Raw genomic sequence first — 57671 nt, 5'->3', positions numbered from 1 at the left:
GTACCATAAAATGAAAATTGCTTTCCGGAGTAATCGCCACCATAGGGCGTGTTGAGTACATGCATAAAAAATGCCTGTCCCCATTTACTGTTGATGTCGCGCCTGCTCCGCTTCATCAGGCGCTGTGCCGACAAGCTGAAGTGATTATATACCAGGTTGCCATGATCCAGGTAATCGCGGAAAAAGTATTGCGGATAGTTGCTCGGAAACAATCTCCCTCCACCATCTATATTATTCCTGAAATTGGTTACCGATGTATACCCTATATAGTTGCCTATATTTACCGCTCCGTAAAATCGTGAACTTGTTGTGACCAATGGAATACGCAGACCTGCCTCTACATTCTCTTCGTCCCACTGAAATTTAGGCTTCTGTGTTACCAGCGCAGTGTCTTTCCCAACAACTCTATAGTATTGCAATGCATCTTCTGTTGAAGAACGACTTCCTTTCGTAACATTCACATCAACGATGGGAAACAATCCCTGGTAACTTACACCGGCTCGCCAGAAGCCATCACGCTCATTTATATCGTAGGTATAGCCTGCGGTAATAGTCGTTGTGCTGAGTATATCGCGCGAAGTCACACCAAAATCGGCACGCGTAAGGCTTGTCTCCAGGAAGGTTCCCCAGCTATAGGGGTTAATGATGCCTTTCAGCTTTGAATATCTCTTTACCGGTAAAGTCTGCTGCGGTATACTATCAAAGAGCAAAGGTCTTCCCTCCTGCTCTACCAGGTGTTTATATTCGGTATCATCCACCACAACATTATTTACCGGTTGCCACGCGGCCGGATCGAACGGTATCTTTACTACATCCAGGCCATCGCGTGTCTGGTCGTTATAGTATATAGTCTTGCCATCTTTTGTAACGGAAGGGTTATACGCGCCCAGCCGGCTGGTAGTAACCTGGTAGCGCTGCCGGCTCTCGAGGTCAACAGCATATATATTATCGATACCGCTGGCGGGCGAATTGAAGAATACATATTTACCATATAGCACCGGGTGACCAAAGTTTTCGTACGATGCCGGGAAAAGATCAGTCGCCTCACCAGTCTCCACATTAATCATCGTAATGGTTTTACCCTTGCCGGAAGATTTTAATACGATAATATAGCTGCCATCATCCGACCAGCGGGGCATGGAGTAAAAATTATTGTCGGGGTTATCAAACTCTTTCAGCACTTTGCCGGAAAAGAGTTCGAGTATAAGCAACGTGTTTTGATAGCTGTTATCAGAACGAACGGTAACAATACGATCGCCTTTTGGTGAGAGTGCAGCACTGCCGTAGCGTTCATGCTTACCACCGATCACGCGTTTCTGCTTCGTTTTGTAATCGTATATTTTAATGAGTGAAAAGTTCTTTACCAGCCACCGCGGATCATAACCGTATTCATTCCAGATCACGGAAGTATAGGCAGAGGAAAGCATACCCGCATCGTTGATGAAACCGGGAGTAAAGACTTTTTTCTCTTGTCCGTCTTTTAACAACACAAACTGTTCAATGTCTCCTATACCTGATTTCATTACCAGTATACTGCCATCATCCTGCGGCTGCGGATAGGAGTAATCGGTATAGGCCGAGCTCCTGCGAATATTTACCCGATCGAACGAAGTAAGCTTTAACTGATCGATCTCCTTCTGCCACTCGCTGCGCAACGTAGCCGCCATGTCTCTATACAACCCGGTAACATACATATCGGTTTTGTTATGGATAGCATTAGAGAAGGCAAAGGGTATAAAGGGAACGCTCCACGAACGCGCTGTGATCTTTCCCCATATCTCCGGATCGTTCGTTTTTCTGCGCAGGTAACTCACCATGTTATAGCCCAGCACATAATGATTAGGTATATTATGTTTATACGAACGCAGGTATTGCTTGTGATAGTTGAAGGTGCGGCCTTCCAGTATATTGGTGCGGAAGATCAGGTTGAAGTTGGGAATTTTACCGCGGCCACTGTGGGTAAATGCCGTCTCTGTTACAACGGCATCACCTTCCCAAAACCATTGAGGTGCTGCGGCCTGCGCCATGCCTGCCAGTGTAGGTGTACCAAAGAGATAATAGAATAACCTGTTGAATCCACGGGTAGCATGTTGATATTGTACGATGTGTCGGTACTCATGCGAAGCCAGCATGTTAAGCCAGTCGTTCGTACCAATAAAATTATAGTCTTGCGGAGGCATGGTATAGAACTCCGACCTGCGTGGTAAAATAGACACAAAGGCATTTGACAGAGACGACTGGTTCTGCAGAATTACCGAGATCTTACGCGGGCGTGTGCCCAGTGACTTCGCTTCGGGGTCGTGAATATACTCCAACGTATTGGCCATGCGCTGTGCCTGCTCTTCAAATCCTTTTGGAAATAATACCCGGAAATGTGGTGTATTTACCTGGTACCAGCGGAGGCTCGTGGGGTTATTTTCCAGAACGGTGGTTTGTGCAGAGGCAACAACTGAGAACAGGATTAACACAAAAGGAAGTATTCTTTTCATCCGGAAAATAATTTACCTGATGAAATATGAAACTCCCTTTTGTGAAAAGCAAACTATTGCGTCCTAATTATGATCAAAGTTACTCGCCCACACGTATCTCGCTGCTCGTAACTGCGCTGGCCTGAAAAAGCCCTAACGCTCCGTTCGATAAATTGGTACGCGGCTCCGCTGCGGGTTGATCAAACATACCTCCGTCATTGTTCAGCAGCTTATCGAGGTCGCGGTAAAAGATATAGGCCTCGCGCGAGAGACTGAACACTTCGGCTCTTGCCTTATCGTTCATGCTAAAGAATACCGGCAACGGAAAACCATCTATATTCTCTCCCACCAGCTCATCATCCGCATAGTATATATCGGTATCACTATCGAGTGTTAACGAATCGTTACGGAAGGTTTTGAAAAGATAATAATCTCTTGTCTCCTTCGGTTCCTTTACATACATCAGCACTTCATAGAACCTTCCCGGATCTTCCGGATCAGCTTCTTCATCTTCATCAATACGATACTCCAGTTTTTCGATGGTGGTAATCGGATTCAGTTTATCCTGTGCCGTATAGGTTTGTCCTTCCGCCACAACCGTAAGAGTATAGGTGCGGCCTACCACCCCTATAAATGACGGCTGCGGCAGATAGTATCCAACAGAGTCGGCATGGTTGCGCGGGTTGTGTACAAAGTTTATCGTGTTACCCTGATCGTCTGCTATCGTTACGGTTGCATCGGTAATACGCGGTGTTTTCCCGCTGGTATAAAAGCTGGCCGACTTGGAAACTTTTACATATTGATACGATGCATGGTTTGTTACCTGCCCTTCTATAACAACGCGCGGAGCGTTGTTATCCAGCTTCAGCACTACGGTTTCTTCGCAGGCAGTAACCAATACTACCAGCAATAAGAAGAGCAACACACGGGGGGTTGATTTCAGTGAAGTATACATAGCGCGCACAGATCGTTGAGTATATAGTGTTGTTAAGAATGTACTTCGCATGATGATCAGAATTTAATGTTATAGGTTACCGATGGCATGAACGGGAAGAGATATACCATGCGGGCTTCTTTCTCGGTGCCATCGCCAATCACGTTGCCATCACTGTCTTGCTTGGTACGGGTATAGATGGTAAAGGCATTCTTGCGACTATATACATTGTAGATCGAGAATACCCATTGTCCTTTCCACTTCCGGTTCAGGTTCTTGCGCGGGTTAAGCGTTGCGGAAAGATCGAGGCGATGAAAGGCCGGCAAGCGATAACCGTTGCGTTCAGTAACTACATCGGGATGATAGGTGCCATATTCATATTTACCGGAAGGCACCGTTGTAGGGCGACCCGTGCTATAGGTAAACGATCCGCCAAACGTCCACTTGTCGTTCAACTCATACGCGGCATTGATGTTTACTACATTTCTGCGATCGTAATTGGCAGCATACGTGCGGCCACCGTTTACACCATCGATCTTGCGCTGTGCTTTCGACCACGTATAGCTTACCATACCCGTAAGGCGACCTTCTTTTTTATTTACCATAAACTCGGCACCATACGCCCACGCACGCCCCTGCCGATATTCGGTTGTCAGGTTTTTGTTCAACTGTATCTCTGCGTTATCGGCAAAGTCGGTTACATGCTGCGAGTTCTTATAGTATATCTCGGCAGAAGCTTCATACATATTGTTCTTCAGGTTCTGAAAATATCCCAACGCAACCTGGTCGGCCAGTTGAGGTTTCAGGTAATATCCGCTCGGACTCCATGTGTTGAAAGGCAGCGGCACGGTACCAGCCGCAATAAGGTGTGTGTTCTGTACCATGCGATTGTAAGAGAACTTTAGTGATTGTGTTTCGGTGAGCGCATAGCGTACACCCAGTCGTGGTTCGAAGTTTATATAGTTCTTGATAGACTCCCAGCTCTTATACTGCAACGAATCTGTGCGTGTAGGGTCTGCGTTGTCTTTCGGGTCTTCGTAGAGATATACTTTGCCGGGTCCCATGTTCTGGAAGATCGACAGACGCACGCCCAAATCTACCGTAAGTGCATCGGATATACGGCGTTGATTGCTGATATATAGTCCGTGATCAAGCGCATACATTTTGTCAAACACCGTACGTGTAAAGATGGATTCGTCTGAGTTAGGATCAATCGTGGCCGGAGAGAACCGTCTTCCGGAAAGATGATAGCCGAAAGTGAGTTCGTTATCTACATTGATAAAATAAGTCAGGTCGTTCTTCAAACTTACCTCCTGTAAACTGGAAGTCCATTTGAAGCCTTGCACCGGGTCTTTGATCTCGAACGAGTAATCAAAGTTGCTCGCGATCAGTGTAGTGTTCGAGAAAAGTCTTTCATTAAAGAGGTGATTCCAACGGAATGTACCGGTAGAGTTACCCCAGCCAAAACCTATATCGCCACCCGAGAAAGATATTTTATCGCGACCGGTATAGGCTGATAAAAAGAAGCGGTTCTTGTTATTGGCGCGCCAGTTTACTTTACCGTTGAGGTCGTAGAAATTTATACTGTTATCGGTGTTGGCAGCTTTCAGATACATGCCGAGGTTGGATGTGCGCCCCGACAGTACAAATGAACTCTTTTCTTTTTTGATAGGTGCTTCGATCATTACACGACTTGCCATGGATCCTATACCGGCTGTAACGCCAAAGCGTTTATTGTTACCATCAATGGTGCGCACTTCCAGTATAGATGACAAGCGACCACCGAAGCGTGAAGGTATACCACCTTTATATAGTTCGGATTCTTTTATAACATCGGCATTGAAAACGGAAACCATACCACCGAGGTGAGAAGCATCATATATAGGAGCCTCGTCTATCAGAATCAGGTTCTGATCACCACCACCACCGCGCACAAAGAATGCAGAGGTACCTTCGCCTGCCGAGATAACACCGGGAAGCATCTGCACATTTTTAATGATATCTACTTCTCCAAAGAGGGTTGGTAATTTTTTAACCTGGCTGATGTTGAGTGTATTTTTACTCATCTGCACCGCTACAACATTATCGTCCAGTGGTTTTTCAGAGATCTCCACTTCATTGATGATCTGCGCTTCACCAGCCAACTCTATATTTCTGGTAACGTCTGACTTCAGTTCTACTGTTGCACTTTGAATGGTATAGCCTATAAAACTATACTGTATCTCATACGTACCTTTTGGTACGGTGATCGAATAAAATCCGTAGGCATTGGTTGCAGTACCTGCTTTTAGTTCCGGTATGTATACCGTTACACCGATTAGCTCCTCTCCATTGTCTGCATCTTTCACGTAACCATTCAGGGTAACTTTGTCCTGCGATCGGGCTATGAAGTTTGCCAAGACTAACATTGTTGTAACAATCAAAAATCGAATCATTGTATAGTAAGGGGTTTGTGTCATTCGCGTTCAAGACAATCAGGTAATGATTACCCCCTATCTCATTCAAAAAAATATTCGATGGTCACACAGCGCCAATGTGTGATGGCAATGCAGGGGAAGCTTACTAGCACGGGAAAAGAAAATATTTGTTGCCGTGCGCATGAAAAATTATTGTTAATAACTTTGCGACACCTGCAGGCAAATTGTATCCGGGGAGATTACACTATGTTCAAAAGAATCAAAGAATTATATCAACAGTATAAACCCTATGTGCGGGTTGACCTCATCATGTATGCCTCGCTCATCCTGATGATCATTATTTACTTTATCATCAGCACCATACTTTAAAGAAGCATTATGCGCTAATAACTAACGCATAATCTCGTGTATATTCTTTTTAATACGCTTGGCCAGTTCATCTGTAGGCAGATCGTTAATGTCTTTGCCGAAGGGGTCTTCGATCTCTTCTGCAATCAACTCTACACTTAATAATACATACGACACCAGCATAACGGTGGGTATGGTAAAGTATTCGAAGGTTATTACAAACCCGAACGGCAGCGTAACGATATAGATGAATATAAATTTCTTGATAAACATCGAATACGAATATGGTATAGGTGTATTCTTGATGCGCTCGCAGGCTCCTATCAGATCAATGAGATCTTTCAATTCTTTATCGAGGTTGATGAGTTGATCGCCCGTAAGAACATTGGCTTTATACAACTGATTTACTTTACTATAGAGCATAGCCGAGATCTTGTTAGGCTTGTGTTCTACTTTTTCTAACGCACTGGCTTCCGCTTCATTTACATCCAGCTCTCCGATCTTTACTCCTGCGCGCAGATGTTCTTTCATGGCAAACACAAAGTTGGGGATCATTCGCGCGAACCAAGCACGATCTTCCTGATTATCGGCACTCAGGTATGCATTCAGTTTCAACGCGAGGTTGCGCGAGCTGTTCACTACTCCGCCCCATTGTCTTCTTCCCTCCCACCAGCGATCGTACGCAGAGTTTGTACGAAACACAAGAAATAAACCCAGCACTATACCTAGTAAAGAGTGCACCGTAGTGGTGCCCGGAAACTCGGAAGGCTTCAACTCAAAATAATCGAGAATAATATAGCATGAAACTCCGGTAAAGATCGCCATTACCAGAATGGCTGGTAACATAGTCTTTAATACATGGCGGCTATACGAATGCAGAATGAGAGCTATCCAGGTTTTGGGGTTATAATTTACCATACAGCGGTTTTCAGGGCGCTAAGTAAATCCAAGAAAAATTCTTTTGCAACGGCCAACCTATCCAGAGCATTTGCGTTATAAAAATCAATTCAATATCTTTATGATATCATTTTAATATCACCCTTATGAAAAAAGAAAAGGACTTCAACCCGGTGTCAGGATATCTGATGCTGGTCGTAGCAATCTTGGTAGTCATATTTGGTATGGTGGCCATGGCACAGAGCAGTGCAGTTGCTATACTTTTCATTGTAGCATTCTTATTTATTACGCCCGGTTTCTTTTTTCTCAACCCCAACAGCTCTATGGTGCTGGTACTCTTCGGAGAGTATAAAGGCACCGTAAAGACAAATGGTTTTCATTGGGCTAATCCTTTCTTCAGCAAGAAATCAGTATCGCTTCGCGCGCGAAACTTCGACAGCGACAAGATCAAAGTGAATGATAAAATCGGTAACCCGATACAGATCAGTGTTATACTTGTATGGCAGGTACACGATACCTTCAAAGCTAATTTTGAAGTAGATAATTATGAGTCGTTCGTAAAACTTCAGAGCGATGCAGCCGTACGAAGATTAGCCGGTCAATATGCCTACGATAATTTTGATAATGAGCAGGAGATCACGTTACGCTCGGGCAACGATGAAGTAAACCACGCATTGGAAGAAAACCTGCGCAACCGTCTCGACATTGCCGGTATACAGGTAGTGGAAGCGCGCATCGGTTCATTGGCGTATGCGCCAGAAATTGCCGGTGCTATGCTACGCAGACAACAAGCTGCTGCTGTAGTATCTGCCCGCTTTAAAATTGTAGAAGGTGCTGTGAGCATGGTGCAAATGGCGCTGGAGCACCTCTCTAAACAACAGATCGTAGAATTGGATGAAGAACGCAAGGCCGCGATGGTGAGTAACCTGATGGTGGTACTTTGTGCAGAGAAAGATGTTAGCCCGGTGGTAAATACCGGCACACTCAATCATTGATCTATACCTATAGCCTGTAGTATGGCACACGTGCGCAGACATTTTGAAGAAGTGCAGATGTTCCGCGAAAGCCGGTGGATCTGGTATATCTTTATACCCTTCACGCTGGTAACATTTATACCTATTGGCAGCGGTATATATCAGCAACTGGTGCTTCGGCATCCGTGGGGCGACCGGCCTATGAATGATGCCACCCTTCTGGGATTATTCTTCTTTACATTGCTCTGCTGGTGCCTGGTCGCGTGGATGCTATACTCGGTAAAACTGGAGGTATATATCGATACCGAAGGTATACATTATCGTTTCTTTCCCAACCGGTATACCTGGCGCGTAATTGTGAAAGGAGAAATTGTATCGTACGAGATACATCGGAAAAAGAATATTGTAGAAACCGGTGGTATTGGCTATCACCGAAATCTTTTCAGAAATTCGCGCAGCATGATCATCAAGGGGTCGGTATATATCCGGTTTGTACTTTCGGGGAACCGGAAGTTGCTGATCGGCACACAAAATCCGGAAGCATTCGATAGGGCAATCAGGCGTCTGTTCGAAAATCAATCAAACGAGTAGCATGGCGCAAAAAAAACCTTTTGTTCTGAGGCTTGATCCTGAAGTTTTAAAAGCAGTGGAGAAGTGGGCTGGCGATGAGTTTCGCAGCACCAACGGGCAACTTGAGTGGATCATTAATAAAGCATTGAAGGATGCAAACCGTATGAAATCCAAAAGTTAAACCTGGTATTCATAAATTCCTTTTATATTTCGAGTTGACAGCCCCCTGCAACCTAAACCACACGCTCACTGCACACGCCAGGTATAGCACCGTAACTCATTTTCAGTAGCCATAAACAACCTATGAAAACTTTTGGTATCATTCACATTCTTTTATTCCTGATTCTGATGCTGGCCTATCAATGTGTATCTGCACAGGATTATGTTATCACCACCAAGGGCGACTCTATTACCGGTACGGTAAAACAACTCGTCTTCGGTCCGGATAAAAAAGTACAGGTAACAAAGGCCGATAAAAAGAAAGAGATCATTCCCATCTTCCAGGTAAAAAGATTTTCCCTGAAAGGAGAAAAATATCAACCGGTAAAAGGTCCGAACGGATATTCTTTCATGAAGCTTCTCAAAGAAGGTTATGTTTCACTCTTTGCATTTCAGCAAGAGAACCAGACTTCGTACGATGGCCGCTTCCTGCTGAAGCGCGATGGCGAAGGAACAGAAGTACCGAACCTGAGTTTCAAAAAAATGATGACGCGCTTCTTCGATGATTGCGCCTCGGTATCAACACGCATTGATGAAGGTACATATGGTAAAAAAGAATTACTCCAGATCATTGATGAGTACAATGCCTGCATTGTTGGCAGAACCGCTGAGCACACACAGGCAGCGACTACACGCGTGGAGCAAGTGAAAAAGATCAACTCGTGGGATGCGCTGGAAGAGAAAGTAAAAGGCATGGCCGACTTCGATGGCAAGACCAACGCACTTGAAATGATCAGCGAGATCAAAAGTAAAATTTCACGATCAGAGAAAGTACCCAACTTTTTGGTGACTGGTTTGAAAGGCACGCTTCCACAACCTGAACTTCAGACAGAATTGGAAGCAGCTTTGAAAGAATTGAATTAACAGACACGTTACACACTATAATTTTGTATATGTATGGCCTGGAGCAGATATACTATATTTCTCCGGGCCGTATATATTTAGGGGCGTAGAGCAAGTATGAATTGGAAGAAGATCGGACATAAACTAAAGAAGATATTTGTAATACTCTTTCTCGCACAACTGGTATATATTATTTTATTAAAGTGGGTAGACCCTCCTATCACCATCACACAACTGGTAAGCTGGGGCTCGGGCTATGGATTGAAGCGTGACTATATAGCATGGAAAGAAATGTCGCCCAACGCTCCGTTGGCGGTGATGTCATCAGAAGACCAGTTGTTTCCGGTACACAACGGTTTTGATTGGAAGAGTATAGAGAAAGCGATTAAGTATAACGATCGTAAAAAAGCTTCTGCTATTCGTGGAGGATCTACGATCAGCCAGCAGGTCGCCAAAAATGTTTTTCTGTGGCAGGGTCGCAGCTGGACACGCAAAGGACTTGAGGCCTATTTTACTTTCATGATTGAAAAAATCTGGGGCAAGAAGCGGATACTGGAAGTATATCTGAATGTTTCTGAAATGGGTCGTGGTGTATTTGGTATTGAAGCTGCCTCTCATTACTATTTTAAAAAACCTGCACGCAAACTCACACAGCGCGAGGCTGCACTGATCGCGGCAAATTTACCGAACCCCAAGAAGTATAAAGTAAATCCTCCATCGCCCTATATGGAAAGGCGCGCCACCTGGATCGTCTCTCAAATGAACTACCTGCGAGGCGATGACGATATTGATGCACTGCTGAAAGGAAAAACCGAGGAGAAGAAAGGATACCGGCACTGAATAGATGCCTAAAGCAGAAAGTGGAAAGCTTGAAGAGACGTACATTTTCTTTCGGCTTTCAACGTTAAGCTTTCAGCTAATCCCGGTTATTTCGATTGCAGCAAAATTAATCCGCCCCTGATCGATCTTCTCCGGGGCGCATCAGTCTTTTCCTTATCTTTGCAGCTTGATTTGTCCTCAACAACATGATTGCAGCAAATAACATATCACTCCAGTTCGGAAAGCGTGTGCTTTTCGATGAAGTGAATATCAAATTCACCTCCGGTAATTGTTACGGAGTTATTGGTGCCAATGGTGCCGGTAAATCCACGTTTTTGAAAATTCTGGCCGGAGATATCGATCCTACCCGCGGAAACATCAGCATGGAGCCCGGTAAACGGATGGCCGTGCTTCGCCAGAATCACCACGCATACGATGAAACTTCGGTGCTGGATACGGTAATGATGGGCCACAGCAAACTGTGGAGCATTATGCAGGAGAAGGATGCTATATATGCCAAGCCTGATTTTTCGGAGGAAGATGGCGTTCGCGCTTCTGAGCTCGAAGCTGAATTTGCCGAGATGGATGGATGGAATGCTCAGTCGGATGCAGCAGCACTGTTAAGCGGTTTGGGCATTGTGGAAGACGACCATTACAAGTTACTGAAGGAATTGAGCGGTAACCAGAAAGTACGCGTGCTCCTGGCGCAAGCACTCTTCGGGAACCCGGATATACTCATCCTCGATGAGCCTACCAACGACCTTGACATTAACACGATTACGTGGCTGGAAGATTTTCTGCTGGAGTTCAAGAATACTGTGATCGTTGTATCGCACGATCGTCACTTCCTCGATACGGTATGTACTCACATTGTAGATATAGACTTCAGCGCTATTAAATTATATACCGGTAACTATACCTTCTGGTATCAGTCCAGTCAGCTGGCATTACAGCAACGTTCATCTGCCAATAAGAAAGCAGAAGAGAAGAAGAAAGAACTGCAAGAGTTTATTGCGCGCTTCAGTGCCAACGCTTCCAAATCAAGACAGGCTACGAGTCGCAGAAAATTACTGGAGAAGATCAACGTAGATGATATACAACCCTCTACCCGCCGTTATCCTGCTATTATTTATCAGCAGAAACGCACTGCGGGCGACCAGATATTGCAAGTGGAGAACCTGAGTTATTCACTCAACGGTACTCCGCTGTTCAAGAACCTTGACTTCTATGTAAACAAAGGCGATAAGATCGCTATACTTAGCAAAGAGAGTCTTGCTATATCATCACTGTTCCAGATACTGGCGGGCGAACTGAAACCTGACGCTGGTGAGTTTAAATTCGGGCAAACCATCACTACTGCTTACCTGCCGAACAACAACGAGCAGTACTTCCAATCGAACGATAACCTGATTGACTGGCTTCGTCAGTTTGCAGAAGAAGAAAACAAGGATGAAGTATATATCCGCGGCTTCCTCGGCAAAATGTTATTCTCAGGCGAAGAAGTATTCAAGAAGTGCAATGTACTTTCAGGAGGAGAAAAAATGCGCTGCATGATCTCGCGCATGATGCTGGCCGGTGCCAACGTGCTGATGCTCGATGAGCCAACCAACCACCTCGACCTAGAATCGATCACTGCGTTCAACAACGCTCTGAAAGAGTTCCCGGGCACTATATTGTTTACTTCGCACGATCACGAGTTTACGCAGACGGTAGCCACCCGTATTATCGAAATCACTCCAAACGGTTACATCGATAAGCTGATGACGTACGATGAGTATATCGAGAGTGATAAAGTAGCGGAGCAAAAAGAAGCACTCTACGCGTAAGAATAATTACTATATTCCTCTCCTGCCAGAGATATAGTATAGACAGAAAATAAGAAGCATCTCTGAATAGCCGGAAGAACCCGGCTCACATTCAGAGATGCTTTTGTTTTATACGGTAATACTATTCGTAGCGCAGACTCTTGATCGGATTGGTAGCAGCCACTTTTATAGAGTGATACGAAATGGTAAACATTGAGATCAGCAGACAGATTACAGCTGCGGCTATCAATGTAATATATCCCACCTCCACATGATAGGCATAGCCTTCCAGCCACTGATCCATAAAATACCACCCCAACGGACAGCCTATACATGCAGCGATCAATACCAGCATAGCAAATTCGCGGCTCATCAGTTGTACCAGTCCGGGTACGGTGGCACCCATTGCCTTGCGTATGCCGAGCTCTTTAGTTCTGCGCTCTGCCGAGAACGCTGAGAGACCGAATAATCCGAGACAAGAAATAAAAATAGAAAGTATAGCCAGTGTGTTGAATACTTTGCCGCGCTGGCCTTCAGCTTTATAAAACTCCTCCCAGTCCTGGTTGAGGAAAGTATATTTGAACGGATAAGCCGGTGCATATTCTTTCCAGAGCTTTTCAACGGAGCGTATAGCAGCTTCTGTTTCATTCGGCTTGGTACGCACCAATAAACAATTACGCCAGCCACCGTTTACGCGCATAACGAGTGGTTCTATTTCACTGTGCAGCGAACCAAAATTAAAATCCTTTACTACGCCTACAATCTTTCCTTTCTTCTCCCACATGGTGAGGTCTTGCCCGGCAGTACCATTCTTGAAACCAAACTTGGCTGCTGCTTTTTCATTTACAATATAGTTGTTGGTATCCGTAACGAGACTGCGATCGAACGGACGTCCTTCGGCCATTTGCATGCGCATGGTTTGAATAAACTCGTAGTCGACATCCATGTTCGAGAACAATATACGCTCGTTCTCATCTTTACCTTCCCATTGTAGATTGGAAGTAGAGTTCCCTACATCAATCGGTAATTGACTGGACGCTGTAACGGCTTCTATACCTTGCTCGCTCATCAGGCGCGTGCGGAATGTTTCATACTTTTTGGGTATATCTCCTTCCAGCCACACGGAGAAAAGATTGGCACGTTCAAAACCTACATCCCGGTTCTCCATAAAATTCATCTGGCGAAATACGACTACAGTACTAATGATGAGGAAAATCGAAAATGTAAACTGAACAATCACCAGTCCTTTGCGAAAGAACGCTGCGCGGCTGCCACTCTTTAATTGTCCTTTCAATACCTGCACAGGCTTGAACTCGGATATAAATAATGCCGGGTAACTTCCTGCTATAAATGCGGTGGACACAATGATGGCAACGAAGATGAGTAACGTTTTTATATCCAGCAGATTTAAACTGAGCGATTTCCCAATGATCTCGTTGAACACCGGCAGAAGCAGATATACCAACAGCATAGCAATGGTGGCGGATACACATACCGTTATAAACGACTCGCCCATAAACTGCCGGAACAACTGACCGGGTACTGCCCCGATTACTTTGCGCAACCCTACCTCTTTAGCACGTTTCGTTGCCTGTGCCGTTGATAGATTCATGAAGTTGATACAGGCGATCACCAATACAAATACAGCTACTATAAAGAAGATGCGCACAAACTCAATTCGTCCGCCCGACTGCACACCATTTTCAAAATCATTATACAGGTATGCTTCGCGATACGGCTGAATAAATAATTCTACATTCGTTTCTTTCTCATGCTCTTTGATCTCGCCTCTGAGTTTTTTACCAAACGCTTCAGCATCGGTGCCTTGCGCCAGCAATAGAAATGTGCGGATGTTATTATTGCCCCATTGATCGAGCCAGCTTTTGTTATCATCAAAAAATACCTGGAAAGGTATCAGGTATTGAAATTGTATCGATGAATTTTTAGCAAGATCTTTTACAACACCTGTTACCGTAAAAGCAGTCTTTGTATTGAGTGTAAGTATTTTTCCGATAGGATCAGCATTGTCAAAATATTTCTTTGCCATCTTCTCACTGATCACGATCGAGTTCTTTTCCTTGAGTGCAGTCTTCACATCGCCCGCTACAAATTGGAATGAAAACATTTCTATAAAATCCTGGTCAACATAAAAACCTTCATCGTAAAAAGATTTATCCTGGTATTGAAACAACTGCGTCATCTGCCAACTCCACCGCGTGGCCTTCTCTATCTCCGGAAATTTATCTTTGATAAAAGGCGCCATCGGGCCGGGTGTGGATGAGAAGGTATACATCTTTCCATCGGAGTATGTCTGGTTCTCCATTACCCTGTATAAACGATCACCGTTCGCGTGAAATTTGTCAACGCTCAGTTCATCATTTACCCAGAGAAAAATGATCAGTGCACTGCCAATACCAAAAGCAAGGCCGAGGATATTGACTGTTGAGAAGAGCTTGTTCCGAAATATATTCCGGATGGCGATGAGGAGATAATTTTTGATCATGCGCTAGCAGTTTGAATATAAGACCACTGAAATAGCCAAAGGTTGCACAGGGTGTACCGGGCCTTTTACAAAAGGTTACACAACTGACCTGATTAAAGAATGTGATCGTTACTTCGAATGATTATCGCGCACACGAATCTCGATAAAGAAGGTCGTGCCTTTACCCACCTGTGTTTCAAACCAGATGCGACCCTGCATGTGTTCGATGGCTTGTCGCGCTATAGCAAGCCCAAGACCTGAGCCCGATTTTTTAGTGGTGAAATGCGGGAAGAATATACGTTCTGCAACTTCGGGTTCTATACCTTTACCGGTATCCTGAAAAGAAATGAGTGCCAACTGATCTTTACGTTGTAAAGTTATATTTACTACGGCTGCTTCTCCGGGACGTGCCGCCTGAAAGCCGTTGAGTATAATATTAGAGAATGTTCTTCCCAAAAGTTGCTCATCGCCTAATACATATAGCTCTTTGAGTGGTTGCCGAAAATTGATTTCGCCTGTATGACTGTGCAGATCTACTATACGCTTGAGTAAACTTACCAACTCTACTGATTGAATAACCGGCTCCGGCATTTTGGCAAATGAACTGAAGGATGATGCTATATCATTCAGCGTATCTACTTGTGTTAGTAGTGATGATACCGCCTTCGCTGCTTTCTCCGGTACATTGTTACCGGATTGTATAGTGCGCTCCAGTTGTTGCAGTGTGAGCTTCATCGGTGTAAGCGGATTCTTGATCTCGTGTGCTACCTGCTGCGCTACTTCGCGCCACGTGCGTTCACGCTGGTTCTGTTCAAGCTCTGCTTTACTCTCCCCTAAATTATAGAGCATCTGGTTATACTCTTTCACCATCAACCCGATTTCATCATCCGACTTCCATACCAACGGCTGATTGGTTTTAGTAAGCGATGTTCTTCGCAGCGATTGTGTAATAAATTCCAGTGGAAACGTAAGCCACTTCGAAACAAAATACGCAAGTACCACCAGCGCTATAAAGATGAGGGTAAATATATTCACAATGTTGGTGAAGATCGTGATCTGCACACTTTCCAGTGACGCCCCCGAGCGAAAGAATGGTATACCCAATATACCCATGGTCTCGCCACTCACAGGTGATTTCAACACCGTATAGGCTACGAAGTATTGCAGCTTGCCAACCTGTTCTGTATCGATAAAAAGATGCTCACCGGTCTTTATATTTTTATAAGCATGCGGATTAATATAGTCTGAGAGTAACGCGTGTTCTTCAATCATTGGCTGACTGGTAGCGATCAATACACCCCGGGCATTATATACATTGATATCGAGGTTGTCGAGTTTGGCCAGGTTGTTTATCTGCGCTTCAAAAAGACTCGTTATATAGTCGGCCCCTGAACCGGAAACATCGCTGAGTCTTCCGGAGATCTGCTCTCCTATCGTGCGAGCCTTCCGCAGGTATTCTTCATTTAACTGGTTCTGCGATGAACGTCCGATCAATTGCAGTGTAACAAAGCTTACAATGATCAGCGGAAGAAAGAATGACAGGTTAAGCAGCAACTGAATGCGAGCCGTGAAATATAGTTTATCGCCCCGTATATAGTTTACAACACCCTGCCCGAGTATCAGCGCCAGAATAATCATAAGCCCCGTTACCATCAGAAACGAAAAGCTTGCCAGCCGGAATGTTACCGAAGAGCGCTGTGATGATACTACTGCTACGCGACCGCTCTCATCTTCTACGGCTATATGATCATACCCACTGAATACTTTGCCTGTTGTATGAATCGATATTTCGCCCAGCAAGCCGGTATCAAATAACTGATCGTAATTGAAATCACCGGCACTGTATTGAATTTTGTTATTCGCGAATACTGCATAACTGAAATCCTGCGAACGCGAAAATTGTTTGAATCGATTATCCACCAGCAATTCCGGGTATACATTTTCGGGTATAATTTTCTTCAGCGAAAGCTGTAACACAACATGACCGGCAGTTGCACCTTGTTTATGAATAGGAACACGAACCAAATATTGCTGCGATACGTCTCCTACCGGGTTATTGATAAAGTATACATTGTCGTATTTTGTGCGATAGGCTTCACGATCGTAGCGTGCTATCAACTCTGAAAATGTAGTGGCGGTGAGATCGTCCAGTGGTTGGCCGGCAGCATTAAACAGGAATATATCTACATCATACTTATTGAAATATGCCGGAAGAAATACCTGTCGTATCTTCTGGCGTATAGCATCGTAGCTCAGAAATATACTGGTAAGACGTTTCTGAATAAATACATCGCGTGAGATGTTCGTGGCGGTTTCCGATAGCAGGTATTCTCCAAAGTCATCGCGATCGATGAGGAAGTTTCGCGCAAAGCGGAACTGGCTTTCAATCTTTTTCTGATGTGTAAAGTATTGCAACGAATACGCTCCGTTGGCCGCGAGAAAGAACAAAGCTATAAACAGGTAGGCAAACGTAGCAAAGCCGAGACGTTTTAAACTTCCATACAACCCCAGCAGATATACCACCATGAAATATACCACGGCCATCAACAGCGATGATATATACTCTTGCCCGGTAAACTCGTTGATCGCTATAAATAACAAGATCGCAATAGCAAAAGACAACATGATCTTCCAGCGGTTATTACTGACCACCAGTAATCGCATAAAGGCATGTGCAAACAGGAAGGAACAGATCCCCGCTATAACAATAGCCAGCAAGGCAGCTATACGAAGTTTGTCTACCACCAGCGACTGCGAAATATCCAATATTATAACGGAGTTATTCGCCAGCGTTTGTATTACCACAAACGGGAACAGTGCCGCAAACAATACACATATACCACATACCACTGACGCTGGCCATGACCAATACCGATGATGAATAAGCCACAGCACGCCCCTGCTTTGAAAGTAGTGTCGGAATATATAGAAGCACAGCAATAGCACAGCGAATTCGTTAAGCACGAGATCTACCAGCGAAGCATTCAGCGTTGATGAAGCAAATATCTGCGGATTGAAAAGATCGGAGGAAACAAATGCTGCCGGAAAGTTGAGATCGATCATAACATTACGCAGCACCAGCAGAAAAATATAGAGTATAGCAAATCCTGCTTCCGGATATCGGATCGTAAGCGCCTGTTTATATACCCATATCACGAGTAACATGATCGCTATCGAAAGCAACACGACTGCGGCTGCCGCGCGCTCCGGAAACAGCAGATCGTTCGGATGTACATTTACTCTGAAAGGACAAGCCTCTTTCACACAAACCGGTATCCCTACCGTTGCGCTGGCCTCCATAATTGTAACATCTCCGGAGGGAAATATATTGCTGTTCCACTCTGCCTGCAGATACTGATTGGTGATGGGATATCGCCTGTATAAAGGAATGATGCCCACAAGAAATTTCTGGCCGGGTAAATTCCACTTGCGCGCCAGGTAGTCGCTGTTACCGGCTCTTAACAGTTTCAGAACAAAAGCATCTTCTACCGATGCGTAGGAAGGAACGTACTTGTTATCAGTCCAGTAGGTAAGTTCGCCTTTCTTATATACAAAAAAAGAATACTCATGGTCGCCCGCTCCATTGCTGGTTGAATCACGGCCGAGTATACGCATTACATCATCGGCTTCCTCTTCCAGTACGCGCAGCTCTTTGGAAACACTTTCTGCAAGCTTCACTACAAATTCCTGAGGCGAAGGTCGCTGATAGGAATAAAATGCAGCGAGCAGTCCGGCCACCAGAAAAAGTATACACGCAATGATGAGTTTTACCTTCGATTTCAAAATGCTGTCAGCCGATGGTGATCGTTAAAGTTACAGAACCGCGATCAGTATATCGTTATGGTATCTTAAAAATCAAAGTGATTCAAGAGATCACGCCTGGTCTTTCTCATACTTTATACCTCCGAAAAAGTACAGGTATAAAATACGCGAGTAACGATAATTAACGGGTATCAGAAATACCATAATAGCAATGAATATGCCGATATATAGCCACTCTGAACGATTGGGAAGAAATAGATAGAAGAATATACTCATGGTTACCAGGAACGCCACGGTAAATCCATAACTCACATACATCGATCCCTGGTAAAAGCCTGGTTCCGGCTCCAGGCGTATATCACAATGCGGGCATCGTTCGTTCATGATAGTGAACTTTCCCAGCTTTGTTGCCGGATATTTGAATATCTGCCCCTGCCGGCACTTCGGGCATTTACCCTGCAGCAGTGCCTCCAGATAACTTGTTGCGGGCATCTTTACTTGATTTATACCAGAGATATCCTAAGATCATAACAGCCGCATACGGCAATACCAGCAGGTATAGTATACCCATATTGATGCCGGCTGCTATACCGGGATGTCCGTTTGAATAATTATTCTCTAATGTCGAACGGCACATGGCGCATTGCGCCCAACCGCTATTCAGGCATCCGAGTAAAAAAACAATTGTCACTGCCACGATCTTCGTTTTCATACACACATGTTTTAGTATCTCACGACTTCGTAAATGAAACTATATATACTGCCTATTGATAGTATGGACTGATCATCAGGTAAACGATCACACCGGTTACGGCTACATACAGCCACAATGGAAAGGCAAATTTAGCCAATCTTCTGTGGCGTTCAAAGTTACCGAACCATGCGCGCGAAAAGGTAAACAACACCAGGGGTATAATAACAATGGATAAGAGTATATGCGTGATGAGGATGAAGAAGTAGATATAGCGGATAAATCCTTCACCACCAAAAGGGGTTGAGTCGCTGGTCATGTGATAGAGAACATACATCACCAGGAAGGCAGCCGAGAGCAGCATGCATATTTTCATCAGCGTTTCATGCAGCTTCTGTTTTCTGTTCTTGATAGCAATTACGGCAATCACCAGCAGTACAGCTGTTATACCATTGATGGTAGCATAGATGGGCGGCAGGAATGATAAATCATATCCCGGAATCTTAACGCCAAACAATATAGCCACCACTACCGGTATAATAATGGAAACGGCAATGATCAGTTTCTTGTAAGGCTCTTTTTGTTGATTGACGTTGAGTGTCTGTTCCATATTTCGATTAGTATTTTTTCAGAATAATGGCTGCTTCCGTCAGCAGTCTGTCTACTTCTTCGCGGTCGTTGGCTACATATTGACCACGGATGGTTCCTTTTCTATCAACCAGAACGAGATCAAAAGGTTCCTTTAGCAGGAAGGTACATTTCTTCTGTGTTGTAAAACCAGCTTCCGTCTCTTCCATGGTTTTATACTGCAGGCCCTGCCCTACTTCTTCGTCAATGCGTTTTAGTTGCGTAGCAGCTTCTTTATCGGGCTTGCCAAACTTTATCAGCACCAGGCTATCATTCGCGAATGTTAGTGAAGCCAATGTGCTGTCGGGTATATGATAGGGCAATGTGACTGGCTGGCATCCAGGTAGTATCTCCGGCAGCTCTTCGGTAAACAGCGGTGGCACGGCAAATTCGTTCTTTCCGAAAAACTTCAGAAAGAGAAAGATGCAGATGGGAAGTAAAAATGCGAGGAAGAGAAAAACTGCTTTGGTGCCTTTCATAGTTGGGTGTCACGCTGTGCGTGATCAAATAAAAGAGGCTTAAGTTCACACCTAAGCCTCTGGTATATTTTCAAATCGTATAGTATAGATTATCGCACACTGGAAATTGCCATACCTTCATACAGGAAGGCAACGAGCATCCACACTACGAAGATCATCGGAATCAAAATAGACCAGATCAATACTTTCACTTCATAACGCAAGTGCATGAATTCACCTACTATATAAGCGGCTTTCACGATCGTCATGGTAATGAATATCCAAACGCGCAGGTCTTTGTATTCATGTGGTATAGTAAATGCTACAATAAACTCGCAAATCGTTATCACGAGGAGTATCAATGCCGTGATCCACAGCTTGCGGATCTTTGCATGATCCGGAGGTATTACATTTATGTGTACAGTTTCTTCAGCGTGTGCCATGTTTATTCGATTAACAGTTAGCGTTTATCTTTTAAATTATACCAGGTAGAAGAAGGTAAATACAAATACCCATACGAGGTCTACAAAGTGCCAGTATAAACCTACTTTTTCCACCATTTCATAATGGCCTCTTCTGTCGTATACACCCATCACTGTGTTATAGTATATCAGGAAGTTCAGACACACGCCACTGAATACGTGGAAGCCGTGGAAACCTGTGATAAAGAAGAAGAATGCTGCAAAGTCCGGAGGACCATATTGATTATGCACCAGGTTTGCTCCAAAGAATTTTGTTCCTTCTACAACAGCCTTACCTGCTTCACTTCCGTGAATAAAGTGTGACCACTCCCAAGCCTGGCAGCTCAAGAAACATATACCACCCAGAATTGTCCAGAGCATCCATTTCTCAACGGCTTTACGATCCATACGGTGACCTGCTTCCACTGCCAATACCATAGTTACCGAACTCATGATGAGGATGAAAGTCATGATACCTACGAACACCAGCGGAGCTTCTACTCCATGCAGGAATGGAACTGCTTCGAATACTCTTTCAGGTATAGGCCAATAGTGTTGAGAGAATTTAAAATCGTGTACAGAACCTGTATACACCGGGTGAGCAGAACGCACCAAGCCATAGGTAATAAGGAGTGCTGAAAAGGTAAACGCATCCGACAGCAAAAAGAACCACATCATCAGTTTACCGTAACTGGCACCCATAGGTGATGCTCCGCCATCCCAAGCGCTCCGTCCTGGAGCTGTTGCTACTGAGGTACTTGCCATATTCTAGTTTGAAATTTCAGGTTTAAAGTTTTCTGGTTCAAGGTTTATGTGTGTGTGACTGTCGTTCTTCTATTATTTGTTTAACAGCAGAAAAACGAACAAATATAGCCAAAGAAGATCCAAAAAATGCCAATAGGTGGCACACATTTCTATCTGTGTCATGTTTTTGGAACCTACTTTCAGACGAAAGGCAGACACAAGCACAATGATGAGAAATACTACTCCGCTCACCAAGTGTACTGCGTGTGCTCCGCTTAATACATATACAAAAGAATGCGATACAGGACCTCCGGTAAAATGTTCTTTCATCTCAACCATCTGCCCATACGCCATAAACTGACCGATCACGAAAGCTATTCCGAGAATCGTTGTTATACTCAATGCTACTTTCAGTCTCTCCTGATTGTCCTTCCGTGCAGCACGTACTGCCCAGATCATGGTGGCACTGCTCACCAGAATGATTCCGGTATTTACCCAGAACAGATTCGGCACTACAATCTCCGACCATCCCATGTCGCCACGCTTAACTATATAGGCACTCGTCCATGCACCGAAGAGCATGATCACGGTTGCCATGAAAAGCCACAAGCCAAATTTCTTGGGGTTCATAGCGAGAGGCTTCCTGGCCTCCTCTACTATTTTAATATCTAATGCCATACCGTCTTCTCCTTTCTTCACGTGATCAAATTTTATCTAGTAAGTATGCGATCTGTACGATCGGCAAATACAGGAATGAACCAAACATAATTTTCAGTGCAGCTTTTCTGTCTCCCGATTTCATCAACGAGAAAGTCTGTGCAAAGAACAGTACACCACACACCGTTGCCACGATCGCAGAGTTTACACCGGTAATTCCAAAGGTAGCCGGAAGCATACCCAGCGGTATCAGGAACATGGTATAGATCATGATCTGCACGGCCGTGTTCAAATCTCTTTCTCCGCTGGAAGGAAGTAATTTGAAGCCTGCTTTTTTATAGTCTTCATCGGCAACCCAGGCGATCGCCCAGAAGTGAGGGAACTGCCAGATGAATTGTATGCCAAATATAATAAGTGCTTCGTGTGATATAACACCTGTTGCAGCTGTCCAGCCTAACAGTGGTGGCAATGCACCGGGTATCGCTCCAACAAAAACAGCTATAGGACCTACACGCTTCAAAGGAGTATACACGAAACTATATAACACCATGGATACGACCGAGAGAGCAACGGTCAGAGGGTTGGTATATATTATCAACAACCCTACGCCTGCTATAAAACAAAAAGCTGAAACGATAATGGCTTCATTAACAGAGACACGATCCGTTGGCAGTGGGCGCGACATGGTACGCGTCATCAACTTGTCGAGATCTTTCTCAATGATTTGATTGACGATAACAGAAGATCCTGACAGCATAAACCCACCGATGAATACCATCGTAAGGATAAACCAGTCTATACGTTGAGTCGCGAGTACAAATCCAAATGCACAAGAGAATGCTACCAGGAAAGAAAGTCTGAATTTCAGCAACTCCCAATACGCTTTCAGTTTTGCACTTGCAAATGCAGCTCCCGTCAGTTGATCTATTTGTCCGACTACCATCAGTTTATAACTACAGGTTCTTCTTTTCGATTGAGTTTCAGCAGAAGCATAAACTGCATTCCAAACGTTGCTGTGGCAAGTAGCAAATGCACCGGCTGAAGATAGGGAGGAACAGCAAAGTAAGCCATGCCTGCACCTGTTAAAATGGTGCCCAAAATTAGCACGATTAGAGTAAGGAGGAAAACTTTTGAGCCTTCAGTTTTACGCAAATTCAGGATTAATCCAACATGCAATACCAGCACGATCCACGAGAATGAGCGGTGCAGTACAAACTCCACACCGAGGTTGGCAACCCACTCCTCGCGCGAGGCCCATGATGCTACACGATCAATGGCTTCACGCACTTGCGTACCCAACAAGGTCTGCACAAGTAATACCGCCATGCATACCACCAGCCACCAAAAGCCAATCGTTGAATTTACCACGGTAGCATAACTGCTTCGATGTATCAGATATACCAGCAGTGCTACTATTAACAATGCCAAAAACATATGCACTGTAATAGTCCATGGTGTAAGATTAGTAGAAACAACAAATGAACCTATCCATCCCTGAAAGCTCACCAGCAGAAATGAGAGTAATGCTATTACTGTGAGTCGTGTTTCTGTTTTCCAGAAGCGTATTGAAGAGATGAATACCGCCAATATCAGAAACCCGATTATCACACCTACAATACGATTAAAATACTCGATCCAGGTTTTCGTAGGATTGAAATCATTCTCTGCTAATACCGAAGGATCGTTCAAGAGTTTTTGCGCAGTATCTTCCATGCCTAATGCATTCAGATATTTTGCGAAGCGAACATTCTTCTTCTCGCGATAAGAAGCATATATATCTTTATAGTTAGCCGGAAGATCAGCAACCGTCTTCGGGGGAACCCAATTGCCAAAACACTTCGGCCAGTCAGGACATCCCATGCCTGAGCCAGTACTACGCACAATCCCTCCTACCAGGATCAATACATATACAGCTACCAACGTTGCTATCGTAAGTCTGCGAAAAGACCGCATGGGCTATAAAGTTTAAGGTTTCAGTTTCCAGGTTCCCGTTGTCTGAATGAACAAGGGATCCTGGAACCTGAAACCTTAACTGAATTTTTATTAGTGTTTGTTACCTTCTACTACAATCGCTCCCTCGCCATTGGAAGACTCAAGCTTGATCAGCTCGTTTTCGTGTGGCAGGTTAGACTCTGGTGTTTCAGAGTATGGAATATGCTGCGGAATGAAATCCTCTTTTGCACCAGGCTTGCTATAGTCATATGGCCAGCGATATACAGAAGGGATCTCACCAATCCAGTTACCGTGTCCAGGATTGCGTGGTGTTGTCCACTCCAGTGTGTTCGAGTGCCATGGGTTAGCCGGAGCTAAACGACCACGCCAGATGCTATAGAAGAAGTTGAACAGGAAGATGAACTGAGCAGAGAGTGTAATGATCGCAGCAACTGATACAAGCATGTTCAGATCAGCAAATCCACTGAACGTTTCAAAGTTTGTCCAAGAATAATATCTTCTGGGGAAACCTGCTATCCCAATGTAGTGCATTGGAAAGAACACCATGTAAACACCTACGAAGGTTATCCAGAAGTGAATTTGACCTAAAGTAGAGTTCATCATGCGACCGAACATTTTCGGGAACCAATGATATATACCTGCCAACATACCGAAGAATGATGCACTACCCATTACCAAGTGGAAGTGAGCTACCACAAAGTATGTATCGTGTAATTGAATATCGATAGCCGAGTTACCGAGGAATATACCGGTGATACCACCCGTCAGGAAGAATGATACAAGACCGATCGAGAACAACATGGCAGGCGTAAATACAATGTTACCCTTCCAGAGTGTTGTTACATAGTTAAAGATTTTTACCGCTGAAGGTACCGCAATGATCAGTGTAAGCAGCATGAAGATCGAACCGAGGAACGGATTCATACCGGTTACGAACATGTGGTGCGCCCATACGATGAATGACAGAATCGCGATGAACAACATAGAACCAATCATCGCTTTATAACCGAAGATAGGCTTACGTGAATTGGTTGCTATAATTTCAGATGAAAGACCGAGTGCCGGCAACAATACGATATATACTTCCGGGTGACCGAGGAACCAGAACAGGTGCTGGAACAGGATCGGGCTACCACCATCATGTGCAAGGGCTTCACCACCGATATATATATCCGACAGGTAGAAGCTTGTACCGAAACTGCGATCGAAGATCAACAACAATGCAGCTGCGAATAACACAGGGAAAGAAAGTATACCAATAATTGCAGTGAAGAAGAACGCCCAGATTGTAAGCGGCATGCGTGTAAACGACATACCACGAGTACGCATGTTAATAACTGTTGTGATATAGTTGATACTTCCCAGCAATGAGCTTACAATGAAGAATGCCATTGAAACCAACCACAAGGTCATACCCAAACCAGAACCTTTAATAGCCTGTGGTAATGCGCTCAATGGAGGATAGATCGTCCAACCACCACCTGCAGGACCTGTTTCCAGGAACAGGGATATAAACATGATTACGCTTGACAGGAAGAAGAACCAGTATGAAAGCATGTTCATAAAGCCTGATGCCATATCGCGCGCACCAATTTGCAGCGGAATCAGGAAGTTAGAGAACGTACCGCTCAAGCCGGCTGTCAATACAAAGAACACCATGATAGTTCCGTGCATCGTTACCAGTGCCAGGTAAAATTCCGGATCAAGTTTTCCTTCCGGAGTGATCCATCCACCCAGTACAGGCTTCAACCATTCCAGGTTCATGTTAGGGAAACCAAGCTGCAGACGGAAGATCACCGAAAGTGTTCCTCCGATGAGGGCCCAGAATATACCGGTGATCAGGAATTGCTTTGCAATGATCTTATGATCCTGGCTGAATATATACGTAGTCCAAAAGTTACCTTCATGATGCTCATCATGCTCGTGGCTATGATCATCGTGATGGTGTACGTTTTGATGAATGTGGATATCGGTCGTTGCCATGTCTTGATAATTCTTAGATTCGAAAAAACTCCTCTTATTCTTTCACTGCCGCTACGTTAGCGCCTGGATCTTTCTGCAGACCAGCTTTGATCATAGCAGCCTCTTTCAACTGAGCCGGAACATTTTTCAAATAATCCGGATTCTGCTTCAGCCAAGCTTCCTGAGAAGCTTTCCAGCGATCGTATGATTCTCTGTCTTCAACAACAACCGGCATTCTCATAGAGAAGTGACCTTTACCACATATCTCTGTACAAGCAAGCTCGTAGTTGAAATTAGGGTTACCGGTTTCTGTTCTCATCTCTTCCGTAGTCTTGGTTGCCTTGAATTTAAATTGAGTAGGCATACCTGGCACAGCATCCATCTTCACACGGAAGTGTGGCAGGAATACGCTATGCAGTACATCTTTCGCTCTGATTTTCAAAAGAATTTCTTCGTCTACAGGGAAGTGAAGTTCCAATGATTTAAAATCATCAAATGAATTTTTATCTGTCAGATCAAGACCAAATTCATTTACTGCATCGATCAATTTATAGTTCACCTTTCCAAGTTGATTGTCTTTAGAAGGGTAACGCGCAGTCCAAGCAAACTGCTGCGCTATTATTTCAATAACCTCCGCTTCTTTGGAAGCCGGCGCTGTAATTTCATTCCAGGTACGAAGACCCGTAAAGATCAATACTGCCAATACGATAGCAGGAATAATCGTCCAGGTTAATTCGAGATAGTGATTGTCCGGGAAGAATTTCGCTCTTCTTCCTTCCTGGTAGCGATACTGATAAATGAACGCGAACATCACAATACTGATGATCACAAAAGCTACCACAGTCACTGCCATAGTAATCCAGAACAATGTATCGGTCTTCTTGCCGTGCTCAGAAGCAATCGGCAAAGTATATTCATGAAAATAAGAGAATGAATACCAGAAGAAACCTGCAAGCCCCAACACCAGGAAAACGACAAAGAGCGTGGCATGAACGCCATTGTTTGCTCCCACATAACCTTCCTTCTTTCCTTTCGCAATACCTACCAGGGTGCTGATCCGGAAGATCAGGAACAGGATCGCAAGGACCAGAACAACACCTAGAAAAATGATCAAACTCATCATAGCGTTTTCAATATAATATTAAATGTGGTGATGAAGACTCTCTTGTAACATTGGATCGTTCTTTCCGAACAGCGGCATTTTAGCAAGACCACTCAGTACGACCAGCAGATACGCTGCAGCAAAAATCAATGCCACACCGATCTCCATGAATCCAATTCCTCCTTCGTTTTTCATAACGCCTGGTGTAACCATGTTGAAGAAGTCAAACCAGTGACCGATGATAATGATCGGGCAAACAAGCTTCAGTGTAGATAACTGACGCTTAGCATCCCTTGTCATTAACAACAGGAAGGGAAGAACAAAGTTTACAATCAGGTTGAGGTAGAAGATCCAGCTGTAGGGACTGGTTTTCATACGCTCAACAAAATATACTGTTTCTTCAGGAATGTTTGCGTAGTAGATCAGCAGGAACTGACCAAACCAGATATACGTCCAGAAGATCGAGAATGCAAAGCAGAATTTACCGAGGTCGTGAAGGTGATTTGAATTTACAACCTTAAGGTATCCGGCTGATTTCAGGTGAGCAACAATCAATGTGATCGTTGCAAGACCAGTTACCCACCAGCTGGCAAATACGTACCAACCAAACATTGTAGAGAACCAGTGTGTATCGATACTCATTACCCAATCCCAGGCAGAAACTGAAGAGCTTACACCAAAGAAGATCAGGAATACAGTTGCTACAACGCGGTTCTTATACCAATAGTCATTTGTAGCTTCAAGGTCTTCAGCAAGCATGTTCTTTCTGATCTGCACGAAGAAATAATACCACAGACTGAAGAAAATTACCATGCGGGCAATATAGAAAAGCGGGAACGTGCCACCAGCCAAAGGCCAGAAGAAGAACGGAGCTTTCTTGTTAATGATTTTGTCGAACTGAGGACCTTCTTTATACAGATAGTCGTGTGTCCAGTGGAAAATGTCGTGACTGGTAATGAACCAGAGAACGAGCATCAATATACCTGCTATAGGAATCCAGCGGCCCATAGCAAGCGGTATGCGCTTCACTCCTACTGACCAGCCTGCCTGCGCTGCATACTGAATTGCAACGAAGAATAAACCAATGATACCAAGACCTGTAAAGAACACATTGTTCATCCAGAGTGTGCTGAATAATCTTCTTACCCAGTAAGGCTTTTCATGATGCTCAGCCCCTGCTGCAGCATGTTCGTGGCCTTCAGAAGCAGCACCATGCTGATCTGCTGAAGCAACAAGCTTGCTCGCCTCTGCTACAGCTGCATGACCATGTCCGCCTCCGTGTTCTTCCTGATGACCACCGTTTTTCATGGCGAACACAAGACCTATCAGGAAAACCACTATCCCTACTCCAAGGAGTATGAACAGCTTCTTTCTGGTCTCCGGTCTAAATACATATTGTTCTTCAGCAACTTCTACGTGATGAGCCATTTCCGTTCCGTTATTCGTTTGTCGTTATTTGTTATCCGTTTAAGTTATCACCGTCACCTCAGCTTCATCTAAAGTATCAGACCTGAGGTACCGAACTTATCTATTTTTGTAAGGTCTTTACATACTTCGCGATCTTCCAACGGTCTTCCGGGCTGATCTGCGAACCATGTGCCCACATCAGGCCTTTACCGTGTGTGATCACGTGGAAGATGTGACCTTCTGTAATATCTTTCAATGCACCTGACTTGTAATCAGGAACACCATTGTAATTTCCCTTTTGTGTACCATCGATCTTTACACCGGCAGCTACCTTACCATCACCAGCACCTTTTGGTCCGTGGCAATGATCACAATAAGTTTCATACAATACTTTACCAGCTGCTACAATCTCTGCCGTTGAATCCAGTGGACTCTTCAGATGCGTTGATGCATACGCCAGGCTGTCTTTACCCAAGCGATATGGAAGCCATCCGTTCTTGTTACGGCTTACCGTATTCGGAGCTGGCTCGCGCATGTTCATCCGGTTAGGGTTGAACTTGTTGGAGTTAAAATATTCTGCATGGCCGTCTGGATAATCGATGGATGTTACCCAACGTCCTGCATCTTCATCTACAATTTGAGAGTATGGTTCATAGGCAACAGAGTGATACATGTTAGGTGCATATTCAGTCCCCTGATCTTCACCACCCGCACCGCATGATGTTAGCAGCGCTGCTGCTGAAAGTCCTACGAACAAGCTTGTTACAAAACGCATGGTCAATATTCTATGATTATTCAAAATTCTTTTCGTTTACTTCAGAAGCTCCGGCATCTTTCAGGATGCGTGAAATTTCATCTTTGCTCTTTCCTCCGTTCAATGCCAGATCGATCGCCATTACGTGTTTATCGTCCGTGCTTCTCACATCGAACTGACGTGGCCATCTGTATGGCTTCAGATCACTGATGATCATGAATGTAGCAACCATTCCAAGTGCTGACAGGAGTACTGTCAACTCAAATGTTACTGGTATAAAAGGCGGCAATGATGCAAAGTTTTTACCACCGATGATCATCGGCCAATCGTAACCCAGCATCCATATCTGCATCGTAAGCGCCAAAGATGTTCCGGTAAGACCGAACAAGAAGGCTGCTCTTGGTAGACGTGATTTCTTCAGTCCCAGTGCATCATCTATGCCGTGCACCGGAAATGGTGAGAATACATCATGTATTTTAAGACCAGTTGAGCGTACTTTACCGATGCCATCCAGCAGCACCTCTTCATTATCAAATACGCCTACTACAAAGTTTTTATCTGCATCCATTTTCTTCAAGTCTTAGATTAAGCGTGAACTTCTTCTTTTACATGTGTATCGTGCGACACTTTCTCTGAATCTGATCTCACGATACTCTTTACTTCCGCCATGTTGATTACCGGGAAGAATTTTGCAAAGAGCAGGAACGCTGTAAAGAACAGACCGAATGTGAATACGTATTCACCGATGTCATACATAGTTGGGTGGAACATCGTCCAGCTTGATGGTATATAGTCGCGGTGCAGTGAAGTCACGATGATTACAAAGCGCTCGAACCACATACCGATATTCACAACAATCGAAAGTACAAAGGTTGCTACGATACTTGTTCTGATCTTCTTGATCCAGAAAAGCTGAGGAGAGATTACGTTACAAGTCATCATAGACCAGTAAGACCAGGCATACGGACCTTGCACGCGATTATAGAATGCATATCCTTCGTATTCTACTCCTGAGTACCAAGAGATGAATAACTCAGTGATATATGCTACACCTACGATTGAACCTGTTACGATGATGATGATGTTCATCAATTCAATGTGGTAGATCGTAATATAGTCTTCCAGTTTAAATACGTTACGTGTGATCAGCAACAGTGTCAACACCATCGCGAATCCAGAGAAGATCGCACCGGCAACGAAGTATGGAGGGAAGATTGTAGTGTGCCATCCTGGAATTACTGAAGTCGCGAAGTCCATTGATACGATCGTGTGAACCGACAATACCAGTGGTGTAGAAAGACCCGCAAGGATCAATGCTACCGCTTCGTAGCGCATCCAAGTTTTAGCACCACCTTGCCAACCAAAGCTCAGTGCATTATATACCTGCGCTCTGATATTCTTACCTTGCACTACTGCGCGATCTCGGATCGTAGCAAAGTCAGGGATAAGACCTATATACCAGAATACAAGCGATACAGTAAAGTATGTTGAGATCGCAAATACGTCCCACAAGAGTGGAGAGTTAAAGTTTGCCCAGAGAGATCCGAATGCGTTTGGCAGTGGAAGTGCCCAGTAGAATCCAAGCCACAAACGCCCCATGTGAATGAGCGGGAATGTAGCCGCACAAATAACGGCAAAGATCGTCATCGCTTCTGCCGCGCGGTTAATAGACATTCTCCATTTCTGGCGGAACAGCAACAAGATGGCTGAGATCAGCGTACCTGCGTGACCTATACCAACCCACCACACGAAGTTGGTAATATCCCATGCCCAACCTACTGTTTTATTAAGACCCCACACTCCGATACCATTCCATAGTACTGTACAGACGCAGTAAAATCCGTAAATAAAAAGTACCAGTGAAACAGCCAGCGCCAACCACCATGATCTTGGCGGTTTATTCTCAACGTGCCGACTGATATCGTGCGAAACATCTTTTACCGTTTTACCTCCGGTTACCAGGGGATCGCGAACTGATGACGTAACTTGCATTTATTTTAAAAAGTTATCCGTTATTCGTTATAAGTTATCCAAGTGTGAGTGTGTGGTATTGCTCTTGTATACTATATATACTCAAGCCTACGCTTTCGCAGCATCTTTATTTCTAACCTTCGTGAGGTACCAGATGTTTGGCTTCACGCCAATTTCTTCCAATACCTGATAAGCACGTGGGTTATCAGCAATCTTATCAACACGATGAGGATTTTTCTCATCGAGAGGTCTGATCTTCAGAAGCTGAGATATTTTGCTTTCAGGATTATTAATATCACCGAACACAATAGCACCTGTAGAACAAGCTGCAGAGCATGCTGTTGTTACTTCGCCATCTTTCACGGCTCTTCTCTCCTTCTTAGCAGCAAGTTTACCTGCTTGTATACGTTGCACGCAGAATGAACATTTCTCCATAACACCGCGTGAACGAACCGTTACATCCGGGTTCAATACCATTTTACCAAGGTCTGTATTCATTGCAGGGTTTGCAACTTCGAACTTGCTGTTATCGTGATATTTAAACCAGTTGAAACGTCTTACTTTATATGGACAGTTGTTTGCACAGTAACGTGTACCGATACAACGGTTGTAGGTCATTTGGTTAAGACCTTCTGTGCTGTGTGTTGTTGCTGCTACCGGACATACTGTTTCGCAAGGTGCATTATTACAGTGCTGACACAGCATTGGCTGGAATACAACTTCAGGATTTTCTGAAGCTACTTCAACTCCTCTCCAATCATCAGCAGGAGCATCGCTGCTATAGTAGCGGTCGATACGCAACCAATGCATCTCTCTGCGATTGATCACTTCATCGCGACCAACCAGCGCTACGTTGTTTTCTACGTTACATGCTACCACGCAAGCTGCACAACCTGTACAAGTGTTCAGGTCGATAGCCATTGCCCAGTGATGGTTCTTATACTCATGGCCCTTCCACAATGAAAGTTCGCCAGGAGCTACTTTATGATCTGGTGAAGTCCAGGTAGTAACTTCCGGATGGAAATCACGATCCCAATTCTTGTCTTTATACTCTGTTAGTAAAGTCTCTTGTACAACAGTCTCACGGCCCATATAGGTGTTGTGAGTCTGTGTCTGAGCGATCTGATACGTTTCCGTAGTAGGTTCAAATTTTACATTGGCAGAATAGCTTAATGAACCATTCACCATCCCTACGAAAGGATATATATTCTCTCCTATACCATCAGCAACTTTACCAGCTTTCTTACGTCCGTATCCTACCGGTATACCAATCGTACCAGGAGTCTGACCAGGCTGAACAAGCATTGGTAATTTTACGCTATGACCATCGATAGAGATGGTAGCGTATTTTGTAACGCTTTCAGAGAAATCTATATTCTTGGCATCTTTAGGGGCTACTGTTACATAGTGATCCCAAGTTGCTTTCGTGATCGGATCCGGAAGCTCTTGCAACAACGGGTTGTTGGCTTGTGAACCATTACCGATGTTACCGCTTTCGTAGATTGCCAATTCCCAAGTTCCTGCTTTATAGTTGCTGGCAATTGCATCTGCTGCTGCGCTTACATTACCTGCAAAAGTTACTGCTGTAGCAGCCGCTGCTGGCAATTCATGTACACCATCGTACAGACACTTATCCCAGAAACTCTGGAAGTCAACTGACTGATCTTTGTAGAACCAGTTCTTCCAGTTATTTTTTACAAATTCGAAATAATCAGCTTTAGGTTCGTTCGCCCATACCAACAAGCTCTCTTGTGCAGCGCGTGACTTGAATATAGGTGTGATCGCTGGCTGACCTAAGCTGAAGTGATTTTTCTTCGGCTCAGCATCGTTCCATGCTTCGAGGTAATGATGATCCGGAGCAAGATATTGTGTCTTCTCTGCAGTCTCATCTTCTTTATAGCTTGTAGCAATCGTAAGCTCTACATTCTTCAATGCAGCAGCGATCTTGTCGCCAGCTGGATAATCATATACCGGGTTGCTGTTATAGAAGATCACCGCGTTGATCTTACCAGCTTCCAACTCATTTACAAAGTTAGCAGCAGCAACATCGTCACCCTGACGGAAGTTAACCGGTGTGCTCAGATCGATTGTTGATCCGTAGCTTCCCAGTATATCGTTGATCGCGTTTACGATCACTTGAATTGACTTGTCGTTAGAACCTGCAACGACTAAAGCATTACCACGATTAGCCCACAGCTCTTCAGCAGCTTTAGCAATATTTGCTTTTTCAACACCACCGCTTACAGTAGGGCGACCAGCTTTACCTGCTAACAGGTTATACAACTGAGTGGCTACTGCTCCTTCTTCTGAAGGTTTGATTTGTGTTCTATAATCTGCGTTAGCACCCGTGATAGAGAGGATAGATTCGAACTGATAGTGACGTGACATTTCACGTTTCTCTTCAGTTACTTCACGTGTGAGCGCGTATTGTTTTGTAAACTCAATTGGAGATATCCAGCTTCCGATAAAGTCAGCAGCTATACTTACCACTACTTTTGCTTTACTGAAATCGTAAGAAGGAATAACCGCTGCACCGAAAGACTCTTCGTTGGCTTTTACAATACCGTACGCAGAAGTCTGATCGTACTGAACAACCTGTGTTGTAGGATAGGTTGCTTTGAATTTTTCGATAGCAGCTTTTGTGCTAGGGCTCAGGATCGTGTTGCTCACGATGCGGATCTGACCACCTTTGCCTGAGATCTCATTCAATTTGGCAATTACCTGCTTGTCGAGATCTTCCCAGCTTATTTTATCTTTCTTCTCTGCGCCTGCTTTCGGGCCGCGGAGACGAGCGTTATCGTATAATGACAGAACGGAAGCTTCAACTTGTGCACTGGTTCCTCCTTTTGTTACAGAAGAAAGTGCGTTTCCGTCTATCTTGATCGGACGACCTTCACGTGTTTTAACCACGATACTGGCGTAGTCACCTCCATTAATATAGGTAGAGGCATAGTAGTTCGGCAAGCTAGGGTCAATATCAACCGGCTTGTTAACATACGGGATAGCTTTGCGTACAGGCGCTTCACAAGCAGCCAATGCAACGGCAGACATACCAAAGCCCATCATCTTCAAAAAATCCCTGCGCGAATGTCCCAGGTCTTCTTCCGGACCAGGCTGAGCAAATTCATGATGAGCATTCTTCACAAACTCTGGGTTGTTTGCCAGTTGCTCGATGCCTTTCCAGTATACCTTTTTAGATTCTTCCATTTTAAAGTGAATCGTTATCCGTTATTCAGTTAATCTTATTCTATATATAATCTAAGACGATCTTAGTAGTGACACTTTGAACACTCCAGACCACCGATATCTTCTACTTTCATTGGTGTCTTCTTGGACTTGTTGTGAAGCTCTACAAGATTATCATAATAGGCATTGCCTTTTGTATTGACGTCAGTCTTACGGTGACAGTCGATACACCATCCCATAGTCAATAAAGAGTGCTGACGAACTACATCCATTGTTTCGATCGGACCGTGGCAAGTCTGGCATTCTACACCAGCAACATTTACGTGTTGAGCGTGGTTGAAGTAAGCCAGGTCAGGCAGGTTGTGGATACGAACCCACTCGATTGGCTTATTGGTTTCGTACGCTTTTACGATCTTGCCGATCTCAGTATCTCCTGTAAGAGTACCTGACTTGATCTGGTTGTGGCAGTTCATACAGATATTTACAGAAGGTATAGTAGCGTTCTTGTTTTTCATGGCACCTACGTGGCAATACTTACAGTCGATCTCGTATTGACCCGCGTGGATTTTGTGAGAGAAGGCGATTGGTTGCTTCGGAGCATAACCTCTCTGAACACCTACTGAATACAAGCCGTTGATCACAGCTTTGAAACCAAGTGCAGCGGTAATGAATACTACTACGAATACAAACCCGCGGCTTCTGAAGATTGAGCTACCGGTAACAGCAGGCTCAACAATATCTTTCTCTTCTTCTGAAAGAGTTTTCTGATCGAGGAAACGCTTGAGGGCAGACACCAAAAATCCAAGTACTACTAACAGCAGTATCAGGATGATGACCATACCAACCAGTATAACGTTGAGGTATGTAGAAGAAACTCCATCCTGTTGAGCTGCCACCGCCTGTCCAGGTGTACCTTGATCAGGACCTTTTTCAGGACCTTTATCAGTTTCTGATTTTACATACGCCAGAATGTTCATGATGTCTTCATCTTTGAAAGAAGAGAAGGCCGTCATTTGCGTTTTGTTGTTATCAGCATACAGCTTTACTGCGTATGCATCTCCACTGGCAATTACAGCTGATGAGTTCTTTACAAAAGACTTGATCCAGTCAATGGATGGTGTGCGATCATAAACACCGGCCAATGCTGGACCAACTAATTTTTGATGTACTCTGTGGCAAGCCTTACAGTTCGCATTAAACAACGCCTGACCTGCGCTGATAGCAGCAGCATCTTTCGAAATTTCCTGGGCGTGAGATGTAAAACTAATTAATGCGAAAACGAGGACTAGAGTAAGGGACTTGCAAGCGGAAGAAGTGAAATGTTTTATCATGTTAGGTTCAATGTCCGTTTTCAAAACAAGCGGCACAAATCTACTATCGGAACTCATTTTTTCAAATTTATTTGATTCGTTGCGCAATAAATAATGATGAAAATCTTACCTCAAATGGGGTTTTGAGAGCTGTCATCCACTGCGCGCGAAGGTATAAACGGAATGCGAAGTTGATATAGAATTTATATAATAAAATGTAATTTAGAATGATTCTTAAAAACCTCTTTCCTACACCTCTCGTTTCAGCCACTTCCCCTCTTCATACAAGGGCTTATCGTCAGAGATTTCGTTAAGTTTTTTTAAAGGAATTAGCCCTCAATTTCTCTTCATCCGTTACGACTTCTTTCTGAAAATCAGGTCAGCTTGTTGTGTAGCGATAACCCGGTTGAAAAGCTCTTTAATAAAATGATACTCTTCAGAGGAAAAGAACGTACGCGATATCTGCAGTGAACTGTTTAAGGTAAGACGATTGCCTACGTTTTGAACTTCGTATAGATACCGGCCTCCGCTGTTAGGCAAAGCCAAACCAACTTTCTGTGGAAGCTCTATCACTTCATAGTTGCCGGGATACTCCAGGTTCAAAATAAGTGATTCATCAGGCGACACACCAAAGTCTACCGGGTACAAGCGCTCTGCTGACTTGAATGGATTCTGTTGCCATTTCCCTATAATAAAAGGACTAAACAAAAGATTGGAGGCATTCATGTTACCATACCCCGACATCTCTATATCCAGTTTTAGTACTAGCGGTTTACTCAGCTCTTCGGCGTTTTCAATTTTATAGTTCTTGATCTCCAGGTCAGTCATCTTTTTGGAGAGCTCGGTAATAAACCCCTGCTCACTCCCAGCCCTATAGATCTCCTTTCGCTTGGCCAGCGCTTCATATCCTGTAAAGCTTGCCTGTATAGTTCCGGTAAACACGCCATCATCTCCCAGCTTCAGACTGATCATGGTGATCTGCTTGGATTTTTCTCCCGGCTTCAATTCATACCAGTACGATTCCTTCTCTCCTAATACACGTCCTTTTCCGTTGAGGCATTGCTTAGCGATAAGACCAAACGGAAGAAAGTCGTCCGTGGCATCGAGCAGGTATACTTTATCATTTACGTTGAGCTTGGCTACAACATAATTGAAGTCGCTAAGCACCGGGTGAAGCTCGGTAGGAAATCCATTGTCGCGGGTAGATAAGATTACCGGCTCTACATTCAACCCTGCATACTTGAGCGCTGCTACAAGCGACAAGTTGATGTCACCTACATTTCCGGATTGCTTATCAAAAGCTTTCTTGATACCGAACTCGCTCATCATACCATATACATCGTCCCAACGATACCAGCTTTTAATAAAATCATATACCTTCTTCGCTTTATTCAACGGATCGGTCTCCCCTGCCACGAGCAACGTTACGTGCTCATCCACTATATCTTTTCCGCGCTTCAGTTGCACTCCAAACTTGTCATCCTTCCGAAGTTCTTCCTCCACATCTTTCCATTCTTTGGTAATCTTATCCGTGCGACCATCAAAATAATTTACTTCCGATAGTTCGAAGTTTATCATGGAGAGAAGATTCGACTTGGCGGTCATATACTCTTCTTCTTTAAAAGCAGGAATATTCTCCATGCCCCATTTAAATCGCGCACAGTTTGCCACGTTGCCTCCGCCTGGTGAAAAGCAGTCGCGCACTACTTCATTTTCATTCTTAGAAAGCTTGAGATAACCTTTCAATGAAATGTTGAACACAAAATTACCGGGTATAGAGGCCCAGTATTCGCTCTTCATTTTCGGAATGTCGTCTTGAAATTCCCAGTTACGAAAGTTGAATATAAAAGGAGACTCAATAACATACATCACATCGATTACACTGCCTACACGCACATTGGGTATAGCAAACTTGGCTACATCCCAGCGCTTGTTAAAGTTCTCTTTGAATATATTCTTACTATCCAGCTTCGTCTCCTTCATCGAGCCGTTCTCGTAATTAAAGCTGGATGCTTTTATTGATCGTATCAATTCAATTTTACTCTCACCTTTATAGAGCGGTATCTCGATCGTTCCTTTTTCAATCCCTTGTCGTTTCAGAATCTTGATCTTGGTGTGATACTCAAACAACAGGTTATGATAATTACCATTGTCGATATAGGCTTCGCCAAATTCATTCAGTACAACGGCTACAGCCGATGTATCTTTTTCATATCCGGTAATATCCAGTTCGCGATACGTAACCTGACCAAAGGGAAACCCATGATCCTGGGCAGTAGCAGAAATAACAACAACAACCAGCAGACAAAGTAAAGAGTATCTCATACAAGAGTGATCAGGTTAGGATTGCAAGATAACGATAGATGTGTTTGATGCCGATATATAGGTATGTTTATGTTCCAAAATATTAGCGATAGCGTTGTATTTCTCTACACATATTCTGCTGTAGATCTATACTTTCAAAAGTTTGAATGCATGCGTCCACTGATTATTCAGAAAACCGGGGATACACCAGAGTATACATAGCGGTTCAATAGCGCGAGCTGATTCTGCTTTTCCAAAATCGGCAACATCCCAACCGAATTGTTCCAGTATCTGCGTGGCTTCGTTTTTAGCAGCTTCGTTATCTCCACAGATAAACATCGTTGGTTTTCCATCGGTAAAAGCAGGATTTACCATTCGCGCACTGCCTACACAGTTAAACGCTTTTACAAAATGTACTGCCGGAGCTTTTTGCTGCAGACGTTCGAGCAATGAATCATCCAGTGTAGTAAAGAATTTCAACACACCCTGATGGGGTGGAACTTCGGCTATAGGATTGGTTGTATCCAGCACCGTTTTACCATGCAATACAGAAGCAAGCTCTCCAATTATACTCACTGCAGCATCGCCTTTTACAGCCAGCACCATTACGTCACCAAATGTTGCGGCCTCTTCAAAATTTCCTACATGCGCATTAGCACCGGCTCTATATTTCCAGTCACCGAGCTTCGCAGGATTGCCGGTACCGATCGTAACAGCATATCCATGTTTAAGAAAACCATTGGCAAGTACCTGACCTACCTGGCCCGAACCGAGTATTCCGATCTTTCTGGTCATAGCTTTATACGATTATGGTTGATATGAGAATATACCTTACAGCGACACACCTAATATAAAAAGTTTGTTCTGCATGCTTATTCAATTTTTGTTAACAATTTTTGAGCATGAAAATCGGACTGCTTTCTGATACGCACAGTTTTCTTGATCCTAAAGTGTTTGACTACTTCCGCGACTGCGATGAGATATGGCATGCCGGAGATATAGGTGAGCGAGCGATTACCGATGCACTGGAAAAATTCAAACCGCTGCGCGCTGTGTTTGGTAACATTGATGACAAGATTTTGCAGGCGCTATATCCGGAAGATCTGCATTTTACCTGCGAAGGTTTCATCGTCTGGATGACGCACATTGGCGGGGCACCACCTAACTATAATCCGCGTGTGAAGAAAATACTGAAGCAACAGACACCGGATATATTTATCTGTGGACACTCACATATACTGCGGGTAAAACGCGATGATAATTTTAACAACATGCTTTATCTGAATCCCGGTGCCGCAGGCAATCACGGCTTTCATCATATCAAAACCATTATGCGATTTGAACTGGTGAAGAAAGAAGTAAAGAATATGGAAGTGATTGAACTGGGTAAGCGTGGAGCATTGACGTGAATCGTTAACGGTTAATTGTTACCCGTTAATGCAAGTAGTAAGCTGATGAAAGAGTAGAGACGAAAGTTGAAAGATGGGAAGTCCGGAAGCATTGGCCTTCTGAGCTTTGTGTGATTGAATTTCCTCACACGCTTAACGAATAACAACTAACGGATAACGTATAATCAGAAACGATAGCGAAGCGCTAGCCCGTTACCCTTCAAATCGAACGATACGGTTTGCTCGCCTTCGTGTTGCTCCATATAGCGCTTGTACTTCTTGGCACCTTTGGTCCAGAGAATTACACCGGGTATACTCATACCCAACCCACCGGCAATCATTACTATACCCAGCGCAGCTTTAGGGTCGCCTTCTTCGTATGTTCCGTTATTGGTTGTTGTAGTGGTATAATAAGTTTCATCTGCACTGCTGAATACGATGACGCCACCGATCAGCATAGCACCACCCAGAATGGTAAGCGTGCGTCCTGCATTGCGCATGCGTAAGCCAGGAGGCATAAATACCTTATAGGTACCTTCTCCCTGTGGTTTTACAACGATAGGGCTGGTGGCCGCAACAGTAGTTGATTTTTCAAGCGATGCGAATGTCTGATTATACTGCGCACTAACCGGCACAGCTATAATCAAGACTAACAGGGCAAGTAAAAAAGCCTTCATAAACAGGATTAGCTCAGGGGTTCAACGCAGAATCAGAAACTCTGACTATACGTACTGGTTCAGCATCACCGGCATTACCAGCATCAGTATATCTTCGCTCTCGTCTTTTTCTACAGGCAGAATTACACCGGCTTTGTTAGGAGCAGACATCGTGAGTCTGATCTTGTCTGAGTCAAGGTTGGTAAGCATCTCGATCAAGAACTTCGCGTTGAAGCCAATCTCGATATCTTCACCTTCGTGTTCACAGCTCAGTCTTTCGTTTGCTTCGTTAGAGAAGTCAAGATCTTCTGCTGATATCTGAAGTTCACTTCCTGTGATTTTCAGGCGAACCTGGTGTGTCGTTTTGTTCGCGTAGATAGAGATACGTTTCAGCGCGCCAAGCAGGTCGTTGCGCTCAATCGTCATCTTGATATTATTACCGGAAGGAATTACGTTGTCGTAGTCAGGGAAACGCTCATCGATCAGGCGGCAGATCATTTTGATATTGCCGAACTTGAAGAACGCGTTCGACATGTTGAAATTCAGGCTCACATCGGTATTCTCAGAAGGTAAGGTAGCCTTCAACAGGTTAAGGGCCTTGCGAGGTATAATGATAGAATTGCCATTGTCTGATTTTACATCAGCTCTTCTGTAACGCACCAGGCGGTGACCATCTGTTGCAACAAATGTTGTATTCTTATCACCGAGATTTACATATACACCCGTCATGGCAGGGCGAAGCTCATCGTTGCTGGTAGCAAAGATGGTGTTGTTCACCGCGCGCGATAAAACTTCGGTAGAGATTTCGGCAGAGAAGTCGTTCGAAACGGTTGGTACTTTCGGGAAGTCTGTAGCATTCTCACCGGAAAGTTTATAGCGACCGTTGTCAGAAATAATCTCAACACTATAGGTAGAGTCATCTATTGAAAATGTAACAGGCTGCTCAGGCAGGTTCTTGAGTGTATCCAATAAGATACGTGCCGGTACCGCGATGCTTCCTTTTTCTTTCGACTCCACCTGGATATCCGTGATCATGGAAGTCTGAAGATCAGAAGCGGTAACTGTCAAACTTCCTTTTTCCAGTTCAAACAAGAAATTCTCCAGAATGGGTACTACCGGATTAGTGGTAATAACGCCATTGATATTAGACAGTTGCTTCAGCAGGTAAGCAGAGTTAACGATGAACTTCATTCTTGAAAAAGTGTTTGAGGTTTGTTTAAAGCGGCGGTAAAGTTATAAAGAAAACCGAATTATAAAACGAACAGACAAAATGCAAAAAAACCAGTAATTCCGAAATCACTTGCCGAAATATCTTTTCGGACGCAGCAAACCTCTGATTTTATTTTCCTGCAGCACCGCCCACGCATCGCCTGACTGTACAAAATATTTTTGTTTTTTAATGGGCGGAAAAATTCTCAGCGAATATTCATGATCGCCAATATCGCGGATCGTTAAGGTCATTACCGGTTTTGTTTTACCCAGACTATCAAGCTCCGGTGTAGTGGTAACATACTCATCTACTGTGAGTAGCGATACAGCATCAAGATAATTGTTGAGCTTCGCAGTGTCGGATTCAATTCCGGTTACGCCAAAAAAGTTATCGTCCATCTGCACGAGAAAATTATCGGTTGGACTCGCAGGAAAATTTGCTTCGAGATTTTTGAAGTTCCGCCAGTTAAATCCGAACACATATTTATCGCGCCATCCGTTTTCGGGCAATTCAAAAATTCCGGATACATAAACACGATATCCGGGAATTGTCATGATATAGGGAGTTTCACCCGCTTTGCGGAAAAATGCCTGTGTTTTCCGATCGTTTCCTCCGGCATAGAATTGCTCCACCACATTGCTCCCTACCAGCAGTGACACCTTCACGCCATTTTTCTCGACTGCCTTACCTACCGAGTCTTGCAACGATATAGCTACCGGCCGCTTCGGCTCTGCCTTCAGGAGTGTAGCAAACAACACCTCCACCATCGCGCGGTCGGCATTATAGGTATTATTTACCCGCCAGGCCGATCCCATAAATTTCAGATCAACTTTGCCTGCCGGAGATTCCAGTATAATTTCATTTACTGATTTTAGATCGGCATAATGGAACGTGTCTTTATCCACCTGGAATGAAGTATTTCTTTTGCCATACCAATATATACCTCCCGTTACCAGCAATAACGCGATCAGTGTAAGCAACAACCGTTTATTCTTTTTCTCCTGCATATCAGAATCGGGCAAATTTATTTCTTCTCCAATACGCACGTAGTACACCGAATACAATTACGAGTAAAACAGGAATGCCGAGGTTGATCACCTGCCATTTTACTTTCTCCTGTTTTATTTTTTCACGATCCAGCGGACGAATCTTTATCTGTTTGCTGCGCGCCTGTATCAATCCATTCTCTTCGGTTAAATAGGCCAGTGTATTCATCAGCAATTCGCGGTTGGCAAAAGTATAATTAGTGAACGGATAGAATCCGAGCGGCTGCGGTTGCCTGCTCCTCGGATTTATATCGTTGCGCACTATATCGCCATCGGCAATAACGACCAATCGTGTAGGTATACTTTTTTCAATGATGGGTGTTTGTTCTATCCCTTCCGGTATAAATCTGTTTTTAAAGAGCGAAGTAAAATTACCCTCCAGTAAATATCCCACGGGTATAAAACTCTTCGAGAAATCTTCAGCCTTCACATTTTTCCTTAACTCGTTTACGCTCACATTTACCGGGGCAGTGATGGCCCGACTATATTGAGAGGTAGTCAGGAGAGGAATCTTGTGTATACCTGGCGCCTTCACGGTATCAATACTGCTCACAAATCGCGTAAGCACAGCATCGAGGTTTCGTGTTACCGGATGATCGGCATAATGATTAATGAGTGGATAGAATGGCCAGTCGATCAATTGCATCTGCGGCTTCCCTCCTGCATCACCGGTAACAATCGGATAAGGTGCCGCACTTTGATCCTGAATCAGATCCGGATTTATACGAACACCATATTTAAAAAGCTGATCATCCAGATTGAGATCGTAGGGTATAGCGAGGTAATCATTACGCGAAGCACTGTCCATACTCGCATCCAGTTTATCGAGCAGGAACATTACTTTGCCACCCTGCATAATATACTGGTCGAGTCTGAATTTATCCTGCTGCGAAAATGCCGTGCGCGGCTTCGCTATGATTAATGCATCGTATTTTTTCAGATCAGCAGTTCTGCCCATATCTACTTTATATACATCGTATACTTCCAGCAGATCGTTGTTAAAGCTGGCAAGGTCTGCATCTTCCAGTTCGTTATGTCCTGTTACAAAGCCGATGCGTTTACGATCGCTGTTTGATAATTTATAGATCGTGTTGATCAGTTCGAACTCAACATTCTCAATAGACTGGTTGATCCGCTCGTCCGAAGTTTTAGCCGTGCTGCCTTTCAGCAACATCAAACCGGTTTCCATACCTCCTACTGAAACAACGGCTCCCGGGAAAATGATTTTCTCTACGCGCTGACCATCTTTGGTATCAATAACATTGGTTGGCTGAATACCGCGGCTTGCCAGGTCGTTCATAAACTCAGCCTGCGCTTTCTGTCCTTGTGCTATAGCGGGGTTGGTAAATATATAGTGTACCTTGTTACCCGAATATACCCGAAACTCTTCTAACGTTTCTTTGATCGATTTCTGAAATCTGCGGAAGCCTGCATTCAGTTCGCCTTCCAGGTATACTTCAATATATACTTCATCTTCCAGGTTTTGAAGAATGGCGCGGGTCTGTGGTTTTATACTATAGCGTTTCTCTTCGGTAAGATCTACACGAAAGAAGAATTGAGCGGCCAGCAAATTAATCAGCACCACCAGCACCACACCGTTGGCAAACAAAAGATAGTCTCCCAGTTTTCTGCTTTTCCAGTTTACCATTGTCTGCTGCCCAGGATTAGTTTTGTAACCGATAACAACAGGAAGGCTACACTGAAGAAATATAGCACATCACGACTATCAATCAGTCCTTTACTCAACGATTCGTAGTGATATAGTATACCGAGTTGCTTGATGAACAATGTATAGTCTGACCACACATTGAGTGATGCCAGCGATTCGAAACCCGAAAAAAGTATAAAGCAAAGAAATGCTGCCACAATAAAGGCAACGATCTGGTTAGGCGTAATCGATGAGGCAAATATACCAATCGAACAAAACACACCGCCCAGCAAGCATAAACCTATATAAGAACCTGCTATACCGGCTGTATCTATATTCCCTGTCGGATTACCCAATTGGTATACTGAAAAATAATATAGCAGTGTAGGGATCAACGCTACCACTACCAGGCAGAGGCTCGCGAAAAATTTACCGAGTATAACATCCCAGTCGCTCAGCGGCTTGGTCATGAGTAACTCCATGGTGCCCGCTTTCTTTTCTTCGGCAAAGCTGCGCATGGTGATAGCCGGTATAAGAAAGATAAATACATAAGGGCCGAGCGAGAAGAGCGTATCCATATCGGCATAGCCATACGACAGCACAGATGTTTCGGGAAACACCCACATAAGCAATCCTATGCCCATGAGGAAAACACCAATAACCACATAGGCAATGAGGGAGTTTAAAAAACTGCTAAATTCTTTGGATAGTACCTGAAGCATGGATCAAAAACGCTGCAAAGTAAATTTAATTTTGGTTATGCTCCACGGCTGATGGCGCGGTAAGCGAATGAAAGATCGATTCAAGAGAAGTTTCCTCCTGCTTCAAACCGATCAGCGATAAATTGTTATCAGCAGCAAAACGAAACAAGGCTGGTCTCACATCGGCACCTCTTGCAGCCACTACACTAAACTTACCAGCTCCGAGCTGCTTTACCTGTATAACACCGGCAAGCTGTTGCAGTTGTTCAACCGAAACTCCTTGTTCAAATTCGGCAATCACGGTAACAGTATCTCCCTGTCGCTGCATCAGGCGATCTACGGTATCATCGGCTACAATCTCTCCGCGATTTATTACGACTACGCGATTGCATAAGGCCTGCACTTCCTGGAGAATATGTGTAGAGAAGATCACGGTTTTCTGCTGACTGATCTCTTTGATGAGCTTTCGTATTTCTACTAACTGGTTTGGATCAAGGCCGGAAGTTGGTTCATCCAGTATCAATACTTTCGGATTATGAATCAACGCCTGGGCTAAGCCTACCCGTTGACGATATCCTTTCGATAAAGCTTCTATCTTTTTATTCTGTTCGCGCGTAAGTCCGCAGCGCTCTACCATGTCACCCACCTGCTGCTTCAGCGCAGTGCCTGAAAGACCATACAAACGACCAATGAAACTCAGGTATTCATGCACATACATATCCAGGTAAAGCGGATTGTGTTCGGGTAAATAACCGGTAACACTTTTCACTTTCATGGGCGAGTCGGTAACGTCATAACCGGCTACACGTACTTCACCTTCTGTAGGTGGAAGAAAGCAGGTAGCAATCTTCATGGTGGTAGATTTACCGGCACCGTTCGGACCAAGAAAACCTACGATCTCTCCTTCGGCCACTTCAAAGGAAATATTATGAACAGCACGCTGCTGGCCATAGATCTTGGTAAGATTTCGGATTTGAAGAGACATCTTTTTAATTCAAGCTTCAAGTTTAACGGTTTTTCATGGAATGCGGAAGCTCACGCAGTCCGAATGCCTGAAAGCCCAGGCCAGTGACGACTAATGCTGTATGTGTTTAACATTTCGTTAACAGCGGCAATGGAAGGTGGTGTATACTTTAGCGGTAGCGATGAAAGAAGAGACGGAAGTCGGAAAGCACTGGCATTTGAATATCGAACAAGGAATAACGATTAACGAATGTTGAAGTATAAATACATACCCTACCCACACTCTCACCCCTGGTAGCTTACGGCCCGAAGCCAGCAGCTAGTTACAAAACTCACGCGATCGTCATTAATAGCATTGATCCGGAACGTTGAAATATTGAAATTCGCACGAAATAGAAATTGATTATGCGCTACTTATTTTTTGCCTTTAGTCTTGTCAGCACATTTTGTTTTGCTCAGCCAGGGTATAACCTGAAGTTTAAAGTAGATGGATGGAAAGATACTACGGTATATCTCGGACATTATTACGGTGAGAGCACTTACCTGAAAGATACCGCGCGTGCAAATGCCAAAGGAGAATTTACGTTTGATGGCAAGAAAGAACTCGCACACGGAGTATATTTCCTGGTGCTGGACAAATCCAAAATATTTGAACTGGTGATTGGCAGCAACCAGCACTTCACCATGGCCACGAGTTCTGACGACTATATCAAGAACATGAAAGTTACCGGTGATCCGGATAACAAGATCTTCTTCGAGAATATGCTCTTCAACATGGAGCGTCATAAAGAAGCGGAGCCCTATATCAAGGTAGTTCAGGACAGCACACTGTCGGAAGACAAAAAGAAAGATGCACGTGCCGCTTTCACCAAGATCAATGAGAAAGTAGTAGCGTATCAAAACGATGTCATTGCTAAATATCCCGGCACCATGACAGCCACTATATTTAAGTCGGGACAGGCAGTGAAGGTTCCGGATGCTCCGAAAAAAGCAAACGGTACGATCGATTCAACATTTCAACTGCGCTGGTATCGCGAGCATTTCTTCGACAATTTTGACCTGAGCAACGATGCACTTCTGCGAATGCCGCGTTCGGTATATAGCGAGAAGATCAACGAGTATCTCGACAAACTTTATGCACCTCAGCCTGATACTATAGCAAAGGCGATCGATAAGGTTGTAGCAAAAGCCAAGAAGAATCAGGAGACCTATAAATATGCCGTGTGGACTTGCCTGCTGAAATATCAGCAACCGGAGATCATGGGGCTTGATGAAGTATATGTACGCCTCTATGATAAATATTTTGCTTCCGGAGAAATGGATTTCTGGGCAACCGGAAAACTGAAACAGAACCTGAAGGATTATGCTGATCGCCTGCGTAAAAGTCTGATCGGTAAAACAGCTCCGAACCTCATTATGCAGGACGCTAACTTCAAGCCGCGTTCCATGTATGACCTGAAGAATAAATATACCATTGTATATATCTTCGATCCCGACTGTGGTCATTGTAAAACTGAAACACCCAAGCTCGTAGACTTCTATACGAAAGACAAAGCGAAGTTTAATGTAGAGGTATATGCCGTAAGTACCGATACTTCGATGGCCAAGATGCGCGACTATATTAAAACGATGGGTATGAAATGGATCACCGTAAACGGACCTCGCACGTATGTAGGAACGTATGCTGACCTGTACGATGCTGTTACAACGCCCAGCCTATTCGTTCTGGACGAGAAGAAGAAAATTATAGGTAAGAAAATACCTGCCGAAAAACTGGATGAGTTCTTCACCAACTACGAGAAATTTCAGAAGGCAAAAGCTGCAGAAAAGCTGAAGGGCGCTACAGGCCCCAAGCTATAAATAACCGGACAGTTTAAGGTTCATATTCGTACAGTTGCGCGAATGTGAGAGACACAAAAAGCCGAATTCAGGGTAATTTCGGCTTTTTGTAACTTTTTCACGATTTTTTCAGTCTTATATGCAACTATTGGATGTTCGTGAAGTATCTATAGTATATAACTTGTAGTTGTTCCTAATACCAACCTTTAAATATTCCTAGTATGGCCTTTTTTGATAAACTCCTCGGTAAGAAGAAACCTGAATTGAAAGCGCGCTGTCCCATAACACGGGAACCGATTGAAACCGGATTTGGCTACCTGTTGACAACTTCACAAATCGTTGCCTCCAAGAAATACTGGGATATGATTATGACTGAACCCGAAACATTATCCTATACCGTTTCTCACTTTAAAAATGTTGCCAGCGGAACGCAGATGCGAAGTATGATCTTCGATAAATATAGCAGTGTTGAAAAACCCTGGATGATCTCCGACTCCTGCATCAATCTCTTCGAGGAGGTTGATAAAAAAGCAGCCCGCGAAAACGCGAAGAAGTGGTGGGAGAATGGCGGAGAATATGCTCCGGAAAAATCGGGAGCAGCGTCCAACTCACTCGATGCACAGACATACGAAACTGTAAAAGCGTATGCTGTACTGGAAGCCGGACGCTCAAGAATAGTATTACAGTAGTTTCACATAGTTTAGGTTAGGAACTAAGGCCTCATGCTCGTGTAGCGTGGGGCCTTTCCTTTATATACTGCTATATCTGCCAGCTGCAGCCACTACAAACTATATACTTCTACATTCGTTGATCGGTGTTCCTTGTTCGATATTCAAATTCAAATATTTCCCACAGAACTCACAGATTAGCACAGAAGAATACATATTTCCCGCAGATCGCGCAGATTAACGCAGAAAAATGCAGACGATGAGCGCTCCCGACTTCCGGTCTTTCGGACTTTCCGTCTCTCTGCATTTATACTTCATCATTCGTTAATCGATGTTCCTTGTTCAATATTCAAATTCAAATATTCCCCACGGAATTCACAGAATAGCACAAAACTATAGATAGGCATATTTTTACAGCACATTCAACAATAGAAGCTAAAAAGCGCATCTTTATACTTTCCGCTTTCAACTTTATGTTTCACGCTTTTTGCTTAATTGTGTCTGTCAATAGTAAATTGAACAAGCTGGATCAGCGATTTCTTATAGTCTGATTCGGGGAAGTTATTGAGTATAGCAAGTGCATCCTGGTGATAGGTGTTCATTACCTTTTCAGCGTATTCTATACCACCAGATTTTTTTACAAACTCGATTACTTCACGCACTTTTTTAGGTTTGTCGCTTTCGTTCTTTACGATGCCGATGATCTTGCGTCTCTCCAGGAAGCCTGCATTGGCAAGTGCATAGATCAATGGCAGTGTCATTTTCTTTTCCTTGATATCTATACCTACCGGTTTGCCGATCTCGTCTTCACCATAATCAAAGAGATCATCCTTTATCTGGAAAGCCATACCAATCTTTTCTCCAAACAACTTCATCTGCTGCGTTACTTCATCGCTGGCTCCGGTAGAGCTGGCACCAACAGCACAGCAAGACGCAATTAAGGAAGCAGTCTTCTGGCGGATAATCTCATAGTATATATCTTCGGTAATATTCAGTCTGCGTGCTTTCTCGATCTGCAGCAATTCGCCTTCACTCATATCGCGCACAGCATCGGCCACTATACTTAATAAATGGAAATCCTTATTCTCAATAGAAAGAAATGTGCCGCGGGCAAAGAGAAAGTCTCCTACCAGAACCGCTACTTTATTTTTCCACAGAGCGTTTACTGAAAAGAAACCTCTGCGATAGTTTGCTTCATCCACTACATCATCATGCACCAGGGTTGCCGTATGCAACAACTCGATCAGCGAAGCACCACGGAAAGTCGACTCATTGATCTGCCCGCAGGTGCCGGCACTCAAAAACACAAACATGGGCCGCATTTGTTTGCCTTTACGCTTCACAATGTAGCTCATGATCTTGTCCAACAGCAGTATACGCGTTTTCATAGAAGCCCGGAACTTCTGTTCAAACTCCTCCATCTCGCGGGCTATAGGCGCTTTTATGTTGTCCAACTTCAAAGACATGCCCGCAAGTATACACAATTCAATCGATACGTTGTACGTCCCGCCATAATTCCATTTTCATTCTCATCTCCTCTATTCTTCCGGCAATCATACCTTGATGATTCCTTAACAATACTATCGCACGCCAACGTATAGCGTAAGGCAAATGCCCTATCAAAAGGTTCAATTCCTGCCTCCTATCCCTATTGACAATTGCCTTCGAAGTCGCGTATTTAGCCACATGAAGCCGATCGGAAATTACTGGAGCGATATCTTTTTTGCCATCATTGTGTTTGTTGTGGCCTTTATCGTTGCCAGGCTGTTGCGTTTTGTTATAGGTCGCCTGGTAAAAGGAGCATCAACCAAATTAAAAGTTGATCCTACCAAGTATAATTTTCTGAAGAATGCCGTTGAATTTATAGTATACATCATCGCCCTCATTATCATCTTCAACTCCATTCCCAAGCTGAAGAGTTATGGCACCGCCTTGTTTGCGGGTGCCGGTGTGCTGGCAGCTATAGTCGGTTTCGCATCGCAGTCTGCATTCTCTAATATAGTAAGCGGTATATTCATTGTTATCTTCCGGCCTTTCAGCGTAGGCGACCGCGTGCGTGTAGGCCAACTGTATACAGGCGATGTGGAAGATATAACACTCCGCCACACCGTGATCAAGGATTTTGAGAACAGGCGAATTGTTATACCCAACTCGGTGATCAACAACGAAACTATCATCAACTCAACACTGGCCGAAGAGAACCTCTGTTTCTTTATAGAGATCGGTATATCGTTCGATTCGGATGTAGACCAGGCGATGCGCATCCTGCAGGAAGAATGTATGAAACATCCCGACTGCATTGATAACCGAACTACCGAGGAGATTGAAAGCGGAGAGCCGCAGGTAATTGTTCGATTGATCAACATTACCGAAACTGCCATGCAACTGCGCGCCTATGCGTGGTCTAAAAATCCATCCACCGGATTTATACTGAAATGCGATGTATTGAAAAGCATGAAACTCCGTTTTGATGACGCGGGTATATCCCTCGCCTATCCGCAACGGATGATCTATATAAAAGACAATGCTCCTCTAAAGAACTGACATGACACCTCAACAGACTTCGGTGAATACATCACCTACCAACTGTGAGATACTCGAACTGATCTCCTATAACCGGGAGCAGCACGACAAATATACCGGCACTTCAGTAGATGAAATACTCTCGAAGATCAAAAGTGATCGCGTTAACTGGATCAATGTTGACGGGCTCAACAACCAGGATATCATTGAAAAAATACAAGGCTTCTTCTGCCTGCACTCCCTGTTGATTGATGATGTACTGAGTGACCAGCGACCAAAGGCCGAGGAGTTTGATGACTATCTTTTCTTTACACTTAAAATGCTATACCGCATTGATGGCACCGGTATAGATTATGAACAGATCAGTTTTGTGTTGGGCAAAAATTACCTGATATCGTTCCAGGAAAAAGAAGGCGACTGGTTTGATGGCTTCCGCGAACGGATTCGTCTTGACCAGGGACGTGTGCGTAAAAAGCAGGCTGACTATTTACTATACCGCCTCATCGATATCATTGTTGAAAATTACTATAACGTTCTCGATAGAATCGGTGATATGATCGAAGAGATCGAAGACACGGTATACCAGAATCCTTCCACACGTACTTTTAATCGCATACAGAAACTGAAGAAGGAATTGATATACCTTCGGAAAGCGTTGTTCCCGCTGCGCGATGCGTTAAGTAAAATTGTAAAAGGAGAATCTGATTTTGTAAAAGAAGAAAACCTTCGCTTCTACTCCGATGTATACGAGCACGTGATACATCTTACTGATTCGCTCGATACCTATAAAGACCTGGTGTCAAGTCTCATGGATATACACATCAACGCCATGAACACCAAGATGAACGAAGTGATGAAAGTACTCACCGTGATCTCGACTATATTTATACCTCTTACGTTTATTGTAGGGGTATATGGAATGAATTTCAAGTTTATGCCCGAGTTGGATTGGCAGTATGGATACTATCTGGTGTGGGGCATTATGGTGCTGATCGTGGCGGGAATGATCGGCTTCTTCCGCTATAAGAAATGGTTCTGAACGTGTTTACGTTTTAACGTTAATACGTTGGTACGTGCATACGTAGACACGTACCAACGCACACACGTTAAAGTTTTTTCTCGAGCTCGGTAATTTTATCCTGAGCTTCGTTCTTACCCAGCGACAATGCTTTCTTGTATAGTTCGATCGCTTCGCGGTATGTATCTTTCTTCTTGCGTGGAGCAAGTTTAGTACGGTTAGCAGCCTCTTCTACAGCCTGGCCTCTTGCAAAGAGTGCATCTGCTTCAGACATTTTGCTTTGGATCATCAGCTCTTGTACACGAGCTTCGATAAGCGCTAACTCTTGCGATTTTGTTTCGATCTGTGTCTGCTTGTCGGCAAGCTCTGCTTCCTGCATGCTTACAGTCGTGATCAGATTTTGATTTTCACCTTTATACTTATCAACCTGCTCTTGCAATGCAGCAATCTCCTGCGTCTTAGCTTCGAGTTGAGCCTTCAGAGTTTTAATCAGCTTCAGGTTCGCGTTGTTATGAGACTTTGAAGTTGACAAAGATTTTTCCAGGTCATCGATCTTATGTTGTGTATCCTTCACGTAGCCGTTTATATCCTTCATGCGCGAAGTATAGTCTTCATAGGTAGTTCCTTCCACCATGTTAACACGCAGTAACTGACGGCTGGCATCTATAGAGTCCATCAGGGTTCCAACTTCGGTTAACGTCTGTGCCATCTTCTGGCTGGTCTCAAGTTCTACCTTGAGCGAATCTACCTGCGACCGTAACGCATCTTTTTCCTTTGTGTCACAGCCGGCTATCATGACAGCGATAGGCAGGGCGTAAGCAAGTTTTTTAATCATAAACGATTTTTTGAGGTTATGAGCAAAAATACACTTGATTTTGCTGTCCTGTAATTAGGCCATCACAAATTATTTTGGAACCGCGCCAAACAGACGAAAATTACGATGGTTAACAGCTATAACATTCTTTGTTTTTATTTTTTGCGATTGCAGGAAGGGCGTTAACTTTGCGACCGTTTTATTTCACTTTTTGCCATTATATACATGCCCAAGTTAATTACCACGCACACGCGTATCGCTGATCTGGGCAAACCCCGCATCATCGTCATCGGAGGAGGATTCGGTGGTTTGGAAGTAGTAAAAGGCCTCAAGGGTTTTAAAGCCCAGACTGTTCTCTTCGATAAGTATAATCACCATTGTTTTCAACCGCTGCTATACCAGGTTGCAACCTCCGGGCTGGAGTCCAGTTCTATAGTATTTCCTTTTCGTAAGCGCTTCGGTCCGCAGAAAGATTTCTTCTTTCGTCTTGGAGAAGTAACACAGATAAAACCGGAAGAGAACTGCATTGAAACATCTATAGGAAGTGTCAAGTACGATTACCTGGTAATCGCCAACGGTGCCACTACCAACTTCTATGGGATGAAAGATGTAGAAGAAAATTCCATGGCGATGAAAACCATCATCGACTCCATCAAGCTTCGTAATCTCATCATCCGGAATTTTGAAACAGCATTACTCACCGATGATCCGGAGCTGATGAACAGCCTCATGGATTTTGTGATTGTAGGTGGCGGACCCACAGGGGTAGAGTTGGCAGGCGCATTGAGTGAGTTGAAGAACCACGTATTCCCGAAAGACTATCCGGAGTTGGAACTCAGTCACATGGATATACATTTAGTGGAAGCCAATGCCCGTGTACTCAATGGTATGTCTGAGAAAGCTTCGAAGAAAGCACTGGAATATCTGCAGAACATGGGTGTGAAAGTTCACCTCAATTGCGTGGTGAAGTCATACGATGGACATGAAGTATTATTCAACACCGGTGAGAAATTAATTACCCGCACCATGATCTGGGCGGCCGGTATAAAAGGCCAGGCCATACAGGGTATAGCAGCCGATTCGCTGGGAAGAGGCGCACGCATCAAGACCGATGCCTATAGCCGTGTAAAAGGATATGAGAATATATTTGCCATTGGAGATATAGCGTTGATGGAAGGTGATCCTGATTTTCCCAATGGCCACCCGCAGATGGCGCAACCTGCTATACAGCAAGGCCGCCTCGTTGCCCAAAACATCAAGCGACTTATAACCAAGAAAGAACTCAAACCATTTCGGTATAAAGATTTAGGGGCTATGGCTACAGTCGGCAGAAACCGTGCAGTAGCTGACCTCGGTGCGCTCAAGTTCCAGGGATTTTTCGCCTGGCTGGTCTGGATGTTTATACACCTCATCTCGATCATTGGGTTTAAGAATAAATTCTTTGTACTGGCAAGCTGGCTCATGAGTTACTTCTCGTACGATAAAAGCAACAGATTAATCATCGCGCGTCCTAAAGACGGCGTTCAATAATTATGGCTGATTCAGCAAACAAACACCTTACACCATTATCCGTTGGAGGTGTTTTGGTTTCCCTCGGAATTATTTATGGCGACATCGGTACTTCGCCACTCTATGTTTTCAAAGCAATCATCGGAGCACAAACCATTAACGAGGATCTGGTATTGGGAGGACTCTCCTGCGTCTTCTGGACGCTGACACTCATCACCACGTTGAAGTATGTATACCTGGCACTCAATGCCGATAACAAAGGTGAAGGAGGTATATTTGCGCTCTACGCACTCGTAAGAAGGTATAAAGCTGCCTGGGTAATTTTCCCGGCCGTGATCGGTTGCTGTACCCTGATAGCCGATGGTTTTATTACGCCTGCCATCAGCGTGTCGTCTGCTATAGAAGGCTTGCGTATACTCAACCCGCAGATCCCCACGGTATCAATCGTAATCGCCATCATGGTGGTGTTGTTTATCTTCCAGCAGTTTGGTACCAGCGTAGTGGGTAAAACCTTTGGTCCGATCATGACGATCTGGTTTCTCACTATCGCTATATTTGGTATCCTCCAGTTCTACGATCATCCGCAGATATTCCGCGCACTCAATCCATACTATGCCTATCATCTCATTGTAGAATATCCGCACGGCTTCTGGTTACTCGGTGCTGTGTTCCTGTGTACTACCGGAGCAGAAGCGCTATACTCTGACCTCGGTCACTGCGGTAAAGAAAATATTCGTGTAGGCTGGGCCTATGTAAAGATCGCGTTACTCTGTAACTACTTTGGTCAGGGAGCCTGGTTGCTCGAACATCAGGGTGCTACATTGGGTGACCAGATTCCATTCTATGCCATTATACCCGAGGAGTTCCTCATCTTCGGAATCATTATCGCTACCATGGCCGCGATCATTGCCAGCCAGGCGTTGATCTCCGGTACATTTACACTGGTGAACGAGGCCATGAAACTGAAGCTGTGGCCCTCTACCCGCGTGCGTTACCCAAGCCAGGTAAAAGGACAGATATATATACCCGCTATCAACTGGATATTGATGATCGGTTGTATCGTGGTGGTGCTTATGTTCCGCGAGTCGGCCCGCATGGAAGGTGCTTATGGTTTGGCGATCATGATCAACATGCTCATGACTACCTCGCTGCTCGTGTTCTATTTCATGACGGCCAAAAAATCGAAGTTCCGTTCGTCAACGCTGGCGATACTGTTCTTTTCACTCGAAGGTATGTTCCTCGTATCAAACCTCGATAAGTTCCAGCACGGTGGCTGGTTTACCTTCCTCATTGCATTGTTGTTCTTTGTGATGATGTATGTATTGCTGCACGCACGCTGGCTTCGCGAACGCCATACAGAGTTTGTCGATCTGAAACACTATGTAGGCATGATCCAGGATTTGCAAGCCGATACTACTGTACCGAAAGAAGCAAGTAACCTGGTATATTTAGCGATGGCCGATAGCAAGCGCTATATCGACTCGAACATTATATACTCTATATTCAAGAAAAGACCGAAGCGAGCCGATGTGTTCTGGTTTGTACACGTAGAAACCGTGGATAGTCCGTTTACCAGTAAATATGTAGTCGATACCATTATACCGAAGCGCTGCTTCTTTGTACGCATCAAACTTGGATTCAAGACCAACCACCGGGTAAATCTTTTATTCAACAAGATCATTCACGAGATGGCCGATGCCGGTGAGATCGATCTGACAAGTCCTTATCCATCGCTACATAAATATAGCATGATGGCCGACTTCAAATTTATTATCCTTCACTCCTGGGCTTCTTCCGACAGCGAGATATCAAGCTTCGATCGCCTCGTTATACAAGGCTATAGATTGCTGAAAGAACACTCTCTTAGCACTGAAGAACTCTACGGTATAGAAGCCGCCAACCTCGAGGTAGAAAAAGTACCTATCCAGGTAGGACCACAGGCGAGGGTAAAGATCAAGCGTGAGAGAGAAGATTAAAACGTGTGTATGTTTTTAAGTGTGTATGTTTTTAAGTGTGTATGTGTTTACGTGTTGATGTGTTGATGTAAGGTGCTTCGACATTGATCGACTGTTTGATTGATGTATATATACAAGACCGCGCGTAGCGCTCCATCAACTTCAAAACATTAACACATCAACACCTCAACACAAAAAACCTTCGACACGTACCAGCGTACACACCTAAACACGTACCAACGTAAACACGTAACTCTAGCCTCGTCTCTTCGCTCCTCGAACCGCTTCGGCAGTCCAGGGATCTTCAGGCCAGTGATGTTTCGGGTAACGCATGCGTAGTTCTTTGCGCACTTCATGATAGGTGGTTTGCCAGAAACTTTTGAGATCTTGTGTTACCTGTACAGGTTTATAGCCGGGTGATAATAGATGGAGTAATACTTTGGTTCTTCCTTCATTTACTACCGGTGTTTCTGATAAACCAAACATCTCCTGCAAGCGAACTTCCATTACAGGCGATCGTCCGTCTTCGAAATATTGTACCTGGATCATCGAACCACTGGGTACTTTGATTCGTACGGGCGCGAGTATATCTACTTTACTACTCAGCTCCCATGGTAACAATGATGGAAGTATACCATGCCAATCCAGTCGCTGCAACTCGCTGAGCTTTGTTATAGCAGTAAGAAACGGTGCGAGCCAGTCGTGCAGTGTAGCAAGTAAATTTTCTTCACGCACATCCGGCCATGCTTCTTCCGTGCGCCACAACTTTAAACTCATCACACGTGCCTGCCATTCCTGTTGTGCTTCACTCCATCCTATAGCTTTCAGTCCTTTTGATTGAATCATCGCACAGAGTACATCGATCTTTTTTTCTTCCGGTATAGATCCTAAAGCTTTACTTTCGAGTATAAGACTGCCTATACGTTTCTCCACCACAGCAACTACGGCCTGCCGCTCATCATCCCATCGCACTACCTGTTGCTCACGCACCAATGTCATCAGATCATTACTCTGTAGCGCTGCAGCGAGAAATATTTTTCCTTCACCACTGCCAGCATCGAGTAACGCTACACAAAGCCACGCTTCGCGCATCAGCGGATCATGTTCCTGTAATTTTACTATCCGCCCATTCGCCAATTTATACCGCTCGCTATGTTTACCCTGTTGCTGCGCTATACGTTCCGGGTAAGCAGCCACTAACAAACGCCCCACATCCGTATCGCGCGGAATAGTGTTATCGATATCTACCTTCAATAATTTTCGCCAGTTAGCGGCAAGTCGTTCAATACGCTCGAGTACCGAGCGATCAGCAAAGAAACGTTCGCCTTTACGCCACTTGCGCAGTGCTTCTATTCGCAGAGAAAGATCAGCACCTGATTCTTTCTGCAACGGATCACGTTCTTCCAATATAGCCGCTATATCTGAAGCCAGAGAAATCTGTGCCGGTATAGAAGCTTCTAACAACAGGTGGGCTATACGCGGATGCGTGGGCAGCTTCAGCATTTCTTTACCACGTTGCGTAATGCGACCTTCATCAATCGCATTGAGTTGCTGCAATAATTCTTTCGCCTGGTTTACAGAACCGGCCGGTGGTATGGTTACCCACGT

At 44.3% G+C, this 57671-nt stretch carries 48 protein-coding genes (1 of these 48 running past the window's edge); 14 read left to right on the top strand and 34 right to left on the bottom strand.

What is annotated here, in order from left to right; genetic code table 11:
- The 3 genes from VIN08_RS06220 to VIN08_RS06210 all read right to left on the bottom strand — a co-directional run.
- Positions 1–2489: the 5' portion of a hypothetical protein gene (locus VIN08_RS06220; RefSeq protein ID WP_331961834.1), read on the bottom strand. The gene continues 466 nt to the left of window position 1, outside the view; 2489 of the gene's 2955 nt are visible here — the first part of the coding sequence; its start codon is at positions 2487–2489; the stop codon falls past the left edge of the window.
- Between the two features lie 79 nt (positions 2490–2568).
- Positions 2569–3474 (bottom strand): DUF4249 domain-containing protein, encoded by a 906-nt coding sequence (locus tag VIN08_RS06215; protein ID WP_331961831.1) that lies wholly within the window; start codon positions 3472–3474, stop codon positions 2569–2571.
- Positions 3475–3479: 5 nt separating this feature from the next.
- The gene (locus tag VIN08_RS06210; protein WP_331961828.1) at positions 3480–5837 is read right to left on the bottom strand and encodes a TonB-dependent receptor; all 2358 of its coding nucleotides are present in this window, start codon (positions 5835–5837) and stop codon (positions 3480–3482) included.
- A 228-nt stretch (positions 5838–6065) separates the two neighbouring features.
- Between VIN08_RS06210 and VIN08_RS06205 the strand changes: the two genes are divergently transcribed.
- Positions 6066–6188, top strand: coding sequence for a hypothetical protein (locus VIN08_RS06205; protein ID WP_331961825.1), 123 nt, complete (start codon positions 6066–6068; stop codon positions 6186–6188).
- 21 nt (positions 6189–6209) lie between these two features.
- Here the strand turns inward: VIN08_RS06205 and VIN08_RS06200 are convergent, their stop codons facing one another.
- Complete coding sequence (locus VIN08_RS06200; RefSeq protein WP_331961822.1) at positions 6210–7085, bottom strand: bestrophin family protein; 876 nt, start codon at positions 7083–7085, stop codon at positions 6210–6212.
- Positions 7086–7210: 125 nt separating this feature from the next.
- Here VIN08_RS06200 and VIN08_RS06195 point away from each other — a divergent pair, with 125 nt between their 5' ends.
- The 6 genes from VIN08_RS06195 (at position 7211) to VIN08_RS06170 (ending at position 12315) form a co-directional block, all read left to right on the top strand.
- Positions 7211–8059 (top strand): SPFH domain-containing protein, encoded by an 849-nt coding sequence (locus VIN08_RS06195; protein WP_331961819.1) that lies wholly within the window; start codon positions 7211–7213, stop codon positions 8057–8059.
- 21 nt (positions 8060–8080) lie between these two features.
- On the top strand, positions 8081–8629 hold the full coding sequence (locus VIN08_RS06190) for a hypothetical protein (protein ID WP_331961816.1): 549 nt from the start codon (positions 8081–8083) through the stop codon (positions 8627–8629).
- A 1-nt stretch (position 8630) separates the two neighbouring features.
- Complete coding sequence (locus VIN08_RS06185; protein WP_331961813.1) at positions 8631–8789, top strand: Arc family DNA binding domain-containing protein; 159 nt, start codon at positions 8631–8633, stop codon at positions 8787–8789.
- A 122-nt stretch (positions 8790–8911) separates the two neighbouring features.
- A complete protein-coding gene (locus tag VIN08_RS06180; RefSeq protein ID WP_331961810.1) occupies positions 8912–9691 on the top strand; it encodes a hypothetical protein in 780 nt (259 codons plus the stop codon).
- 96 nt (positions 9692–9787) lie between these two features.
- The gene (gene mtgA, locus VIN08_RS06175; protein WP_331961807.1) at positions 9788–10510 is read left to right on the top strand and encodes a monofunctional biosynthetic peptidoglycan transglycosylase; all 723 of its coding nucleotides are present in this window, start codon (positions 9788–9790) and stop codon (positions 10508–10510) included.
- A gap of 185 nt (positions 10511–10695) precedes the next feature.
- A complete protein-coding gene (locus VIN08_RS06170) occupies positions 10696–12315 on the top strand; it encodes an ABC-F family ATP-binding cassette domain-containing protein (protein WP_331961804.1) in 1620 nt (539 codons plus the stop codon).
- 121 nt (positions 12316–12436) lie between these two features.
- Here VIN08_RS06170 and VIN08_RS06165 read toward each other — a convergent pair whose 3' ends face one another.
- The 21 genes from VIN08_RS06165 to VIN08_RS06065 form a co-directional block, all read right to left on the bottom strand.
- A complete protein-coding gene (locus VIN08_RS06165) occupies positions 12437–14797 on the bottom strand; it encodes an ABC transporter permease (RefSeq protein ID WP_331961801.1) in 2361 nt (786 codons plus the stop codon).
- 108 nt (positions 14798–14905) lie between these two features.
- Entirely contained in the window at positions 14906–18559 is a 3654-nt protein-coding gene (locus VIN08_RS06160) for a HAMP domain-containing sensor histidine kinase (RefSeq protein ID WP_331961798.1), read from the bottom strand.
- Between the two features lie 90 nt (positions 18560–18649).
- On the bottom strand, positions 18650–19030 hold the full coding sequence (locus tag VIN08_RS06155) for a DUF983 domain-containing protein (protein ID WP_331961795.1): 381 nt from the start codon (positions 19028–19030) through the stop codon (positions 18650–18652).
- A complete protein-coding gene (locus VIN08_RS06150) occupies positions 18990–19250 on the bottom strand; it encodes a hypothetical protein (protein WP_331961792.1) in 261 nt (86 codons plus the stop codon). The genes VIN08_RS06155 and VIN08_RS06150 overlap by 41 nt, the downstream gene beginning before the upstream one ends.
- Positions 19251–19302: 52 nt before the next feature.
- Complete coding sequence (locus VIN08_RS06145; RefSeq protein WP_331961790.1) at positions 19303–19839, bottom strand: DUF420 domain-containing protein; 537 nt, start codon at positions 19837–19839, stop codon at positions 19303–19305.
- Between the two features lie 7 nt (positions 19840–19846).
- Positions 19847–20335 (bottom strand): hypothetical protein, encoded by a 489-nt coding sequence (locus VIN08_RS06140; RefSeq protein WP_331961787.1) that lies wholly within the window; start codon positions 20333–20335, stop codon positions 19847–19849.
- Positions 20336–20424: 89 nt separating this feature from the next.
- On the bottom strand, positions 20425–20757 hold the full coding sequence (locus VIN08_RS06135) for a cytochrome C oxidase subunit IV family protein (protein ID WP_331961784.1): 333 nt from the start codon (positions 20755–20757) through the stop codon (positions 20425–20427).
- A 36-nt stretch (positions 20758–20793) separates the two neighbouring features.
- On the bottom strand, positions 20794–21540 hold the full coding sequence (locus VIN08_RS06130; protein ID WP_331961781.1) for a cytochrome c oxidase subunit 3: 747 nt from the start codon (positions 21538–21540) through the stop codon (positions 20794–20796).
- A 72-nt stretch (positions 21541–21612) separates the two neighbouring features.
- Complete coding sequence (locus VIN08_RS06125; protein ID WP_331961778.1) at positions 21613–22218, bottom strand: cytochrome c oxidase subunit 3; 606 nt, start codon at positions 22216–22218, stop codon at positions 21613–21615.
- 4 nt (positions 22219–22222) lie between these two features.
- Positions 22223–23119, bottom strand: a complete 897-nt coding sequence (cyoE, locus tag VIN08_RS06120) for a heme o synthase (protein WP_331961775.1) — start codon at positions 23117–23119, stop codon at positions 22223–22225.
- Entirely contained in the window at positions 23119–24129 is a 1011-nt protein-coding gene (locus VIN08_RS06115; protein WP_331961772.1) for a COX15/CtaA family protein, read from the bottom strand. Before VIN08_RS06115 ends, cyoE begins: the two co-directional genes overlap by 1 nt.
- Before the next feature lie 90 nt (positions 24130–24219).
- On the bottom strand, positions 24220–26112 hold the full coding sequence (locus VIN08_RS06110; protein ID WP_331961769.1) for a cytochrome c oxidase subunit I: 1893 nt from the start codon (positions 26110–26112) through the stop codon (positions 24220–24222).
- Positions 26113–26146: 34 nt separating this feature from the next.
- Positions 26147–27214, bottom strand: a complete 1068-nt coding sequence (locus VIN08_RS06105) for a cytochrome c oxidase subunit II (protein ID WP_331961766.1) — start codon at positions 27212–27214, stop codon at positions 26147–26149.
- Between the two features lie 18 nt (positions 27215–27232).
- Positions 27233–28621 carry a quinol:cytochrome C oxidoreductase gene (locus VIN08_RS06100; protein ID WP_331961763.1) on the bottom strand — a complete coding sequence of 463 codons (1389 nt, stop codon included), beginning with the start codon at positions 28619–28621 and terminating at the stop codon, positions 27233–27235.
- Between the two features lie 100 nt (positions 28622–28721).
- The gene (locus tag VIN08_RS06095; RefSeq protein WP_331961760.1) at positions 28722–29375 is read right to left on the bottom strand and encodes a cytochrome c; all 654 of its coding nucleotides are present in this window, start codon (positions 29373–29375) and stop codon (positions 28722–28724) included.
- 16 nt (positions 29376–29391) lie between these two features.
- Positions 29392–29922, bottom strand: coding sequence for a DUF3341 domain-containing protein (locus tag VIN08_RS06090; protein WP_331961758.1), 531 nt, complete (start codon positions 29920–29922; stop codon positions 29392–29394).
- Positions 29923–29939: 17 nt separating this feature from the next.
- The gene (gene nrfD / locus VIN08_RS06085; RefSeq protein ID WP_331961756.1) at positions 29940–31346 is read right to left on the bottom strand and encodes an NrfD/PsrC family molybdoenzyme membrane anchor subunit; all 1407 of its coding nucleotides are present in this window, start codon (positions 31344–31346) and stop codon (positions 29940–29942) included.
- 87 nt (positions 31347–31433) lie between these two features.
- The gene (locus VIN08_RS06080) at positions 31434–34532 is read right to left on the bottom strand and encodes a TAT-variant-translocated molybdopterin oxidoreductase (protein WP_331961753.1); all 3099 of its coding nucleotides are present in this window, start codon (positions 34530–34532) and stop codon (positions 31434–31436) included.
- 62 nt (positions 34533–34594) lie between these two features.
- Complete coding sequence (locus VIN08_RS06075) at positions 34595–35842, bottom strand: c-type cytochrome (protein WP_331961750.1); 1248 nt, start codon at positions 35840–35842, stop codon at positions 34595–34597.
- A 333-nt stretch (positions 35843–36175) separates the two neighbouring features.
- On the bottom strand, positions 36176–38146 hold the full coding sequence (locus tag VIN08_RS06070) for a hypothetical protein (RefSeq protein WP_331961747.1): 1971 nt from the start codon (positions 38144–38146) through the stop codon (positions 36176–36178).
- Positions 38147–38272: 126 nt separating this feature from the next.
- Positions 38273–38920 carry an NADPH-dependent F420 reductase gene (locus VIN08_RS06065; RefSeq protein WP_331961744.1) on the bottom strand — a complete coding sequence of 216 codons (648 nt, stop codon included), beginning with the start codon at positions 38918–38920 and terminating at the stop codon, positions 38273–38275.
- A 107-nt stretch (positions 38921–39027) separates the two neighbouring features.
- Here VIN08_RS06065 and VIN08_RS06060 point away from each other — a divergent pair, with 107 nt between their 5' ends.
- Entirely contained in the window at positions 39028–39534 is a 507-nt protein-coding gene (locus VIN08_RS06060; RefSeq protein ID WP_331961741.1) for a metallophosphoesterase family protein, read from the top strand.
- Positions 39535–39698: 164 nt separating this feature from the next.
- Here the strand turns inward: VIN08_RS06060 and VIN08_RS06055 are convergent, their stop codons facing one another.
- The 6 genes from VIN08_RS06055 to gldA all read right to left on the bottom strand — a co-directional run bounded on the left by VIN08_RS06055 (position 39699) and on the right by gldA (position 45759).
- Complete coding sequence (locus VIN08_RS06055) at positions 39699–40190, bottom strand: hypothetical protein (RefSeq protein ID WP_331961738.1); 492 nt, start codon at positions 40188–40190, stop codon at positions 39699–39701.
- 45 nt (positions 40191–40235) lie between these two features.
- Entirely contained in the window at positions 40236–41360 is a 1125-nt protein-coding gene (gene dnaN / locus VIN08_RS06050; RefSeq protein ID WP_331961735.1) for a DNA polymerase III subunit beta, read from the bottom strand.
- A 105-nt stretch (positions 41361–41465) separates the two neighbouring features.
- Positions 41466–42386 carry a DUF4340 domain-containing protein gene (locus tag VIN08_RS06045; protein ID WP_331961732.1) on the bottom strand — a complete coding sequence of 307 codons (921 nt, stop codon included), beginning with the start codon at positions 42384–42386 and terminating at the stop codon, positions 41466–41468.
- A gap of 1 nt (position 42387) precedes the next feature.
- A complete protein-coding gene (gene gldG / locus VIN08_RS06040) occupies positions 42388–44073 on the bottom strand; it encodes a gliding motility-associated ABC transporter substrate-binding protein GldG (RefSeq protein ID WP_331961729.1) in 1686 nt (561 codons plus the stop codon).
- A complete protein-coding gene (gene gldF / locus VIN08_RS06035; RefSeq protein WP_331961727.1) occupies positions 44067–44795 on the bottom strand; it encodes a gliding motility-associated ABC transporter permease subunit GldF in 729 nt (242 codons plus the stop codon). The genes gldG and gldF overlap by 7 nt, the downstream gene beginning before the upstream one ends.
- 25 nt (positions 44796–44820) lie before the next feature.
- Complete coding sequence (gene gldA, locus VIN08_RS06030) at positions 44821–45759, bottom strand: gliding motility-associated ABC transporter ATP-binding subunit GldA (protein WP_331961724.1); 939 nt, start codon at positions 45757–45759, stop codon at positions 44821–44823.
- Between the two features lie 383 nt (positions 45760–46142).
- Between gldA and VIN08_RS06025 the strand changes: the two genes are divergently transcribed.
- Positions 46143–47597 (top strand): redoxin domain-containing protein, encoded by a 1455-nt coding sequence (locus tag VIN08_RS06025; protein WP_331961721.1) that lies wholly within the window; start codon positions 46143–46145, stop codon positions 47595–47597.
- A 200-nt stretch (positions 47598–47797) separates the two neighbouring features.
- Positions 47798–48265, top strand: a complete 468-nt coding sequence (locus VIN08_RS06020) for a hypothetical protein (protein ID WP_331961718.1) — start codon at positions 47798–47800, stop codon at positions 48263–48265.
- Between the two features lie 470 nt (positions 48266–48735).
- On the opposite strand, the gene VIN08_RS06015 is transcribed toward VIN08_RS06020, so the two are convergent.
- The gene (locus VIN08_RS06015) at positions 48736–49710 is read right to left on the bottom strand and encodes a polyprenyl synthetase family protein (RefSeq protein ID WP_331961715.1); all 975 of its coding nucleotides are present in this window, start codon (positions 49708–49710) and stop codon (positions 48736–48738) included.
- Positions 49711–49930: 220 nt separating this feature from the next.
- Here VIN08_RS06015 and VIN08_RS06010 point away from each other — a divergent pair, with 220 nt between their 5' ends.
- Positions 49931–50788 carry a mechanosensitive ion channel family protein gene (locus VIN08_RS06010; protein ID WP_331961712.1) on the top strand — a complete coding sequence of 286 codons (858 nt, stop codon included), beginning with the start codon at positions 49931–49933 and terminating at the stop codon, positions 50786–50788.
- Position 50789: 1 nt separating this feature from the next.
- Positions 50790–51806: a magnesium/cobalt transporter CorA gene (gene corA, locus VIN08_RS06005; protein ID WP_331961709.1), complete on the top strand. Its 1017-nt coding sequence runs from the start codon at positions 50790–50792 to the stop codon at positions 51804–51806.
- Positions 51807–51873: 67 nt separating this feature from the next.
- Here corA and VIN08_RS06000 read toward each other — a convergent pair whose 3' ends face one another.
- A complete protein-coding gene (locus VIN08_RS06000) occupies positions 51874–52620 on the bottom strand; it encodes a hypothetical protein (protein WP_331961706.1) in 747 nt (248 codons plus the stop codon).
- 204 nt (positions 52621–52824) lie between these two features.
- Between VIN08_RS06000 and VIN08_RS05995 the strand changes: the two genes are divergently transcribed.
- Positions 52825–54129, top strand: coding sequence for an NAD(P)/FAD-dependent oxidoreductase (locus VIN08_RS05995; protein ID WP_331961703.1), 1305 nt, complete (start codon positions 52825–52827; stop codon positions 54127–54129).
- A gap of 2 nt (positions 54130–54131) precedes the next feature.
- A complete protein-coding gene (locus VIN08_RS05990) occupies positions 54132–56084 on the top strand; it encodes a KUP/HAK/KT family potassium transporter (RefSeq protein WP_331961700.1) in 1953 nt (650 codons plus the stop codon).
- 234 nt (positions 56085–56318) lie between these two features.
- Here VIN08_RS05990 and VIN08_RS05985 read toward each other — a convergent pair.
- The coding region (locus tag VIN08_RS05985) for an ATP-dependent helicase C-terminal domain-containing protein (protein ID WP_331961698.1) at positions 56319–57671 on the bottom strand (1353 nt) is incomplete at its 5' end.

The organism is Ohtaekwangia sp., assembly GCF_036568665.1.
Classification (GTDB): Bacteria; Bacteroidota; Bacteroidia; order Cytophagales; family Cyclobacteriaceae; genus Ohtaekwangia.
The sequence above is the reverse complement of the archived record's forward strand: the minus strand, read 5'-3'. Positions and strand labels throughout refer to the sequence as shown.

Bases quoted from the DNA above. Each gene is read 5' to 3' on its own strand.
- VIN08_RS06065 (WP_331961744.1), bottom strand. From the start codon at position 38,920: ATGACCAGAAAGATCGGAATACTCGGTTCGGGCCAGGTAGGTCAGGTA.
- VIN08_RS06190 (WP_331961816.1), top strand. From the start codon at position 8,081: ATGGCACACGTGCGCAGACATTTTGAAGAAGTGCAGATGTTCCGCGAA.
- VIN08_RS06180 (WP_331961810.1), top strand. From the start codon at position 8,912: ATGAAAACTTTTGGTATCATTCACATTCTTTTATTCCTGATTCTGATG.
- VIN08_RS06140 (WP_331961787.1), bottom strand. From the start codon at position 20,335: ATGAAAGGCACCAAAGCAGTTTTTCTCTTCCTCGCATTTTTACTTCCC.
- VIN08_RS06015 (WP_331961715.1), bottom strand. From the start codon at position 49,710: ATGTCTTTGAAGTTGGACAACATAAAAGCGCCTATAGCCCGCGAGATG.
- VIN08_RS06105 (WP_331961766.1), bottom strand. From the start codon at position 27,214: ATGATGAGTTTGATCATTTTTCTAGGTGTTGTTCTGGTCCTTGCGATC.
- VIN08_RS06045 (WP_331961732.1), bottom strand. From the start codon at position 42,386: ATGCAGGAGAAAAAGAATAAACGGTTGTTGCTTACACTGATCGCGTTA.
- VIN08_RS06000 (WP_331961706.1), bottom strand. From the start codon at position 52,620: ATGATTAAAAAACTTGCTTACGCCCTGCCTATCGCTGTCATGATAGCC.
- mtgA (WP_331961807.1), top strand. From the start codon at position 9,788: ATGAATTGGAAGAAGATCGGACATAAACTAAAGAAGATATTTGTAATA.
- VIN08_RS06205 (WP_331961825.1), top strand. From the start codon at position 6,066: ATGTTCAAAAGAATCAAAGAATTATATCAACAGTATAAACCCTATGTG.
- VIN08_RS06010 (WP_331961712.1), top strand. From the start codon at position 49,931: ATGAAGCCGATCGGAAATTACTGGAGCGATATCTTTTTTGCCATCATT.
- VIN08_RS06055 (WP_331961738.1), bottom strand. From the start codon at position 40,190: ATGAAGGCTTTTTTACTTGCCCTGTTAGTCTTGATTATAGCTGTGCCG.
- VIN08_RS06095 (WP_331961760.1), bottom strand. From the start codon at position 29,375: ATGCGTTTTGTAACAAGCTTGTTCGTAGGACTTTCAGCAGCAGCGCTG.
- gldG (WP_331961729.1), bottom strand. From the start codon at position 44,073: ATGGTAAACTGGAAAAGCAGAAAACTGGGAGACTATCTTTTGTTTGCC.
- VIN08_RS06195 (WP_331961819.1), top strand. From the start codon at position 7,211: ATGAAAAAAGAAAAGGACTTCAACCCGGTGTCAGGATATCTGATGCTG.
- VIN08_RS06185 (WP_331961813.1), top strand. From the start codon at position 8,631: ATGGCGCAAAAAAAACCTTTTGTTCTGAGGCTTGATCCTGAAGTTTTA.
- VIN08_RS06070 (WP_331961747.1), bottom strand. From the start codon at position 38,146: ATGAGATACTCTTTACTTTGTCTGCTGGTTGTTGTTGTTATTTCTGCT.
- cyoE (WP_331961775.1), bottom strand. From the start codon at position 23,119: ATGGTAGTCGGACAAATAGATCAACTGACGGGAGCTGCATTTGCAAGT.
- VIN08_RS06145 (WP_331961790.1), bottom strand. From the start codon at position 19,839: ATGGAACAGACACTCAACGTCAATCAACAAAAAGAGCCTTACAAGAAA.
- VIN08_RS06075 (WP_331961750.1), bottom strand. From the start codon at position 35,842: ATGATAAAACATTTCACTTCTTCCGCTTGCAAGTCCCTTACTCTAGTC.
- VIN08_RS06115 (WP_331961772.1), bottom strand. From the start codon at position 24,129: ATGCGGTCTTTTCGCAGACTTACGATAGCAACGTTGGTAGCTGTATAT.
- VIN08_RS06110 (WP_331961769.1), bottom strand. From the start codon at position 26,112: ATGGCAACGACCGATATCCACATTCATCAAAACGTACACCATCACGAT.
- VIN08_RS06200 (WP_331961822.1), bottom strand. From the start codon at position 7,085: ATGGTAAATTATAACCCCAAAACCTGGATAGCTCTCATTCTGCATTCG.
- VIN08_RS05995 (WP_331961703.1), top strand. From the start codon at position 52,825: ATGCCCAAGTTAATTACCACGCACACGCGTATCGCTGATCTGGGCAAA.
- gldF (WP_331961727.1), bottom strand. From the start codon at position 44,795: ATGCTTCAGGTACTATCCAAAGAATTTAGCAGTTTTTTAAACTCCCTC.
- VIN08_RS06135 (WP_331961784.1), bottom strand. From the start codon at position 20,757: ATGGCACACGCTGAAGAAACTGTACACATAAATGTAATACCTCCGGAT.
- VIN08_RS06060 (WP_331961741.1), top strand. From the start codon at position 39,028: ATGAAAATCGGACTGCTTTCTGATACGCACAGTTTTCTTGATCCTAAA.
- VIN08_RS06090 (WP_331961758.1), bottom strand. From the start codon at position 29,922: ATGGATGCAGATAAAAACTTTGTAGTAGGCGTATTTGATAATGAAGAG.
- nrfD (WP_331961756.1), bottom strand. From the start codon at position 31,346: ATGCAAGTTACGTCATCAGTTCGCGATCCCCTGGTAACCGGAGGTAAA.
- VIN08_RS06130 (WP_331961781.1), bottom strand. From the start codon at position 21,540: ATGGCAAGTACCTCAGTAGCAACAGCTCCAGGACGGAGCGCTTGGGAT.
- VIN08_RS06150 (WP_331961792.1), bottom strand. From the start codon at position 19,250: ATGAAAACGAAGATCGTGGCAGTGACAATTGTTTTTTTACTCGGATGC.
- VIN08_RS06020 (WP_331961718.1), top strand. From the start codon at position 47,798: ATGGCCTTTTTTGATAAACTCCTCGGTAAGAAGAAACCTGAATTGAAA.
- corA (WP_331961709.1), top strand. From the start codon at position 50,790: ATGACACCTCAACAGACTTCGGTGAATACATCACCTACCAACTGTGAG.
- VIN08_RS06215 (WP_331961831.1), bottom strand. From the start codon at position 3,474: ATGCGAAGTACATTCTTAACAACACTATATACTCAACGATCTGTGCGC.
- VIN08_RS06170 (WP_331961804.1), top strand. From the start codon at position 10,696: ATGATTGCAGCAAATAACATATCACTCCAGTTCGGAAAGCGTGTGCTT.
- VIN08_RS06080 (WP_331961753.1), bottom strand. From the start codon at position 34,532: ATGGAAGAATCTAAAAAGGTATACTGGAAAGGCATCGAGCAACTGGCA.
- VIN08_RS05990 (WP_331961700.1), top strand. From the start codon at position 54,132: ATGGCTGATTCAGCAAACAAACACCTTACACCATTATCCGTTGGAGGT.
- VIN08_RS06165 (WP_331961801.1), bottom strand. From the start codon at position 14,797: ATGATCAAAAATTATCTCCTCATCGCCATCCGGAATATATTTCGGAAC.
- dnaN (WP_331961735.1), bottom strand. From the start codon at position 41,360: ATGAAGTTCATCGTTAACTCTGCTTACCTGCTGAAGCAACTGTCTAAT.
- VIN08_RS06155 (WP_331961795.1), bottom strand. From the start codon at position 19,030: ATGCCCGCAACAAGTTATCTGGAGGCACTGCTGCAGGGTAAATGCCCG.
- VIN08_RS06100 (WP_331961763.1), bottom strand. From the start codon at position 28,621: ATGGCTCATCACGTAGAAGTTGCTGAAGAACAATATGTATTTAGACCG.
- VIN08_RS06025 (WP_331961721.1), top strand. From the start codon at position 46,143: ATGCGCTACTTATTTTTTGCCTTTAGTCTTGTCAGCACATTTTGTTTT.
- gldA (WP_331961724.1), bottom strand. From the start codon at position 45,759: ATGTCTCTTCAAATCCGAAATCTTACCAAGATCTATGGCCAGCAGCGT.
- VIN08_RS06210 (WP_331961828.1), bottom strand. From the start codon at position 5,837: ATGATTCGATTTTTGATTGTTACAACAATGTTAGTCTTGGCAAACTTC.